This window comes from Burkholderia sp. APQ4-4ca (assembly GCF_057837105.1).
This window is the reverse complement of record NZ_JBYQCG010000080.1, coordinates 17,613-67,303: the sequence shown is the minus strand read 5'-3', so window position 1 is coordinate 67,303 and position 49,691 is coordinate 17,613. Positions and strand designations below refer to the sequence as shown.

The 49,691-nt window shown below is 66.4% G+C and carries 48 protein-coding genes, 1 tRNA gene and 1 pseudogene; 25 read left to right on the top strand and 25 right to left on the bottom strand.

Annotated features, from left to right (window positions below; all coding sequences use genetic code 11):
- The 6 genes from AC3IFE_RS10185 to mpl form a co-directional block, all read right to left on the bottom strand.
- The coding region (locus AC3IFE_RS10185; protein WP_489190423.1) for a S10 family serine carboxypeptidase-like protein at window positions 1–1,188 on the bottom strand (1,188 nt) is incomplete at its 3' end.
- A gap of 424 nt (window positions 1,189–1,612) precedes the next feature.
- Complete coding sequence (gene mtgA, locus AC3IFE_RS10180) at window positions 1,613–2,350, bottom strand: monofunctional biosynthetic peptidoglycan transglycosylase (RefSeq protein ID WP_089466639.1); 738 nt, start codon at window positions 2,348–2,350, stop codon at window positions 1,613–1,615.
- Window positions 2,351–2,364: 14 nt separating this feature from the next.
- Window positions 2,365–3,231, bottom strand: coding sequence for a shikimate dehydrogenase (aroE, locus tag AC3IFE_RS10175; RefSeq protein WP_489190422.1), 867 nt, complete (start codon window positions 3,229–3,231; stop codon window positions 2,365–2,367).
- Window positions 3,228–5,312 carry an RNB domain-containing ribonuclease gene (locus AC3IFE_RS10170; RefSeq protein ID WP_489190421.1) on the bottom strand — a complete coding sequence of 695 codons (2,085 nt, stop codon included), beginning with the start codon at window positions 5,310–5,312 and terminating at the stop codon, window positions 3,228–3,230. The genes aroE and AC3IFE_RS10170 overlap by 4 nt, the downstream gene beginning before the upstream one ends.
- Before the next feature lie 80 nt (window positions 5,313–5,392).
- On the bottom strand, window positions 5,393–5,962 hold the full coding sequence (locus AC3IFE_RS10165) for a YqiA/YcfP family alpha/beta fold hydrolase (protein ID WP_006489407.1): 570 nt from the start codon (window positions 5,960–5,962) through the stop codon (window positions 5,393–5,395).
- Window positions 5,959–7,344, bottom strand: a complete 1,386-nt coding sequence (gene mpl, locus AC3IFE_RS10160; protein WP_489190420.1) for a UDP-N-acetylmuramate:L-alanyl-gamma-D-glutamyl-meso-diaminopimelate ligase — start codon at window positions 7,342–7,344, stop codon at window positions 5,959–5,961. The genes AC3IFE_RS10165 and mpl overlap by 4 nt, the downstream gene beginning before the upstream one ends.
- A gap of 246 nt (window positions 7,345–7,590) precedes the next feature.
- On the opposite strand from mpl, the gene AC3IFE_RS10155 reads away from it, so the two are divergent.
- From AC3IFE_RS10155 to AC3IFE_RS10105, 11 genes and pseudogenes are all read left to right on the top strand, one after another.
- Entirely contained in the window at window positions 7,591–8,235 is a 645-nt protein-coding gene (locus tag AC3IFE_RS10155) for a UDP-N-acetylmuramate--alanine ligase (protein WP_089466635.1), read from the top strand.
- A gap of 7 nt (window positions 8,236–8,242) precedes the next feature.
- Window positions 8,243–8,794, top strand: coding sequence for a TlpA family protein disulfide reductase (locus tag AC3IFE_RS10150; protein ID WP_489190419.1), 552 nt, complete (start codon window positions 8,243–8,245; stop codon window positions 8,792–8,794).
- A gap of 194 nt (window positions 8,795–8,988) precedes the next feature.
- A complete protein-coding gene (gene aroQ / locus AC3IFE_RS10145; protein WP_089466634.1) occupies window positions 8,989–9,441 on the top strand; it encodes a type II 3-dehydroquinate dehydratase in 453 nt (150 codons plus the stop codon).
- Between the two features lie 66 nt (window positions 9,442–9,507).
- Window positions 9,508–9,972 carry an acetyl-CoA carboxylase biotin carboxyl carrier protein gene (gene accB, locus AC3IFE_RS10140; protein WP_089466633.1) on the top strand — a complete coding sequence of 155 codons (465 nt, stop codon included), beginning with the start codon at window positions 9,508–9,510 and terminating at the stop codon, window positions 9,970–9,972.
- An 87-nt stretch (window positions 9,973–10,059) separates the two neighbouring features.
- A pseudogene (locus AC3IFE_RS10135) lies at window positions 10,060–10,963 on the top strand (ATP-binding protein); the annotation flags it as partial.
- Between the two features lie 18 nt (window positions 10,964–10,981).
- Window positions 10,982–11,425 (top strand): hypothetical protein, encoded by a 444-nt coding sequence (locus AC3IFE_RS10130; RefSeq protein WP_489190425.1) that lies wholly within the window; start codon window positions 10,982–10,984, stop codon window positions 11,423–11,425.
- Window positions 11,426–11,427: 2 nt separating this feature from the next.
- Window positions 11,428–12,330 carry a 50S ribosomal protein L11 methyltransferase gene (prmA, locus tag AC3IFE_RS10125; protein WP_089466632.1) on the top strand — a complete coding sequence of 301 codons (903 nt, stop codon included), beginning with the start codon at window positions 11,428–11,430 and terminating at the stop codon, window positions 12,328–12,330.
- A 45-nt stretch (window positions 12,331–12,375) separates the two neighbouring features.
- Complete coding sequence (locus AC3IFE_RS10120) at window positions 12,376–13,776, top strand: zinc-ribbon and DUF3426 domain-containing protein (protein ID WP_489190418.1); 1,401 nt, start codon at window positions 12,376–12,378, stop codon at window positions 13,774–13,776.
- A 71-nt stretch (window positions 13,777–13,847) separates the two neighbouring features.
- Window positions 13,848–14,351: a thiol peroxidase gene (gene tpx / locus AC3IFE_RS10115; RefSeq protein WP_006476975.1), complete on the top strand. Its 504-nt coding sequence runs from the start codon at window positions 13,848–13,850 to the stop codon at window positions 14,349–14,351.
- 85 nt (window positions 14,352–14,436) lie between these two features.
- Window positions 14,437–15,375 carry a carbohydrate kinase family protein gene (locus AC3IFE_RS10110; RefSeq protein ID WP_489190417.1) on the top strand — a complete coding sequence of 313 codons (939 nt, stop codon included), beginning with the start codon at window positions 14,437–14,439 and terminating at the stop codon, window positions 15,373–15,375.
- 19 nt (window positions 15,376–15,394) lie between these two features.
- Window positions 15,395–15,868, top strand: a complete 474-nt coding sequence (locus AC3IFE_RS10105; protein ID WP_089466629.1) for an outer membrane lipoprotein — start codon at window positions 15,395–15,397, stop codon at window positions 15,866–15,868.
- Between the two features lie 255 nt (window positions 15,869–16,123).
- Here the strand turns inward: AC3IFE_RS10105 and AC3IFE_RS10100 are convergent, their stop codons facing one another.
- The 7 genes from AC3IFE_RS10100 to AC3IFE_RS10070 form a co-directional block, all read right to left on the bottom strand.
- Window positions 16,124–16,771 (bottom strand): histone H1-like DNA-binding protein, encoded by a 648-nt coding sequence (locus AC3IFE_RS10100; protein ID WP_081059044.1) that lies wholly within the window; start codon window positions 16,769–16,771, stop codon window positions 16,124–16,126.
- Window positions 16,772–16,799: 28 nt separating this feature from the next.
- A complete protein-coding gene (locus AC3IFE_RS10095; RefSeq protein ID WP_084044093.1) occupies window positions 16,800–17,126 on the bottom strand; it encodes a hypothetical protein in 327 nt (108 codons plus the stop codon).
- A gap of 82 nt (window positions 17,127–17,208) precedes the next feature.
- Complete coding sequence (locus tag AC3IFE_RS10090) at window positions 17,209–18,420, bottom strand: ribonucleotide-diphosphate reductase subunit beta (protein WP_006476978.1); 1,212 nt, start codon at window positions 18,418–18,420, stop codon at window positions 17,209–17,211.
- Between the two features lie 365 nt (window positions 18,421–18,785).
- Window positions 18,786–21,779 carry a ribonucleoside-diphosphate reductase subunit alpha gene (locus tag AC3IFE_RS10085; protein WP_489190416.1) on the bottom strand — a complete coding sequence of 998 codons (2,994 nt, stop codon included), beginning with the start codon at window positions 21,777–21,779 and terminating at the stop codon, window positions 18,786–18,788.
- 452 nt (window positions 21,780–22,231) lie between these two features.
- Window positions 22,232–22,822 carry a 1,6-anhydro-N-acetylmuramyl-L-alanine amidase AmpD gene (gene ampD / locus AC3IFE_RS10080; protein ID WP_489190415.1) on the bottom strand — a complete coding sequence of 197 codons (591 nt, stop codon included), beginning with the start codon at window positions 22,820–22,822 and terminating at the stop codon, window positions 22,232–22,234.
- Window positions 22,819–23,133 (bottom strand): PP0621 family protein, encoded by a 315-nt coding sequence (locus AC3IFE_RS10075; RefSeq protein ID WP_489190414.1) that lies wholly within the window; start codon window positions 23,131–23,133, stop codon window positions 22,819–22,821. Before AC3IFE_RS10075 ends, ampD begins: the two co-directional genes overlap by 4 nt.
- 13 nt (window positions 23,134–23,146) lie before the next feature.
- Window positions 23,147–24,040 (bottom strand): cytochrome C assembly family protein, encoded by an 894-nt coding sequence (locus tag AC3IFE_RS10070; protein ID WP_489190413.1) that lies wholly within the window; start codon window positions 24,038–24,040, stop codon window positions 23,147–23,149.
- An 89-nt stretch (window positions 24,041–24,129) separates the two neighbouring features.
- On the opposite strand from AC3IFE_RS10070, the gene ffh reads away from it, so the two are divergent.
- Entirely contained in the window at window positions 24,130–25,497 is a 1,368-nt protein-coding gene (ffh, locus tag AC3IFE_RS10065; RefSeq protein ID WP_089434517.1) for a signal recognition particle protein, read from the top strand.
- A gap of 94 nt (window positions 25,498–25,591) precedes the next feature.
- Window positions 25,592–26,143, top strand: coding sequence for a hypoxanthine-guanine phosphoribosyltransferase (locus AC3IFE_RS10060; RefSeq protein ID WP_023477519.1), 552 nt, complete (start codon window positions 25,592–25,594; stop codon window positions 26,141–26,143).
- 94 nt (window positions 26,144–26,237) lie between these two features.
- Here the strand turns inward: AC3IFE_RS10060 and AC3IFE_RS10055 are convergent, their stop codons facing one another.
- Window positions 26,238–26,840: a MarC family protein gene (locus AC3IFE_RS10055; protein ID WP_301737977.1), complete on the bottom strand. Its 603-nt coding sequence runs from the start codon at window positions 26,838–26,840 to the stop codon at window positions 26,238–26,240.
- A 21-nt stretch (window positions 26,841–26,861) separates the two neighbouring features.
- A complete protein-coding gene (locus tag AC3IFE_RS10050) occupies window positions 26,862–28,598 on the bottom strand; it encodes a proline--tRNA ligase (protein WP_489190412.1) in 1,737 nt (578 codons plus the stop codon).
- Window positions 28,599–28,817: 219 nt separating this feature from the next.
- Here AC3IFE_RS10050 and AC3IFE_RS10045 point away from each other — a divergent pair, with 219 nt between their 5' ends.
- The gene (locus AC3IFE_RS10045) at window positions 28,818–29,462 is read left to right on the top strand and encodes an RNA pyrophosphohydrolase (protein WP_069616810.1); all 645 of its coding nucleotides are present in this window, start codon (window positions 28,818–28,820) and stop codon (window positions 29,460–29,462) included.
- A gap of 13 nt (window positions 29,463–29,475) precedes the next feature.
- The gene (locus tag AC3IFE_RS10040) at window positions 29,476–30,075 is read left to right on the top strand and encodes a CNP1-like family protein (protein WP_489190411.1); all 600 of its coding nucleotides are present in this window, start codon (window positions 29,476–29,478) and stop codon (window positions 30,073–30,075) included.
- Window positions 30,076–30,170: 95 nt separating this feature from the next.
- Here AC3IFE_RS10040 and proB read toward each other — a convergent pair whose 3' ends face one another.
- The 4 genes from proB to rplU all read right to left on the bottom strand — a co-directional run bounded on the left by proB (window position 30,171) and on the right by rplU (window position 33,277).
- Complete coding sequence (proB, locus tag AC3IFE_RS10035) at window positions 30,171–31,289, bottom strand: glutamate 5-kinase (protein WP_489190410.1); 1,119 nt, start codon at window positions 31,287–31,289, stop codon at window positions 30,171–30,173.
- Window positions 31,290–31,378: 89 nt separating this feature from the next.
- Entirely contained in the window at window positions 31,379–32,491 is a 1,113-nt protein-coding gene (obgE, locus tag AC3IFE_RS10030) for an Obg family GTPase CgtA (protein WP_089466619.1), read from the bottom strand.
- 186 nt (window positions 32,492–32,677) lie between these two features.
- The gene (gene rpmA / locus AC3IFE_RS10025) at window positions 32,678–32,941 is read right to left on the bottom strand and encodes a 50S ribosomal protein L27 (RefSeq protein WP_006476999.1); all 264 of its coding nucleotides are present in this window, start codon (window positions 32,939–32,941) and stop codon (window positions 32,678–32,680) included.
- A 24-nt stretch (window positions 32,942–32,965) separates the two neighbouring features.
- Window positions 32,966–33,277 (bottom strand): 50S ribosomal protein L21, encoded by a 312-nt coding sequence (gene rplU / locus AC3IFE_RS10020; RefSeq protein WP_027783472.1) that lies wholly within the window; start codon window positions 33,275–33,277, stop codon window positions 32,966–32,968.
- A gap of 210 nt (window positions 33,278–33,487) precedes the next feature.
- Here rplU and AC3IFE_RS10015 point away from each other — a divergent pair, with 210 nt between their 5' ends.
- The 9 genes from AC3IFE_RS10015 to AC3IFE_RS09975 all read left to right on the top strand — a co-directional run bounded on the left by AC3IFE_RS10015 (window position 33,488) and on the right by AC3IFE_RS09975 (window position 41,399).
- Entirely contained in the window at window positions 33,488–34,483 is a 996-nt protein-coding gene (locus AC3IFE_RS10015) for a polyprenyl synthetase family protein (protein ID WP_011544516.1), read from the top strand.
- A 149-nt stretch (window positions 34,484–34,632) separates the two neighbouring features.
- A tRNA-Pro gene (locus tag AC3IFE_RS10010) sits at window positions 34,633–34,709 on the top strand.
- Window positions 34,710–34,849: 140 nt separating this feature from the next.
- Entirely contained in the window at window positions 34,850–36,142 is a 1,293-nt protein-coding gene (locus tag AC3IFE_RS10005) for an HlyC/CorC family transporter (RefSeq protein WP_489190409.1), read from the top strand.
- 112 nt (window positions 36,143–36,254) lie between these two features.
- On the top strand, window positions 36,255–37,532 hold the full coding sequence (locus AC3IFE_RS10000) for a GspE/PulE family protein (RefSeq protein WP_489190424.1): 1,278 nt from the start codon (window positions 36,255–36,257) through the stop codon (window positions 37,530–37,532).
- A complete protein-coding gene (locus tag AC3IFE_RS09995; RefSeq protein ID WP_489190408.1) occupies window positions 37,529–38,740 on the top strand; it encodes a type II secretion system F family protein in 1,212 nt (403 codons plus the stop codon). The genes AC3IFE_RS10000 and AC3IFE_RS09995 overlap by 4 nt, the downstream gene beginning before the upstream one ends.
- 46 nt (window positions 38,741–38,786) lie before the next feature.
- A complete protein-coding gene (locus tag AC3IFE_RS09990; RefSeq protein ID WP_489190407.1) occupies window positions 38,787–39,698 on the top strand; it encodes a prepilin peptidase in 912 nt (303 codons plus the stop codon).
- Window position 39,699: 1 nt separating this feature from the next.
- Window positions 39,700–40,308, top strand: coding sequence for a dephospho-CoA kinase (gene coaE / locus AC3IFE_RS09985; protein WP_489190406.1), 609 nt, complete (start codon window positions 39,700–39,702; stop codon window positions 40,306–40,308).
- Window positions 40,309–40,414: 106 nt separating this feature from the next.
- Window positions 40,415–41,170: a cell division protein ZapD gene (zapD, locus tag AC3IFE_RS09980; RefSeq protein ID WP_089466613.1), complete on the top strand. Its 756-nt coding sequence runs from the start codon at window positions 40,415–40,417 to the stop codon at window positions 41,168–41,170.
- Between the two features lie 28 nt (window positions 41,171–41,198).
- The gene (locus AC3IFE_RS09975; RefSeq protein WP_089466612.1) at window positions 41,199–41,399 is read left to right on the top strand and encodes a DNA gyrase inhibitor YacG; all 201 of its coding nucleotides are present in this window, start codon (window positions 41,199–41,201) and stop codon (window positions 41,397–41,399) included.
- Between the two features lie 58 nt (window positions 41,400–41,457).
- On the opposite strand, the gene AC3IFE_RS09970 is transcribed toward AC3IFE_RS09975, so the two are convergent.
- The 4 genes from AC3IFE_RS09970 to secA form a co-directional block, all read right to left on the bottom strand.
- The gene (locus AC3IFE_RS09970) at window positions 41,458–41,901 is read right to left on the bottom strand and encodes an NUDIX domain-containing protein (RefSeq protein ID WP_089466611.1); all 444 of its coding nucleotides are present in this window, start codon (window positions 41,899–41,901) and stop codon (window positions 41,458–41,460) included.
- Window positions 41,898–42,767: an ATP-binding protein gene (locus AC3IFE_RS09965; RefSeq protein WP_089466610.1), complete on the bottom strand. Its 870-nt coding sequence runs from the start codon at window positions 42,765–42,767 to the stop codon at window positions 41,898–41,900. Before AC3IFE_RS09965 ends, AC3IFE_RS09970 begins: the two co-directional genes overlap by 4 nt.
- Before the next feature lie 19 nt (window positions 42,768–42,786).
- On the bottom strand, window positions 42,787–44,028 hold the full coding sequence (argJ, locus tag AC3IFE_RS09960) for a bifunctional glutamate N-acetyltransferase/amino-acid acetyltransferase ArgJ (protein ID WP_489190405.1): 1,242 nt from the start codon (window positions 44,026–44,028) through the stop codon (window positions 42,787–42,789).
- Window positions 44,029–44,170: 142 nt separating this feature from the next.
- Entirely contained in the window at window positions 44,171–46,969 is a 2,799-nt protein-coding gene (gene secA / locus AC3IFE_RS09955) for a preprotein translocase subunit SecA (RefSeq protein WP_089466608.1), read from the bottom strand.
- Between the two features lie 256 nt (window positions 46,970–47,225).
- Here secA and AC3IFE_RS09950 point away from each other — a divergent pair, with 256 nt between their 5' ends.
- Window positions 47,226–47,702 (top strand): DciA family protein, encoded by a 477-nt coding sequence (locus tag AC3IFE_RS09950; RefSeq protein WP_301737972.1) that lies wholly within the window; start codon window positions 47,226–47,228, stop codon window positions 47,700–47,702.
- Window positions 47,703–47,784: 82 nt separating this feature from the next.
- Here the strand turns inward: AC3IFE_RS09950 and lpxC are convergent, their stop codons facing one another.
- Together lpxC and AC3IFE_RS09940 are read right to left on the bottom strand one after the other, a co-directional pair.
- Window positions 47,785–48,702: a UDP-3-O-acyl-N-acetylglucosamine deacetylase gene (lpxC, locus tag AC3IFE_RS09945; protein ID WP_489190404.1), complete on the bottom strand. Its 918-nt coding sequence runs from the start codon at window positions 48,700–48,702 to the stop codon at window positions 47,785–47,787.
- Between the two features lie 240 nt (window positions 48,703–48,942).
- A complete protein-coding gene (locus AC3IFE_RS09940) occupies window positions 48,943–49,449 on the bottom strand; it encodes a peroxiredoxin (protein ID WP_489190403.1) in 507 nt (168 codons plus the stop codon).
- Window positions 49,450–49,691 lie beyond the last annotated feature (242 nt).

Here is a 49,691-nt window from a genome sequence, read left to right as displayed (position 1 = left end):
CACGGGCACGTTCACGCGCGCGTCGTAGCGGCCGATCAGCGTGCCCGGCAGCAGCGACAACTGGAAGCTGTTGTCGAAGAAGGTCGGCACGACGTTGAAGTCCGCATTCCACAACGTCTGCTTCACGCCGGTCGAATTCGCCATCGTCGTGACGAGATTCGGCGGCGGCGGCGTATGGCTCGCGAGGTATGCGTTCACGGCGGGCGCGTAGCTGCCGGCCGTCAGCAGGCGCATCTGGTCCGCATACTGCGGCAGGTTCGACGGGTTCGGGTTGTCGAGCTGGTAGTACGCGCCGACCGTGCCGTACGACGGCACGAAGCCCGCGCAGCTCACCGGGCTCGCGCCGTTGTTCGAGTTGCCGACATAGTCGCTCGCCATGTCGCAGTTCGTGTTGTAGTTCAGGATCGATGACTGCAGCACGATGCCGTCGAGCTTCACGCCGGCCGTCTCGAGCAGGTTCGCGAGCACGTCGGTGCGCGGCGTGCCGTACGATTCGCCGAACAGGTATTTCGGCGAATCGCCGCGCTGGTTCACGCTCAGGTACCGCGTCACGAAATCGCGGAACGCGCCGGCGTCCTGGTCGACGCCCCAGAACGTCTGGTTCGTGTTCGGCGCGACCGCTTCCGAGAAGCCGGTGCCGATCGCATCGACGAACACGAGGTCGGTCGTGTCGAGCAGGGTTTCCTGGTTGTCGACGAACGGGAACGTCGACGTGTTCGCGTTCGGGTCGCCGGTCTGGATCCGGCGCGGGCCGAACGAGCCGAGGTGCAGCCACACCGACGCCGAGCCGGGGCCGCCGTTGTACAGGAACGTGACGGGCCGCTTCGCCGCAGGCTGGTTGTCGGCCGTGTACGCGACGTAGAAGAACGAGGCTTCGGGCGCGCCCGTCTGCGGATTGCGGGCGACGAGGTGGCCGGCCGTGGCCGTGTACCGGATCGTCTTGCCGTTCAGCGTGATCTGATGATGCGTGACGGCGGCCTTCTCGACCGCGGCGGATGCATCGAGCGACGCGTTGGCGCTCGACGAATAACTGTTTGGATCGTTGTACGCGCGGTCGACCTGACCGGCGGAATCGGCTGAATTGGCGGCGCTCGCTGCGGACGACGACGTCACGTCGTCATTGCAGGCCGACAGAATCAGCGAAGAACACACCACTCCCAACAACAGCTTCGCTTTGCTCGCTGGCATCGTTGCGTTCCTTCTCGGATGTTTTTTATGTCGAGCAGCCGGATAAGCCGCCCCCCGCCTCGATTGCGGCCGATGAGCCGAGGCGCCGGCCAATATACGCGAGCCCGCCGGCTTTGAAAAATTTGGAAATATTCGGCACGCAACCGGTGCAGCGCACACCTTTCAGGAATGCTTCGATTCGCGAAACGTTGCATTTCACGTCGCTTTCATCGACTTTCGCGTTTACCCGCGATGCCTAAAAAAGCAGCGATTTCGTACGATGGCGATCAATAAAATCGCGCAGTCGGCGGCATTGCTCAGTCAAGTGAAATAGACGAATTCGTCTAACGGATACGGCACGAAATGCGCGCGTCATGACTGCGCTGCAGCGCAGCAATCCTGCGCGAACGGCAGCATGGACAATACAGCGGCGCCGGCGCGCCGCTTACTCGGATGGCGGCAGCTCGGCCGCACCCATCCGGCGTGCGATGATCGCGGCCCGCTGCGCCTGGTAGGCCGAGCCGCGATGCGCATCGAACCAGCGCGGCTTCGGCAGCATCACCGCGAGGCGCGCCGACTGCCACGCACCGAGCCGGCTCGCGGGAATCTTGTAGTAATAGCGCGCGGCCGCTTCCGCGCCGTACACGCCGCGTCCCCATTCGACCGAATTCAGGTAGATCTCGAAGATGCGCTCCTTGTCGAGCACCGTTTCGAGCATCCACGTGATGATCAGCTCCTGCCCCTTGCGGATGTAGCTTTTCTCGCGCGACAGGAACAGGTTGCGTGCGAGCTGCTGCGTGATCGTCGAGCCGCCCGCGACGATCCTGCCGCGCGCCTTGTTCTTCTCCCACGCCTGCAGGATCGCGTCGACGTCATAGCCGTTGTTGGTCGCGAAGGTCGAATCCTCGGACGCGATCAGCGCGCGCTTCAGGTTGCGCGAGATCTGGTCGTACGGCACCCACTGGTGCCGGATCTGCGCGGGCGGCGTGTCGCGCGACAGCCACCACGCGTCGGTGCGCATGAACGCGGTCGAGCCCGGGTTCACGAACGACCATAGCGCGATCTGCGCGAGATAGAACAGCTGCGTCGCGAGCCACGCGAGCGCGAACACCGATCCCGCATAGACGATCCAGCGCGCGACGCTCACCGTCCGCGTGCGCTGCGTGCCGCTCACCGCCGCCACGTGCCGCGCTCCGTTCAGCTCGCCGCGAGCGCCTGGCGCAGCGCGGCCAGCACCGGCGCGCCGTCCGGCCGCACGCCGCGCCAAAGGAAGAACGATTCGGCCGCCTGCTCCACCAGCATCCCGAGCCCGTCGGACGTGCGCGCGCCGAGCGACGCCGCGTGCTGCATGAACACCGTCGGCTGCGCGCCGTACATCATGTCGTACGCGAGCGTGCCCGCGCCGAACGCGGCCGCGTCGCATTCCGGCAGCGCGGCATCGAGGCTGCCGGCCGTCGCATTGATCACCACGTCGTACGGCTCCGCTCGCACGACGCCGGGGCCGCCGCCCGCGAACGTGCAGCCCGCATCGTGCGCGGCCTGCATGAACTGGCCGACGAGCGCTTCGGCCTTGCTCGCGGTGCGGTTCACGATCGTGAGCGACAGCGGCGCGCGGTCGAGCAGCGGCAGCACGACGCCGCGCGCGGCGCCGCCCGCGCCGAGCAGCAGGATGCGCGCACCCGCGAGCGACACGCCGAGATTCGCTTCGATGTCGCGCACGAGGCCGACGCCGTCGGTGTTGTCGCCGTGGAGGCGGCCGTCCGCGTCGATGCACAGCGTATTCACCGCGCCTGCCGCCGCCGCGCGCGGCGACAGCGTGTCGGCGAGCGCATGCGCGTCGAGCTTGAACGGCACCGTCACGTTCGCGCCGCAACCGCCTTCGGCGACGAACACGCGCACGGCGGCCTCGAATCCGTCGACCGGCGCGAGCCGGTGCGTATACTCGATCGGCTCGCCGGTCTGCGCGGCGAACTGCGCGTGGATGAACGGCGACTTGCTGTGCGCCACCGGGTTGCCGAACACGACATAGCGATCCGTGCCGCGCGTCGACACAGCTGAGTTCATGATGCGCGCCCCTCTTCGCCGTCGTTGCCGCTCGCGGCTTCGCCGCCCTCTGCCGCCGCGTCGCCCGATTCGGCCAGCGCCTCGGCTTCGGTTTGCGCCGACGCGTCTTGCGCGTCGACCAGCGTGTCGTCGCCGCCTTCGGCGTCATCCTCTTCGTCGGCCGCGTCGCCGCTCGTCACGGTCGGCGCGTCGAGCACGTTCAGCAGGCGCACCGACGCCTCGATCGTCAGCTCGTCGAGCGACATCACGTCGAGCAGCACGCGCGTGCCGCGCGCATGCACGCCGAGCCCCGGCACGTGCAACAGCAGCGGGATGTCCTCGAGGCGCACGAGATCGCCCTTCACGACGCTCGCGACCACCTGCTTCTTCTGCTCCTGCGCGAGCCAGCGCAGGCACCAGAAGTACTCCATCCGGCGCTGGTAGTCGGCGTAGGCCGTGTACGTATCGTCGAAGCCCTGCACGACCGCGTAGAGATCGGCGTCCTTCGGCTTGAACGGCGCGGCGAGCTTCGCGGTCACGCCGTGCTGCACGCACGCGAGCAGCTGCCACTGGTTCACGAGGTCGACGTAGCGGCGCAGCGGCGACGTGCTCCACGCGTACTGCGCGACGCCGAGGCCTTCGTGCGGCGCGGCCGTCGTCTGCATCCGCGTGCGCTTCGGGCCCGGCGCGCCGAAACCTCGCTGCGACCGGTAGATGCCCGGCACCGTGTGGTCGTGCAGGAACGCGCCCCAGGTCGAGTTCGCGAGGATCGCGAGCTCCGACACGATCAGGTCGAGCGGCGAGCCGCGGCGGCGCGGCGTGATCGTCACGTGCTCGCCTTCGACGTAGAAGTTGTAGTCGGTGTTGCGCTGCACCTCGCGCTTCAGGCCGTAGCCCGCACGCGCGACCTGGCGCTTCTCGAACAGCGCCTGCGCGAGCGGCCACAGCACGGCGATGTCGTCCTTGTGCGGGTAGTCGCCGGTGCCGGCCGCGAGCGTCTCTTCGTTCACGAGCTCGTCGAGCGTGTTGTGGCGCAGGTTGTTCTTCACGAACACGAGCTCGGCGCGCGTTTCGTTCGCGACGATGTCCTGCGTCTCGCGGTTGACGATGATGTACAGCGACAGCGCCGGCCGGTAATCGCCCTCTTTCAACGTGAACACGTCGACGACGTCGTCCGGCAGCATCGTGATCTTGTCGCCCGGCATGTAGACGGTCGACAGGCGCGCGCGCGCGATCGCGTCGACCGGATCGCCGCGCACGATGCCGAGCGCCGGCGCCGCGATGTGCACGCCGATCCGCACCCGGCCGTCCGACAGGTGCTCGACCGAGAACGCGTCGTCGATTTCGGTCGTCGTGATGTCGTCGATCGAGAACGCCTCGACGTTCGCGCGCGGCAGGTCGTCCGGCAGCGGGCCGACCGTGACGGGCGGAAAGCCGGTGCCGTGCGGGAAGAATTCCGCGAGGAAACGGGCTTCGTGCAGCGCACGCGGCGACTCGATGCCGCCGCAGTCGAGCATCAGCCGCGCCGGAGACACGCCGCGCGCGCCGGCCGCCGCTTCCATCGCCTTGTATTCGATCGAATTCTTGTCCGGCCGCGTCAGCAGCCCGAGCACCTTGCCCGCGAACGCTTCCGGCAGCTTGCCGGCCTTCAGTTCTTCTTCATACTGCGCCTGCACGAGCGCCTGCTGGCGCTTGCGCTCGAGCGACGCGAGCGCCATCTTGAGCTGCTCTTCCGGCGCGCGCTGGTACTGGCCGCGCCCCTTGCGGCGGAAATAGACGGGCGAGCCGTGCAGCCGCAGCACCAGCGCCGCGCGCTCGACCGGGCCGTACGTCGCGCCGAAGTATTCGGCGGCGAGCGCCGTGTACGCGAACTCGTCGGGCGGCGCGCATTCCCACAGGAAGTCCAGGTCGATCTGCTGCGCGGCCGTGTCGGCCTCCTGCATCAGTTCGCCCGCGGCCGGCTTGTCGAATTCGATCAGCACGTCTTTCGCGCGCACCTTTGCCCGCCGCCCGCCGGGCAACTCGACCTGAAACGCGTCGCCCTGGCGCGACAGCACGCTGCCCGCCTTGAAACTGCCCGATTCCTCGAAGAAAACGTTCACTCAGTACTCTCGTTCAGACTGCCGGGCGCCGCATCGGCGGCGCCGCATGATGATGGGAATTCGATCGGCACGTGGCCGGTTTATGACGTCTTTCCGTCGCAAAACGCGAGAACGTCGTCGACATAGTCGGCAAATTCGCTGATACCGTGATCGCTGCCGTCGATCACGCGGGTTTTCGCGCCCGGGTAATGGGCGAGCATCTCGCGGTAATCGAGCACTTCGTCGCCGGTCGCCGCGAACAGATAGTAGCGGTCGGCGCGCGTGATCGCCGGCACGCGCAGCGCGTCGAGTTCGTGCAGATGACGGCGCTCGACGACGATCGTGCCGCCGCCGTGCCACAGCGGCTGCTCGCCCAGATGCTGCTCGAGATCGCGCTGCGGCACGATCGCCGGATTCAGCAACACGGCTTTCCAGCCATGCTTTTCGGCGAGCCACGTCGCGTAATACCCGCCGAGCGAGCTGCCGATCACGGTCACGTCGCGCGCGCCCGCGACCTCCGCTTCCGCCACCGCGATCGCCTCGAGCGGCGACACCGACAGCGACGGGCACCGCCACTCGCCGGTACGGCCGAGTTCGGCCATGCGCGCGGCGAGCAGGCGCGACTTCTGCGATTCCGGCGACGACCGGAAGCCGTGCAGATACAGGATCACGGCCGGCTCCCGAGCGCGTCGAGCAGCTTCTGGTGCACGCCGCCGAAGCCGCCGTTGCTCATCACGAGCACGTGGTCGCCCGGACGCGCGGCCTCGACCACCGCCTTCACCAGCAGATGCAGATCGTCGAATGCGCGCGCGCGCTCGCCGAGTGGCGCGAGCGCTTCGGCGAGATTCCAGCCGAGCGCGTCGCGCCCGGTCGGCGCGCCGTAGCCGAATACGAGATCGGCATCGGCGAGGCTCGCCGGCAATTGCGACTTCATCACGCCGAGCTTCATCGTGTTCGAGCGCGGCTCTAGCACGGCGAGGATGCGGGCATTCTGGCGGCCGATCCGTGCACGAAGGCCGGCGATCGTGGTGTCGATCGCGGTCGGATGGTGCGCGAAATCGTCATAGACGGTCACGCCGTCCACGCTGCCGCGCACTTCCATGCGGCGCTTCACGTTGCGGAACGACGCCAGCGAAACGGCAGCCTGCGCGGGCGGCACGCCGACATGCCGCGCGGCGGCGATCGCCGCGAGCGCATTCATCCGGTTGTGGTCGCCCTGCACCTGCCACGCGACTTCGCCGACGCGCTCCGCGTGCGAATACACCGCGAAGCGCTCGTCGACCGGCACGCCGTCCTCGGCCGGCAGCGCTTGCCAGCCGCCGTCGACGCCGAAACGCTCGACCTCGCTCCAGCAGCCGCGCGCCAGCACGCGCTCGAGCGCATCCGAGCGGCCGTTCGTGACGATCCGCCCGACGCCGGGCACGGTGCGCACGAGATGATGGAATTGCGTTTCGATCGCGGCGAGATCGGGGAAGATGTCGGCGTGATCGAATTCGAGGTTGTTCAGTACCGCGGTGCGCGGCCGGTAGTGCACGAACTTCGAGCGCTTGTCGAAGAATGCCGTGTCGTACTCGTCCGCTTCGATCACGAAGAAGCTCGAGTCGGTGAGCCGCGCCGACACGCCGAAGTTCAGCGGCACGCCGCCGATCAGGAAGCCCGGGTTCAGCCCGGCGTCTTCCAGCAGCCAGGCGAGCATCGACGACGTGGTCGTCTTGCCGTGCGTGCCCGCGACCGCGAGCACCCACTTGCCGGCGAGCACGTGCTCGCCGAGCCACTGCGGGCCCGACACGTAAGGCAGGCCGCGATCGAGGATCGCCTCCATCAGCGGATTGCCGCGCGTGACGACGTTGCCGATCACGAACAGGTCCGGTTTCAGGTCGATCTGCTCGGCGCCGTAGCCCTCGATCAGCGTGATGCCCTGCGCCTCGAGCTGCGTGCTCATCGGCGGATAGACGCCCGCGTCGCAACCCGTCACCGTGTGGCCCGCCTCGCGCGCGAGTACGGCGAGACCGCCCATGAAGGTGCCGCAGATGCCAAGAATGTGGATGTGCATAGATGAATGCTTTCGCGCCGCCGGGCGCCGTCGATTCGGAAAGGATGCGTGTGCGGCGCGCCGGCGAGGCCGTGCGGCCGGCGCCCGGCCAACGACCTGGCCGCGACACAAAGAACACTATTGTAACTGACGGCCTGCGATGCCCGGCGGCCCGAACGATACGCGCGAACGGCGCCGGCGCCCTCGGAGGGTGGGCCGCGGCGCCCGTGCTCGGGCGGCGTGGCGATCGAGTATGATTGCCGGATCATGTCTCGCAAACCTCTTGTCGACCCGCGGCGCGTCCGCGAGGAAATCGCCCAGTCCGCCGCCCGCCTGATCGCGGAGGACGGCCAGGACTATGCCGGCGCGAAGCGCAAAGCCGCGCGCCAGTTACTGGGCGATGTGCGCGTTGCCGGCGAATGGCTGCCGGATAATGACCAGATCGAGGAAGAACTGCGCGAATACCTCGCGCTGTTCCAGAGCGACACGCAGCCGGACGAACTGCGCCGCCTGCGCGAGATCGCGCTCGACTGGATGCGCCGGCTCGCCGATTTCCATCCTTATGTGACGGGCGCCGTGCTGAACGGCACCGCGAACGCGCATTCGGATATCCATTTGCAGGCATTCACCGACAACCCGAAGGACGTCGCGATCTACCTGCTGAATCAGAACGTCCAGTACGACGTGTCCGAGACGCGGCATTTCGCGGGCCGCGGCGACGTCGAGACGCTCAGTTTCCTGTGGCGCCCGCGACGCGACGTGGATGCGATCGGCATCCATCTCGCGCTGTATGCGAGCGACGACCTGCGCGGCGCGGTGAAGGCCGATGCGCGCGGCCGCGTTGCCCGCGCGGACGCCGCGGCGCTGCGCGCGCTCGTCGAAGCAGGCCACGCTCCTTCCGAACCGGAATGATTCAACGATGATGATGAAACGCAAGTTGGCGCTCGCGGTAGTCGCGGCCGCCGCCGTTGCCGGCGGGATCGCCGCCGGCCACTGGTTCCGCGGCACGGCCGACGACGGCGTCGCGGTCGCGGCGCCGGCCGCCCACCTTAACCCGGTCGACCAGCTGTGGGCGTCGTCGCTCGCCGGCGTCGACGGCAAGCCGGCCACGCTGGCGGCCTTCAAGGGCCAGAAAGTCGTGGTCAATTTCTGGGCGTCGTGGTGCGGCCCGTGCGTCGAGGAGATGCCGGAGCTCGTCGCGCTGTCGCACCAGTACAAGCAGAAGGGCATCCGTTTCGTCGGAATCGGCGTCGATTCCGAACAGAACGTGAAGAACTTCCTGCAGAAGGTGAAGGTCGACTATCCGGTTTTCGTCAGCGGGTATGCGGGCGCCGATCTGGCCCGCAATTTTGGAAATACCGCCGGCGCGCTGCCGTTTACCGTCGTCATCGACGAAACCGGCAAGATCCGCGAGACAAAATTGGGACAAATCCAACCGGCCGAGCTGAAAAAGACGCTCGACGCGCTGTAATCTGCCCGAACGGCAGCCCGCGCGTTGGCGGCGATTTGCAGGTCGATCGCCGCAATTTCGCGTGAATTCGCCGATACTTTGCGCCCGCACCGGTAATTCTTGCGGGTCCGGCGCGCCTGGCCGTTCGGCAAAACTAGACAAATTTCTCTAAATAGCGCTAAAGTTCGCGCAATTCCGCAGAAATAGAAGCGACCATGACACGATTGCTGGTGCTGCACGGCCCCAACCTGAACCTTCTCGGCACCCGGGAACCGGAGGTGTACGGCCGCGTCACGCTCGCGCAGATCGATCAGGCGCTTGCCGCGCGCGCCCGGGAAGCCGGCGCCGAACTGTCGTCGTTCCAGAGCAACCATGAAGGCGCGCTGGTCGACCGCATCCAGGCCGCGCGGGAGGAACAGACCGATTTCATCCTGATCAATCCGGCCGCGTACACGCACACGAGCGTTGCGATCCGGGACGCGATCGCCGGCGTCGGCATCCCGTTCGTCGAGATTCACCTGTCGAACGTGCATCGCCGCGAAGCGTTCCGGCACCACTCCTACTTTTCCGACCAGGCCGAAGGCGTGATCTGCGGGCTCGGCTGGAAAGGTTATCTGTACGCGCTCGAGTACGCGCTGGACAAGCTGCAAGGCGCGTCGCGCGGCTGATTTCGCGATCTAGATTCAGCGCCGGCCCCTCACCGGCGCTTTCACGTATTGAAAGGGGAATTCCCGATGGATCTTCGTAAGCTGAAAACTCTGATCGACCTCGTTTCCGAATCCGGCATCTCCGAGCTGGAAGTGACGGAAGGCGAAGGCAAGGTGCGCATCGTCAAGAACGCGCCGCCGGTCTACGTGCAGCCGACGGCTGGGTATGCCCCGCAAGTCAGCGCGCCGGCTCCGTCGGCCGCGCCGCCGACCGACGGCGCGGCTGCGCCGGCAGCCGCCGCACCGGCCGTCCCGCAGGGCCACGTCGTGACGTCGCCGATGGTCGGCACGTTCTATCGCGCGCCGTCGCCGGGCGCCGACCCGTTCGTGCAGGCCGGCGACACGGTCAAGGAAGGCCAGACGATCTGCATCATCGAAGCGATGAAGCTGCTCAACGAGATCGAGTCGGACAAGGCCGGCGTGATCAAGGAAATCCTCGTCGAGAACGGCCAGGCCGTCGAATACGGCCAGCCGCTTTTCGTGATCGGCTAAGCCCGCCGCGCGGCCCTGCCGGCCGCGCGCCGCCGAGATGCTCGCCAGGCGCCGTTCGCGCGCCCCTCGAAGAGACGAATACTCGCTATGTTTGAAAAAATCCTCATTGCCAACCGCGGTGAAATCGCGCTGCGCATCCAGCGCGCGTGCCGCGAACTCGGCGTCAAGACGGTGGTCGTGTACTCGGAAGCCGACAAGGAAGCCAAGTACGTGCGCCTCGCGGACGAAGCCGTCTGTATCGGCCCGGCCCCGTCGAACCTGAGCTACCTGAACATGCCGGCGCTGATCAGCGCCGCGGAAGTCACCGACGCCGAGGCGATCCACCCCGGTTACGGCTTCCTGTCGGAGAACGCCGATTTCGCGGAGCGCGTCGAGCAGTCGGGCTTCACGTTCATCGGCCCGCGCCCGGAAACGATCCGCATGATGGGCGACAAGGTCACCGCGAAGCAGACGATGATCAAGACCGGCGTGCCGTGCGTGCCGGGCTCGGAAGGCGCGTTGCCGGACGATCCGAAGGAGATCGTCAAGATTGCGCGCGCGATCGGCTATCCGGTCATCATCAAGGCGGCGGGCGGCGGCGGCGCGCGGGATGCGCGTCGTGCACACCGAGGCCGCGCTCGTCAACGCGGTGAACATGACCCGCGAGGAAGCCGGCCGTGCGTTCGGCAACCCGCAGGTGTACATGGAGAAGTTCCTCGAGAACCCGCGCCACATCGAGATCCAGGTGCTGTCGGACGCGCACAAGAACGCGATCTGGCTCGGCGAGCGCGACTGCTCGATGCAGCGCCGCCACCAGAAGGTGATCGAGGAAGCGCCGGCGCCCGGCATTCCGCGCCGCCTGATCGACCGCATCGGCGACCGCTGCGCGGACGCATGCAAGAAGATGGGCTACCTCGGCGCGGGCACGTTCGAATTCCTGTACGAAAACGGCGAGTTCTACTTCATCGAGATGAACACGCGCGTGCAGGTCGAGCACCCGGTATCGGAACTGATCACCGGCGTCGACATCGTGCAGGAACAGATCCGCATCGCGGCCGGCGAGAAGCTCACGCTGCGCCAGCGCGACATCCAGTTCCGCGGACATGCGATCGAATGCCGGATCAACGCCGAAGATCCGTTCAAGTTCACGCCGTCGCCGGGCCGGATCACGTCGTGGCATACGCCGGGCGGCCCCGGCGTGCGCGTCGATTCGCACGCCTACAATGGCTATTTCGTGCCGCCGAACTATGATTCGATGATCGGCAAGCTGATCACCTACGGCGCGACGCGCGAGCAGGCGATCCGCCGGATGCGCATCGCGCTGTCGGAAATGGTCGTCGAAGGCATCCAGACCAACATCCCGCTGCACCGCGAGCTGATGATCGACGCGAAGTTCGTCGAAGGCGGCACCAGCATCCATTACCTCGAAAACCGGCTCGCGCAGAAGCAGCAGGTCGCACCGGAAGAAGCGTAAGCATGAGTTATCGCGAACTCGTCGTCGAACTGGCCCGCGAGCATGCGGAGGCCCTGTCCGACGCGCTGCTCGATCTCGGCGCGCTGTCGGTGTCCGTCGAGGACGCCGACGCCGACACGCCCGACGAACAGCCGCTCTTCGGCGAGCCGGGCCTCGTGCCCGATCGCACCGCGTGGCAGCACTCGCGCGTGGTCGCGCTGTTGTCCGCCGATCACGAGCCGGCCGTGCTGCTCGCGGCGGCCGCGAACGAGATCGGCCTCGCCGAAACGCCGAAGTTCGTCGTGCGCGAAGTCGAGGAGCAGGACTGGGTGCGGCTCACGCAGTCGCAGTTCGAGCCGATCCCGATCGGCGAGCGGATCTGGGTCGTGCCGTCGTGGCACGATGCGCCCGATCCCGATGCGCTCGTCCTCGAACTCGACCCCGGCCTCGCATTCGGCACCGGCAGCCATCCCACGACCCGTCTGTGCATGGAGTGGCTCGAGCAGTCGGTGGAGCCAGGCCAGTCGGTGCTCGACTACGGTTGCGGCTCGGGCATTCTCGCGATCCTCGCAAAGAAATGCGGGGCGAACCCCGTGATCGGCATCGACATCGACCCCCAAGCGGTCGAATCGGCGCGCCAGAACAGCGAGCGCAATCGGGCGGAAGTCACGTACGGGCTGCCCGATGCATGCCCGGACGGCGAATTCGACATCGTCGTCGCGAACATCCTGTCGAACCCGCTGAAGCTGATGGCATCGATGCTCGCATCGAAGGTCAAGCCAGGCGGGCGCATCGCGCTGTCGGGCGTGCTCGCGCGCCAGGCGGACGAAGTCGCGGCCGTTTATGCGCGCTACGTCGACATCTCGGTCTGGCGCGAACACGAAGGTTGGGTATGCCTTGCCGGAACCCGGCGCGAAAGCCATTAGAATAGCGCTGTCCTTCACTCTGGCCAGCAGGCCGCCCGGCTCGACATGCTTCTTGCGACGCGCTGCCCTCATTGCGAAACCGTCTTCCGGCTGCAGCAGGAACAGCTCTCGCTGCATCAGGGGCTCGTGCGCTGCGGCCATTGCCACGAAGTCTTCAACGCCGCCGAATCGCTCGTTCCCGAACACGCGCAGCAGCCCGAGCCGGCATTGACCGAACCAGCCGCCGCGCCGCACGGCGGCAACGCACACCAGCAGGCCGCCCCGGCTCGGCTGTTCACCGCCGACGCGCCGCCCGAATTGCCGACCGGCGCCGATTACAAGCCGGAAGGCTGGGACATGTGGGCGCCGTGGCTCGACGCCGGCGTCGATCCGTCGCTGCAGCACAGCGTCGAAACCTTGCGCACCGAGCCGTTGATACCGCTCGCGCTTCCTTCCACGGAAGCCGGCGTCGTCCACCTGTCGGGTACGCCCGAGCCGTTCGCGTCGTCTCCGGCCGAGCTCGATGCCTCGGCAGCCGTCGAGCAACCGGCCGAACCGCATTCGCCGCGAACGCAGCACGAACCGCACGACACCGAAGAAGCCGCGCCGTTGCCCGCGCCGGTCGAGCGCGACCCGCGCGAGCCCCGCTTCGTCGCTCACCTGCCGCCCGAAACGGAAACTGCCGCCGAACCGGACGAACCCGTCGTGCCCACGCACTTCGCGGCGCCGGACGACGAACGCGCGCCGCGCGAACCGCGTTTCGCGTTCACGCCCGCACCGGCCATCACCGAAGCTGAAACCGCATCGGAACCCGACACCCTCTCCCGGCACGACAACGCCGCGAGAGCAACGGCAGCGGATGAACCAGTCGCCCCGACCGTCACCCCACCGGCCGCCCAACCCGCCGTCCCCTTCCCCGCCGCACTGACCGACGACGACCGCCCGCACTTCGCCGTCACGCGCGAGACGCGCGCGCCGCAGCGACGCGGGATGCTCGGCGGCTTTTTCGGCGGCCTCGTCGCAGCCGCGCTGGTCGGGCTGCTCGTCGCGCAACTGGCGTGGTGGCAACGCGAAACGCTGATGATCTACTGGCCTGTCACGCAGGGCTGGTTCCGGCAGGCGTGCGCGCCGCTCGGCTGCACGGTCACGCCGCCGCGCGCGATCGACGGGCTGCGGCTCGACGCGACCGACCTGCGCCAGCTCGACGGCCCGCGCGAGCTCGAACTGAAGGTGCCGCTGACGAACCGCTACCGCGTCGCACTCGCGTACCCGTCGCTCGAACTCACGCTGCTCGACGACACCAATCACGTCACCGTGCGCCGCGTGCTCGCGCCGCGCGACTACGTGCGCCCGGGCACGCCGATCGACGCCGGGCTGCCGCCCGGCACGACGCAGACGATGGTCGTCCGCATCGACACGAACGGCACGCCCGCCTCGAATTTCCGCGTCCAGATTTTCTATCCGTGACGCGCCGCGGCGCGCTTGCGCGCCCGTCTCAACCCGCGCGCCCGAGCGGCGCGCTATTTCGGAGCACGAACATGAGCAAAGTTACGCTGGGTGGCAACCCGATCGATCTCGCCGGCACGTTCCCGGCCGTCGGCGCGCAAGCCGCCGATTTCAAGCTGGTCGGCAAGGATCTCGCCGATCTGTCGCTCGCCAGCTTCGCCGGCAAGCGCAAGGTGCTGAACATCGTGCCGAGCCTCGACACGCCGACCTGCGCGACGTCGACCCGCAAGTTCAACGAAGCCGCGTCGTCGCTCGACAACACGGTCGTGATCGTCGTGTCCGCCGACCTGCCGTTCGCCGCCACGCGCTTCTGCACGACCGAAGGCCTCGCGAACGTCGTGACGGCATCGACGTTCCGCACCGGCCGCGCGTTTGCGAACGCATACGGCGTCGACGTGACGAGCGGCCCGCTGAACGGCCTGACCGCACGCGCGGTGGTCGTGCTCGACGCGCAGGACAAGGTGATCCACGCGGAACTCGTCGGCGAAATCAAGGACGAGCCGAACTACGATGCAGCGCTCGCCGCACTGAAGTAAGCTTTCTTCCGCTTTCCCCTGCCGCGCCGCGCCCTTCGCGCGGCGTTGTCGCGCAGGGCCCCTCATTTCTACAGGAACGCACACCTTGGCTACGCTGATTTGCGGCTCGATCGCCTACGACTCCATCATGACCTTCGAAGGGCGGTTCCGCGAGCACATCCTGCCCGACCAGGTGCACCTCATCAACCTGAGCTTCCTCGTGCCGACGATGCGCCGCGAATTCGGCGGCTGCGCGGGCAACATCGGGTATGCGCTGCACCTGCTCGGCGGCGATGCGCGGATCATGGGGACGATGGGCGCGCTGGATGCGCAGCCGTATCTCGACCGGCTCGACCAGCTCGGCCTGCGCCGCGACCACGTTCTCGTGCTGCCCGAAACGTACACCGCGCAGGCGATGATCACGACCGATCTCGACAACAACCAGATCGCGGCGTTCCACCCGGGCGCGATGATGCAATCGCACCTGAACCACGCGGGCGACGCGCCGGACATCAAGCTCGCGATCGTCGGCCCGGACGGCTTCGACGGGATGGTGCAGCACGTGGAAGAGCTCGCCGAGGCCGGTGTGCCGTTCGTGTTCGATCCGGGCCAGGGCCTGCCGCTGTTCGACGGTGCGACGCTGCGCCGCAGCATTGAACTTGCGACCTACGTTGCGGTCAACGACTACGAGGCCAAGCTGGTGAGCGACAAGACGGGATGGTCCGAAGATGAAATCGCCAGCCGGGTCGATGCGCTCGTCATCACGCGTGGCGAGCACGGCGCGACGATCCGCCACAAGCAGGGTGCGGAGCAGATTCCGGTCGTGCCGGCCGAGCGCATCGCCGATCCGACCGGCTGCGGCGACGCCTTCCGGGGCGGCCTGCTCTACGGCATCGAGCACGGCCTCGACTGGGCAACCACCGGCCGCCTCGCGAGCCTGATGGGCTCGCTGAAGATCGCCCATCAGGGGCCCCAAAGTTACGTACTGACGCGCGCCGAAATCGACGCGCGTTTCGAGACTGCATTCGGTTACAGTCTCAAATGAATATTGTGGGAGAGCAAAGATGTTGACGAAAAAAACCCTCACGCTCGCGGCCATGCTGACGGCCACGCTGTCCCTCGCCGGCTGCTTCACGGCACCCGGTTCGGCGGATGTCTATAGCGTCGGCCAGGCGCAGCGCGAACAGACGGTCCGCATGGGCACGGTCGAAAGCGTCCGTGCGGTGCGCATCCAGTCCGACGGCGGCGGCAGCGCGATCGGCACGCTCGGCGGCGGCGCACTCGGCGCGGTCGCGGGCAGCGCGATCGGCGGCGGCAAGGGCTCGATCCTGACGGCGATCGCCGGCGGCCTCGTCGGCGCGGTGGCGGGTAACGCGGTCGGCGAAAACCTCAGCACGGCGAACGGTGTCGAAATCACCGTGCGCCTCGACAACGGCGATCTGCGCTCGATCACGCAGGCGGCAAGCGGCGAAGCGTTCCGCGCCGGCGAGCGTGTCCGTCTGCTGTCGAGCGGCGGCGTCACGCGCGTCACGCACTAACCAGTATCCTCAGCACGCGGCGCAAGCCGCGGTCGAACGCATGTGCGAAGCCGCACATGCGTTTTTTTTCGTCCGCCCGTTTTCTTCGTCGGCGCTCGCGTCGGCCAGCCGAGCGGCACCCTATCGGCGGCTCAGCGACGACTCATACGGACGAAAAAAATCCCGCCACCTGAACCAGATGGCGGGACTGATTGAGTAGCGCTACTCAACCCACGGACACCACGTGAGTGCCCGGGTGATGCTGCTCAGCCGCGATTACGGACGGCTGCCGGTCGGGAACGGCCATGCCGCCGCCGGGTTGAGCGCGGTCTTCACGCCCGATGCCGGCGCAACCGATGCGGTCGACGCGGTCGTTGCCGGTGCAGCCTTCTTCACGACGGCCTTCTTCGGGGCAGCAGCCTTCTTCGCCGGGGCGGCAGCCGTCTTCGCAGGGGCAGCCTTCTTGGCGGGCGCAGCCTTCTTCGCGGCAGCCTTCTTCGCAGGCGCGGCCTTCTTGGCAGCAGCCTTCTTCGCCGGCGCAGCCTTCTTCGCAGCAGCCTTCTTCGCCGGTGCGGCCTTCTTCGCAGCCACCTTCTTCACTGCGACTTTCTTGGCTGCAACCTTCTTCGCGGCGGCCTTCTTAGCCGGTGCCGCCTTCTTTGCAGCAACCTTCTTCACCGCGACTTTCTTCGCTGCGACCTTCTTGGCTGCAACCTTCTTCGTTGCGACCTTCTTGGCTGCGACCTTCTTTGCAGCGGCCTTCTTCGCCGGTGCTGCCTTCTTCGCGGCAACCTTCTTCACCGCGACCTTCTTCGCAGCAACCTTCTTCACCGCGGCCTTCTTCGCCGGAGCAGCAGCCTTCTTCGCAACGGTCTTCTTGGCAGCAACCTTCTTAGCAGCCGGTTTCTTCTTGGCAGTAGCCATGTTGTTCTCCTTCAGGTTCAGATGAGAGTCAGTTCAAACTACACCCTTCGTCAAAACCCGCTTCCCGCGGACGCTGTTCAGGACGTGCGCTTCGAAGCGGGCTATTCATCGGCGTACGCAGATACCGCGCGCTTACGCTAATGAATACGGTATGGCGCGCGTGACCGCCCGGCCTCGCGCGCCAAATCAAGTCGGTAGCCGGCGCACCTCGCGCCGCTACCCCTAATCGCTTGATCAAGCGGACCGCCACACGGCCGTCCGCTTTTTCCGGAGGGAAGTTTGCCCATCCCACTGAAGGGTTCGCAAAGTGCCTGTCGTATCGTTGGGCCGTTAAGGCACCGGGCATGCTTTGCATCAGGCGTTCTTGCTCCTAAACCTTGGGCCAGGGCCGAGAGGCCACCGGCTGCTCCATCATGTAACGGGTTCGCTGCCGCGGGTTATTCCCAGGACAGCGCGCCCCCCGTCTGATACTCGATCACACGCGTCTCGAAGAAGTTGCGCTCCTTCTTCAGGTCGATCATCTCGCTCATCCACGGGAACGGGTTTTCCTCGTTCGGGAACAGCGGGTCGAGGCCGATCTGCTGGCAACGGCGGTTGCTGATGAAGCGCAGATAGCTCTTGAACATCGACGCGTTCAAACCCAGCACGCCGCGCGGCATCGTGTCCTCGGCGTAGCGGTATTCGAGTTCGACAGCCTGCTTGAACAGCTCGCGGATCTCGGCGCGGAATTCCGCGGTCCAGAGATGCGGGTTCTCGAGCTTGATCTGGTTGATCAGGTCGATGCCGAAGTTGCAGTGCATCGACTCGTCGCGCAGGATGTACTGATATTGCTCCGCAGCACCCGTCATCTTGTTCTGGCGGCCGAGTGCGAGGATCTGCGTAAACCCGACATAGAAGAACAGGCCTTCCATGATGCAGGCGAACACGATCAGCGACTTCAGCAGCTTCTGATCCGCTTCGAGCGTGCCGGTCTTGAAGGCCGGGTCCGTCAGCGTATGAATGAACGGGATCAGGAATTCGTCCTTCGCGCGGATCGACGTGACCTCGTGATACGCGTTGAAGATCTCGCCTTCGTCGAGACCGAGCGATTCGACGATGTATTGGTACGCGTGCGTGTGGATCGCTTCTTCGAACGCCTGGCGCAGCAGGAACTGCCGGCACTCGGGCGCCGTGATGTGGCGGTACGTGCCGAGCACGATGTTGTTCGCCGCGAGCGAATCGGCCGTCACGAAGAAGCCGAGGTTGCGCTTCACGATGCGGCGCTCGTCCTCGGTCAGACCATTCGGGTCCTTCCACAGCGCGATGTCGCGGGACATGTTGATTTCCTGCGGCATCCAGTGGTTCGCGCAACCGGCCAGATACTTTTCCCACGCCCACTTGTACTTGAACGGCACCAGCTGATTGACGTCAGTCTGGCCGTTGATGATGCGCTTGTCGGCGACATTGACCCGCGCTTCCGTACCGCCGGCGGGAACAGCCGATGCTTGCGGCGGCACCGCGAGATCGCCTTCGAAAATGTCACGGACCTGATGGGCGGCAGGCGTTGCAGCCTGCATTCCGACAGCCATCCCGGCGGAGGTGCGCATCGCGTTTTGCTGCGCTCCGCTCGCGGGGGTTACGGCAGTCTTCTCGTCATCCCAGTTGAGCATAAATTCTCACCATCAATTTAGAACGGTTTGTACCATCTTTTCCTGAGCGATAAAAGGGTTCGCTCACGAAAAATCCTTTTTTCGATTCGCGTTGCGACCTCGATACAACACTTTGAGCAACGCATCGTCGTTCATGCAGCGCGCGACGTGAGTCGCGCTTGTATCGCGAGGTGCGCTCGACGCATCGAACGCCGATCGAAACGCGACGCCGTCGGAGATGTTTCGATCGCTTGTCATTGCCTGCAACGCAGGTGTCGCGCTACAGATTCCTTATCATTTTTTTAGTTGAGCGCGGCGCACACTTCAACCTCGATCGATTGTCGTGTGCGCCGCTCGGGCCTGCTTCTCAGGTCAGGCGCACTGCGTTACTGGCACGCTTCGCACTCGTCGAAGCCGGGGTCGCCCGGACGCATCGTGCACACCGGGCCGTCTGCTTCGACCGGCGCGAGTGCCGGCGCCGCGTTGACCGCGCCCGACGACGCACCGCCGCCGGCCGCACCGAAGCCGCCCGCTGCGCCTTGCGCGCCGCCGCTGCCGCCCGCACCGCCCGTCGGCACTGCGTTCAGCGCGCCGTGTGCGACCGTCGACTTCTCGACGTGCGTCGCCGCCATCGTGCGGAGGTAGTAGGTCGTCTTCAGGCCGCGCAGCCATGCGAGCTTGTACGTCTCGTCGAGCTTCTTGCCCGACGCGCCGCCCATGTAGATGTTCAGCGACTGCGCCTGATCGATCCACTTCTGGCGACGCGATGCCGCTTCGACGAGCCACGTCGGATCGACCTCGAACGCGGTCGCGTAGATCGCGCGCAGGTCGGCCGGGATGCGGTCGATGCGCGACAGCATGCCGTCGAAGTACTTCAGGTCGGCGACCATCACTTCGTCCCACAGGCCGCGTTCCTTCAGGTCGCGAACGAGATACTCGTTCACCACCGTGAATTCACCCGACAGGTTCGACTTCACGTACAGGTTCTGGAAGGTCGGCTCGATACAGGCCGACACGCCGATGATGTTCGAGATCGTCGCCGTCGGCGCGATCGCGACGCAGTTCGAGTTGCGCATGCCGTGCGCGGCGATCCGCGAACGCAGCGTCGTCCAGTCGAGCGATTCCGACGTGTCGACCTCGACGTAGCCGCCGCGCGCTTCCGTCAGCAGCTTCAGCGTGTCCTGCGGGAGGATGCCGCGATCCCACAGCGAGCCGCGGTAGCTCGAGTAGCGGCCGCGCTCTTCGGCCAGCTCGGTCGACGCGTAGTACGCGTAGTAGCAGACGGCTTCCATCGAACGGTCGGCGAACTCGACCGCCTCTTGCGACGCGTACGGCGTGCGCAGCAGGTGCAGGCAGTCCTGGAAGCCCATGATGCCCATGCCGACCGGGCGGTGCTTCAGGTTCGAGTTACGCGCCTTCGGCACCGCGTAGTAGTTGATGTCGATCACGTTGTCGAGCATGCGCATCGCGACGCTGATCGTGCGCTTGAGCTTGTCGTGGTCGAGCGCGTAGCTGCCGTCGGCCTGCTTCACCAGGTGGGCGACGAGGTTCACCGAGCCGAGGTTGCACACCGCGATTTCGGTGTCGCTCGTGTTCAGCGTGATTTCCGTGCACAGGTTCGACGAATGGACGACGCCGACGTGCTGCTGCGGCGAGCGCACGTTGCACGGATCCTTGAACGTGATCCACGGGTGGCCCGTCTCGAACAGCATGCCGAGCATCTTGCGCCACAGCTGCTGCGCCGGGATCTTCTTGAACAGCTTGATCTCGCCGCGCGCGACCTTCTCTTCGTAAGCCGTGTAAGCCTTCTCGAATTCGGCGCCGAACTTGTCGTGCAGGTCCGGGCAGGTCGACGGCGAGAACAGCGTCCAGTCGGCGCCTTCCATCACGCGCTTCATGAACAGGTCGGGAATCCAGTTCGCCGTGTTCATGTCGTGCGTGCGGCGACGGTCGTCACCGGTGTTCTTGCGCAGCTCCAGGAACTCCTCGATGTCGAGGTGCCACGATTCGAGGTACGCGCACACCGCGCCCTTGCGCTTGCCGCCCTGGTTCACCGCGACGGCCGTGTCGTTCACGACCTTCAGGAACGGCACCACGCCTTGCGACTTGCCGTTCGTGCCCTTGATATGCGAGCCGAGTGCGCGCACGCGCGTCCAGTCGTTGCCGAGGCCGCCGGCGAACTTCGACAGCAGCGCGTTTTCCTTCAGCGCTTCATAGATGCCGTCGAGATCGTCCGCGACCGTCGTCAGGTAGCACGACGACAGCTGCGAGCGGTGCGTGCCCGAGTTGAACAGCGTCGGCGTCGAGCTCATGAAGTCGAAGCTCGACAGCACGTTGTAGAACTCGATCGCGCGCGTTTCGCGGTCGATCTCGTTCAGCGACAGGCCCATCGCGACGCGCATGAAGAATGCCTGCGGCATTTCGATGCGGGTGCCTTCGACGTGCAGGAAGTAGCGGTCGTACAGCGTCTGCAGGCCGAGGTAGCCGAACTGCAGGTCGCGGTTCGCGTCGAGCGCTTCGCCGAGGCGCTTCAGGTCGAACTGCAGCAGCTTGTCGTCGAGCAGGCCGGCGTCGACGCCGCGCTTCAGGAACTGCGGGAAGTATTCGGCGTAGCGGGTCGACATCTCGGCCTGCACGACTTCCTCGCCGAGAATCTCGCGACGGATCGTGTGCAGCAGGATGCGGGCCGTGACCTGGCTGTATGCCGGATCCTTTTCGATCATCGTGCGCGCCGCGAGGATCGCCGAGTCGTAGACCTGGCTCATCGGCACGCCGTCGTACAGGTTCTTCACCGTCTCCGCGACGATCGGGTCAGGGTTAACCGCAGCGCCGAGACCGTCGCACGCCGACACGATCAGCGCGCGCAGCGCGTTCAGGTCGAGCGGGCGCGTGACGCCGTTGTCGACGACGTTGATGCCGGTGGTCGACTCGCCGCCCGCTGCCGCCGCTTCCTCGCCCGCATGCTGGCGCTCGAGGTGACGCTTCTCGCGATACAGCACGTACGCACGCGCGACGTTGTGCTCGCCGCCGCGCATCAGCGCGAGTTCGACCTGGTCCTGGATGTCTTCGATATGGAACGTACCGCCGTTCGGGCGGCTGCGCACGAGCGCGCGAACGACGTTGTGCGTCAATTGTTCGACCTGCTCGCGGACGCGCGCCGATGCCGCACCCTGCCCGCCATTGACGGCCAGGAAAGCCTTGGTCACCGCGATCGCGATCTTCGAAGGTTCGAACGACACCACGCTGCCGTTGCGGCGGATCACCTTGTAGTCGGCGAACGTGGCCTGCGGCGCGAGCGCCTTCGCGCCCTGTTCGGTCCCGCCGAGCGGACGGCTCGAGGCGCTCTCGTACTGGGACGTCGCGTTGTCGGTGGTTTGCATGTGCAAAGCTCCTGGTGTTGGATGGTGCGGAGAGAACCGCGGATTAAAACGAACGCTGCGCAATGCGGTGCGCGAGCGGTAAGAGGCGAGCGATGCGCCGGGGAAGCCGGTTCGGTCGATGCGCGACAACCCAGCCGGTCGTGTGCTTCGTCATGTGTACCCTGCCCCGTCGATGTTCGCTGCGCTGATCGCGACGCCCGGACCGCCCGGCCTGACGCGCCGCCGTGAGAACCCTGTTCGCCGGCGTTGCCCGCCGGCCGGTGCCGCTCGGGTTTTCCCCTGCGACACACACTATATCTAGTACAGAACTGCTCAACTGGCACCAAGTATAGTGGACATTCGGAGGACGTCCAAACGGATAATTTGCGATAGAGGACTTGACATCGCTCACGCGCAGACACGGCAAGGCATTGATCGGAGAAAAAACTTTCTCCGATCAAAAAACCCCGCGATCAGTGCTGACGGAAAGGAAAGTATTCGGCGGAAAACCCGGCATCGCTCGCGAAGCGTTGCCAATCGAAATGCGGGCCCGGGTCGGTCTTGCGGCCCGGCGCGACGTCCGAGTGCCCGGCGAACGCGTCGACCGGGTAGCGCGCGGCGAGCGCGCGGGAGAGCGCGGCGAGCACCGCGTATTGCGCATCGTCGAACGGCACGTCGTCCGCGCCTTCGAGCTCGATGCCGATCGAGAAGTCGTTGCAGCGCGTGCGGCCGAAGAACTCGGACGAGCCTGCGTGCCACGCGCGCTCGTCGCACGACACGAACTGCACCAGCTCGCCGTCGCGGCGGATCAGGAAATGGGCGGACACGCGCACGCCGCGCAGGTGGCGCTGGTAATAGGGGTGCGCATCGCAGTCGAGGCGGTTCAGGAACAGCGCCTCGATCGCGTCGCCGCCGAATTCGCCGGGCGGCAGGCTGATGTTGTGGACGACCACGAGCGTCGGCGCCGCCCCCGCGGGCCGCGCCTCGAAGTTCGGCGACGGCGCATGGCGCGCTTCGCGCACCCAGCCGTTCGCGTCGACCGACAACACCGGCGCGTCGCTCATCGCGCGTCGCGGCCGTTCACGCGCGTGGCGTGGCGCTGCGCATGCTCGGCGCTGCAGAAGTATTCGCCGCTCGCGGCGACGGCGTCGCCCTTCGGCGCGTGCACGCCGCATTCGGCACAGCGCACCATCGGCTCGGGCAGCGACCGCACGTCGCCGTTCGGGCGCGCGGCGCCACCCCCGGCACCGGGCGCGCCGTCGTAACCGGCGCCGCGGCCGGCGCGCGCCTGCGCCTGTTCCTGCGCGTGACGCAGCTTGCGCGCGAGCCACGAACCCGCGAAGAAGAGAAGGATCAGGAGAAGAATCTGTCGCATCGGAAACCTGCGGTCAAACCACGGAGCGGTGCAGCAGCACCTCGAAAACGAACCGGCTGCCGACATACGCGAGCAGCAGCGCGGCGAACGACACGAGCACCCAGCGCGCGGCGCCGCGGCCGCGCCAACCCGACGTCTTGCGGGCCACCAGCAGGCCGCCGAACATCAGCCACGACAGGATCGCGAACACGGTCTTGTGGTCGAGCCGCAACGCGCGTGCGTCGATCTGCTCGCTGAACAGGATGCCCGACGCGAGCGTCAGCGTCAGCAGCACGAAGCCAGCGCCAATCAGGCGGAACAACAGCTTCTCAAGCGTGAGCAGCGGCGGCAGCGTTTCGAGCCAGCTCGCGATCCAGCCGGTCGAGCCGTCGCGCCCGCCGTTGCGCAGCGACTGCAGGCGCCGCTCGACCATCAGCATCAGGATCGCGTGCAGCGCGGCGATCGCGAACAGCCCATAGGCGATGTTCGCGATCAGGAAATGCAGCTTGAACAGCGGCGCGGCGGCATAAGGCAGCACCCGCACGCCGCCGAATATCAGCGGCAGCAGCGACGCGCCGCACGCGAGCGGCAGCACCAGCAGGCGCAGGCTGTCGAGCGGGAAGAAGAAGCTCTCGATCCAGTAGATGCCGGCGCCGAGCCAGAACATCGCGGACAGCGCGAACGCGAAGCCGAACACCATCGCGTCGTTCGGAAAGATCGTCATGTGGAGCAGCACGCCGTGCGCGAGCAGCGCGGCGAACAGCAGCGCGCGGCCGGCCCCGCTCATCCCGGACGCGGCCGACGCGGGGACCGGCACGGCCGGCACGCTCGCGACGAGCGGCGTCGCGCCCTGGCGGTGCGTGCGCCAGCCTGCGACGGCGAGGCCGCCGTACAGGAATGCGGTGAGGGCATACAGTACAATATCCATGTTCGAAGTTTACACTAGGCCCCCTCCTCGCGACGGCTCCCTTTGTTCGGTTCCGCCGCGCCTTCGGGCCCCACTGTCCATCGCTCCCCATGCTCGACAATCTCACTCAACGGATGGCGCGCGTCGTCAAGACGCTGCGCGGCGAGGCCCGGCTCACCGAGGCGAACACGCAGGAGATGCTCCGCGAGGTGCGTCTCGCGCTGCTGGAAGCCGACGTGTCGCTGCCGGTCGTTCGCGAATTCATCGCCAAGGTCAAGGAAAAGGCGCTCGGCGAAGAAGTGATCAGCAGCCTGTCGCCGGGCCAGGCGCTCGTCGGCGTGGTCCAGAAGGAACTGACCGCCGTGATCGGCGGCGACTACGAAGGCAAGGCCGCCGAGCTGAATCTCGCGGTCACGCCGCCCGCCGTGATCCTGATGGCCGGCCTGCAGGGCGCGGGCAAGACCACGACCGTGGGCAAGCTCGCGAAGCTGCTGCGCGAGAAGTACAAGAAGAAGGTGCTCACGGTGTCGTGCGACGTGTATCGCCCGGCCGCGATCATGCAGCTGAAAACGGTGACCGAGCAGGTCGGCGCCGACTTCTTCCCGTCCACGCCGGACCAGAAGCCCGTCGACATCGCGCTCGCGGCCGTCGACTGGGCGAAGCGCCACTACCATGACGTGCTGCTCGTCGACACGGCCGGCCGCCTCGGCATCGACGAGGCGATGATGCAGGAAATCGCCGCGCTGCACGGCGTGCTGAAGCCGGCCGAAACGCTGTTCGTCGTCGACGCGATGCTCGGCCAGGATGCCGTCAACACCGCGAAGGCGTTCAACGACACGCTGCCGCTCACCGGCGTCGTGCTGACCAAGCTCGACGGCGATTCGCGCGGCGGCGCCGCGCTGTCGGTGCGTCACGTCACGGGCAAGCCGATCAAGTTCGTCGGCGTCGCCGAGAAGCTCGACGGCCTCGAGGTGTTCCACCCCGACCGGATGGCGAACCGGATCCTCGGCATGGGCGACATCCTCGCGCTCGTCGAGGAAGCGCAGCGCGGCGTCGACGTGCAGGCCGCGCAGAAGCTCGCCGACAAGGTCAAGAAGGGCGGCGATTTCGACCTGAACGATTTCCGCGCGCAGATCTCCCAGATGAAGAACATGGGCGGTTTGTCCTCGCTGATGGATAAACTCCCCGCGCAGTTCCAGCAGGCGGCGGCCGGCGCCGACATGGGCCAGGCGGAGAAGTCGATACGCCGGATGGAAGGGATCATCAGCTCGATGACGCCCGCCGAGCGCGCGAAACCCGAAATCATCAAGGCGACGCGCAAGCGCCGCATTGCGGCCGGCGCCGGCGTGCCGGTGCAGGAAGTCAACCGGATGCTGAACCAGTACGACCAGATGCGTACGATGATGAAGAAGCTGAAGGGCGGCAACATGCAGAAGATGATGCGCGGCCTGAAAGGCATGATGCCCGGCATGCGCTGATTCCGTCCGTCGGCCGGCGCGCGGGTTTTTGCCGTAGCGCGCGCTGGCCGTTCTGCTTCATCCTTATTTGTATACCGACTGCCCGCCAGAACACATGAACCGCGAAGAAGCCCTCCACATTTTCGACCACTCCGAAGAGATCGTCTCGGCCGACGCCGTCAACGCGTCGATCTCGAAGATGGCCGACGCGATCCGCGCCGAGATCGGCGACGCGTTCCCGCTCGTTCTCTCGGTGATGGGCGGCGCCGCGGTGTTTACCGGGATGCTGCTGCCGCATCTCGATTTCCCGCTCGAATTCGACTACATCCACCTGACCCGCTATCGCAACACGACACAAGGCAGCCCGGAGATGCACTGGCGCGTCGCGCCGCGCGAATCGGTGAAGGATCGCATCGTGCTCGTGCTCGACGACATCCTCGACGAAGGCGAGACGATGGCCGCGATCCGCGACCGGATCCTCGACATGGGCGCAAAGCGCTTCATGTCGGCCGTGCTGTGCGAGAAGACGCTCGCGAAGGCGAAACCGCTGCACCCCGATTTCTGCGGCTTCTCGGTGCCGGACCGCTATGTGTTCGGCTGCGGGATGGACGCGAAGGGCTACTGGCGCAACTTGCCGACGATCCGCGCGCTGACCGCGAACGTCTGATCGCCGCGCTGTCCGCGCCATACCGCTATATCAATAGAAAGCGGCGCTCCGGTTTCCCGGAGCGCCGCTTTTTTGCGCGCGCCGCCTGCGTTGGTTACAACTGGTGCACGAACGCGCGGATGCCGGCCAGCAGCATCTCGACCGAGATCGCGACCAGCACGAGCCCCATCAGCCGCTCGAACGCCGCGACCGTCCTTTCGCCGAGCCACTGCTGGATCCGTTCGGCCAGCACCAGCGTGATCGCGCAGACGAGCATCGTGACCGTCAGCGCGCCGACCCACTCGAGCATCTTGCCGGGCGCCTGCGACGTCAGCAGCATCACCGTCGCGAGCGCGGACGGCCCGGCCAGCGCCGGAATCGCGAGCGGCACGATGAACGGCTCGCCGCCTGCGCGCGGATCGCTGCCGAGCGCGCCGTCCGGGTGCGGGAAGATCATCCGCAGCGCGATCAGGAACAGCACGATCCCGCCGCCGAGCCGCAGCGACAGGTCGGTGAGGCTCATCATCCGCAGGAAGCGGTCGCCGACCAGCATGAAGAACAGCAGGATCACGAACGCGATCCCCACTTCGCGCAGAATCAGCTTCACGCGCCGCTCGCGCGGCACATCCCGCATCGCCGTAATGAACAGCGGAATGTTGCCGAGCGGATCCGTGATCAGCACGAGGAGCACGGTGGCCGACAGGAACGTGTATTCCATCGTGTCGCCCGGTCGCCGCGCTTAGTGCGCGAGCGCGGCGCGGATCTTCTCGGCGACCGTCGCCGCGGCCGTGTCGGCCGGCAGCAGCGTCGCTTCGGCGTCGCGGCGGCCCTGGTACTCGATCTTGCCTTCCTTCAGGCCGCGCTCGCCGATCACGAGACGATGCGGCACGCCGATCAGCTCCCAGTCGGCGAACATCACGCCCGGGCGCTCGCCGCGATCGTCGAGGATCACGTCGATGCCGGCCGCGACGAGTTCCGCGTACAGCTTGTCGGCCGTCTCGCGCACCATGTCGCTGCGGTCATAGCCCATCGGGCACAGCACGACCTCGAACGGCGCGATCGACTCGGGCCAGATGATGCCCTTCTCGTCGAAGTTCTGTTCGATCGCCGCGCCGAGAATGCGCGTGATGCCGACGCCGTAGCAGCCCATCAGCATCGGCTGCGGCTTGCCCGACTCGTCGAGGAACGTCGCGCCCATCGCTTCCGAATACTTGGTGCCCAACTGGAACACGTGGCCAACTTCGATGCCGCGGCAGATGTCGATCGCGCCCTGGCCGTCCGGCGACGGATCGCCCTTCTTCACGTTGCGCACGTCGGCGACCTCCGGCTCCGGCAGGTCGCGGCCCCAGTTCACGCCCGCGATGTGATAGTCGACCTCGTTCGCGCCGACGACGAAGTCGCTCATGTTCGCGACCGTGCGATCGGCGATCACCTTCACCGGCTTCTTCGTGCCGACCGGGCCGAGATAGCCCGGCGGCGTGCCGAACCACTCGACGATTTCCTGCTCGGTCGCGAAGCGGTGGTTCTTCAGGCCCGGCAGTTTCGACACCTTGATCTCGTTCAGGTCGTGGTCGCCGCGCAGCATCACGAGCCAGATGGTCGGCTCGGCGCCTTCGTTGTCGGTCGCGAGCACGATCGACTTGATCGTGCGTTCGAGCGGGATCGACAGCAGTTCGGCGACGGCCTCGCACTTCGCCTTGCCGGGCGTCGCGACCTTTTCCATCGCTTCGGCCGGCGCCGCGCGCTCGGCAATCAGCGGCAGCGCTTCGGCCGCCTCGACGTTCGCCGCGAATTCGGACGTCGGGCAGTACGCGATCGCGTCCTCGCCGGTGTCGGCGATCACGTGGAACTCGTGCGAGAAGTTGCCGCCGATCGAGCCGCTGTCGGCCGCGACCGCGCGGAACTCGAGGCCCAGGCGCGTGAAGATGCGCACGTACGCGTCATACATCTTGCGGTACGACTCGTTCAGGCCGGCTGCGTCCTTGTCGAACGAATACGCGTCCTTCATGATGAATTCGCGGCCGCGCATCACGCCGAAGCGCGGACGGATCTCGTCGCGGAACTTCGTCTGGATCTGGTAGAAGTTCACCGGCATCTGCCGGTAGCTCTTGATCTGGTTGCGCGCGATGTCGGTGACGACTTCCTCGTGCGTCGGCCCGATCACGAAGTCGTTGTCCTTGCGGTCCTTGAAGCGCAGCAGCTCGGGGCCGTACTGCTCCCAGCGGCCCGACTCCTGCCACAGCTCGGCCGGCTGCACGGCCGGCATCAGCAGCTCGATGGCGCCCGCCCGGTTCATTTCCTCGCGCACGATCGCCTCGACCTTGCGAATCGAACGCAGGCCGACCGGCAGGTAGTTGTAGATGCCGCCGGCGACGCGACGGATCATGCCGGCGCGGACCATCAGCTTGTGGCTGACGATCTCTGCGTCGGCGGGTGCCTCTTTCAGGGTGCCGATAAAGAAACGGGAAGCTTTCATGCGCACGGTTCCAAAAACGGCGCCCCCAGGCGGGGCGCCCGAAAAAGTTTCAAGGTGAAAAAAGCGACGCGCCGCGAACGACGATGGCGCAGATGACGTAGCAGACTAATCAGGGACAATTCAGCCGGTGTACCCCGCGCGGATTCGCTCCGTCACGGTGCGCAGCGCCCGTTATCTGTTTATAATCAAAGCAATTTTAAAGGATTCGAAGGTGGTTGTATGCTGGATCGTGAAGGCTTTCGCCCGAACGTCGGCATCATCCTCTTGAACGCGCGCAACGAGGTGTTTTGGGGCAAGCGGCTCCGCGAGCATTCCTGGCAGTTTCCTCAAGGTGGGATCAAGTACGGCGAGACCCCCATGCAGGCAATGTACCGGGAACTGCACGAGGAAACGGGCCTGCATCCGGAACACGTCAAGATAATCGGCCGCACCCGCGACTGGTTGCGTTACGAGGTGCCTGACAAGTTCATCAAACGCGAAGTACGCGGTCATTACCGCGGCCAGAAGCAGATCTGGTTCCTGCTGCGGATGGTTGGACGCGATTGCGACATTTGCTTGCGCGCGACCGACCACCCGGAGTTCGATGCGTGGCGCTGGAACGAGTATTGGGTGCCGCTCGATGCGGTGATCGAGTTCAAGCGGGATGTCTATCAGTTGGCGCTGACGGAACTGTCGCGCTTCCTGCGCCGCCCGGCGCAGCGAGCCGAGAAGCCGCGCGGGCCGCGTGTGTCGCGCTATCCGCGCGTCATTGGCGCGCAGGCCCAGACGCTGACGATTGTCGACACATCGGTAGTCTGTTCGGAGATCGAAGTGGAAGCGGGCACGCTCGACGAGATGCCGCCCCACGTGATCGTCGGCAAATGACGAGTCGGACTGCATGACCGGGCGCGACCTTGGTGTCGCGCCCTTTTTTTACGAGGAATGCATATTGAAAGCGATTGCTCTCGCGCTCGCATCGATCGCCGCCCTGGCCGGCTGCGCGAACTCGAAAGCGCCGTCCAACAAGGATGACAGCGAGTTCGTGTACCTGCTCGACCGTCAGGGAACCTGGAAGGAAAACGCCGTCGACACGCTGCCGCCGCTGCCGCAAACGGGCGATCTTCTGCCGTTCAACGTGTCGCAGAATACGCCGCTGAAGTTCTTCGTCGATGCGAAGTCGCTCGAGGTCGGCAGCGACGGCGTCGTGCGCTACGCAGTCGTCGTCACGAGCCCGGCCGGTGCGCGCAACGTGAACTACGAAGGCATCCGCTGCGACACCTACGAGTGGCGCCAGTACGCCGGCCTGAACTCCGACCACAACGGCTGGGATCGCACCGTCGAGAACGACTGGCGGCGCATCGAGAACGGCGAACTGAACGCCTACCACTCCGCGCTCTACCAGGACTACTTCTGCGCGAACAAGATGCCGCAGGGCTCGACCCGGCAGATCCTCGAAAACATCCGGTTCCACCGCACCGCGATGACGCAGTTGCGCTGACGGCACGCGATGCGGGTTGCCCGCATCGTCCTGTCGCACGAAAAAGCCCGCATCGCGCGGGCTTTTTCATTTGAACGACGGCACGTGGCCGGCGATCACACCAGCACGAGGTTGTCGCGGTGAATCAGTTCGGGCTCCAGCATGTAGCCGAGCACGGTCTCGATCTCGCCGCTCGGCTTGCGGTGAATCAGCTTCGTTTCCGCGCTGCTGTAGTTCGTGAGCCCGCGCGCCACCTCGCGCCCATCCGGGCCCACGCACGCGATCACCTCGCCGCGCGCGAACGCGCCCTGCACGTCGATCACGCCGATCGGCAGCAGGCTCTTGCCGCCGGCCGTCAGCTTCTCGACCGCGCCCGCATCGATCACGACGTGGCCACGCACCTGCAGATGGTCGGCCATCCATTGCTTGCGCGCCGCCATCCGCGCGGTACGGGCGATCAGTTGCGTGCCGATCGCCTCGCCGGCCGCCAGACGCACGAGCACGTCGCCCTCCCGGCCGCTCGCGATCACGGTATTCGCGCCGCTGTGGGCCGCACGCTTCGCCGCGAGGATCTTGGTCAGCATCCCGCCGCGGCCGAGACTCGAGCCGGCCCCGCCCGCCATCGCCTCGAGCTCCGGCGCGCCCGCATTGGCCTCGCCGACGAGCGTCGCGTTCGGGTCCTTGCGCGGATCGGCGGTGAACAGCCCCGACTGGTCGGTGAGGATGATCAGCGCATCGCCTTCGATCAGGTTCGCGACGAGCGCACCGAGCGTATCGTTGTCGCCGAACTTGATTTCATCGGTGACGACCGTGTCGTTTTCGTTGATGATCGGCACGACGCCGAGCCGCAGCAACGTGAGCAGCGTCGATCGCGCATTCAGGTAGCGTTCACGATCCGCCAGATCGGCGTGCGTGAGCAGGATCTGCGCGGTGCGGATGCCGTGTTCGGTGAAGCGGCTCTCGTAGACTTGCGCGAGCCCCATCTGGCCGACCGCGGCGGCGGCCTGCAGCTCGTCGATTTCCCGCGGCCGCTTGCTCCAGCCGAGCCGCTGCATGCCTTCGGCAATCGCGCCCGAACTGACGAGCACGACTTCCTTGCCCTGCGCACGCAACGCGGCGATCTGGGCTGCCCAGCGGCCGATTGCAGCATGATCGAGCCCCTTGCCGTCGTTGGTCACGAGGCTGGAGCCCACCTTCACCACCAATCGCTTCGAATCCGCGATGATCGAACGCATCCTGCACTGTCTCCTGTATCTGATGCCGGCCCGCCGGGCGCGATTGAACGCCGACGCCGGGCGGCACGCCCGGCGCGTGACCTAACCGTTCAGGCGTCGTCGCCCGAGGCCGCGCCGCCCTTCGCCGGCGGCGCATCGCGGAATCGCACGTCCGCCGCGAGATCTTCCGCCTCCGCCGCGCGATGCGCGTCCGAATGTTCGGACAGGTAGTCGTAGATCGCGTAGCACAGCGCTTCGCAGCCCTGGCCCGTCAGCGCCGAGATCTCGAACACGGGGCCGTCCCAGCCAAAGCGGTCGAGGAAATCCGCGACGCGCGCCTCGCGCTCGTCTTCCGGCACCATGTCGAGCTTGTTGAGCACGAGCCAGCGCGGCTTCTCGTAGAGCGCTTCGTCGTATTTGCGCAGTTCGCCGACGATCGCCGTCGCCTCCGCGACCGGATCGACGCTTTCGTCGAACGGCGCGAGATCGACCAGATGCAGCAGCACGCCGGTACGCTGCAGGTGACGCAGGAATTGATGCCCGAGGCCCGCGCCTTCGGCCGCACCCTCGATCAGCCCCGGGATATCGGCGATCACGAAGCTCTTACTCGGGCCGACCCGCACCACGCCGAGATTCGGCGCGAGCGTCGTGAACGGGTAGTCGGCGATCTTCGGCTTCGCGTTCGACACCGACGAGATGAAGGTCGACTTGCCCGCGTTCGGCATGCCGAGCAGCCCGACGTCGGCGAGCACCTTCAGCTCGAGCTTCAGCATGCGCCGCTCGCCCGGCTTGCCGTCCGTCTTCTGGCGCGGCGCGCGGTTCGTGCTCGACTTGAAATGCAGGTTGCCGAGGCCGCCGGCGCCGCCCTGCGCGAGCATCACCTGCTGGTCGTGCTCGGTGAGGTCGGCGATCAGCTCGCCGGTATCCATGTCGCTGATGATCGTGCCGACCGGCATGCGCAGCGTGACGTCGTCGCCGCCCTTGCCATAACAATCGGAGCCGCGGCCGTTTTCGCCGTTGCGCGCGAGGTGCTTCTTCGCGTAACGGTAGTCGATCAGCGTGTTGATGTTGCGGTCGGCGATCGCGTAAACGCTGCCGCCCCGGCCGCCGTCGCCGCCGTCCGGCCCGCCGAACGGGACGAATTTCTCGCGGCGCATCGACGCGCTGCCATCGCCTCCGTCGCCGGCGATGACTTCGATTCGTGCTTCGTCAATGAACTTCATTCGTCACTCCGCCCAGTATTTCCGCTATTGTGCCGCGCGCCGGCACGCTTGAACAATCTGCCGTTCGGCCGATCGTACGCCGGTTGCGCGAGGGTCGCCGGCCCGCACCGGCGGGCGGCGACCCAATAAAAAAGGCCCCGCGAAGACTGCGGGGCCTTTCGGCTACGAAGCCCGTGGGTGCCTGACTTAGGCAGCCGCCGGGACGACGATGACCAGATGCTTCTTGTCCGCGCCCTTCGTCGCGAACTTGACGTGACCGTCGACCAGCGCGAACAGGGTGTGATCCTTGCCCATGCCGACGTTCTCGCCAGCGTGCATGCGCGTACCGCGCTGACGCACGATGATGCCGCCGGCATTGATTGCCTGGCCGCCGTACACTTTCACGCCGAGACGTTTCGACTCGGAGTCGCGGCCGTTCCGGGAAGAGCCGCCTGCCTTTTTGTGTGCCATCTGATTGCTCCTTAACCGAGGCGCTTACGCGTTGATCGCGTCGATGCGCAGCTCAGTGTAGTTCTGGCGGTGGCCGCCATGCTTTTGGTAGTGCTTCCGGCGACGCATCTTGAAGATGGTGACCTTGGCATGACGACCGTGCGACACAACGGTGGCCTTGACGGAAGCCCCACTGACCAGCGGCGCACCGAACTTAATCGATTCGCCTTCGCCCACTGCGAGAACCTGGTCGAGCGTGATTTCAGCGTCAATGTCAGCCGGTATCTGTTCTACTTTGAGTTTTTCGCCAACGGCAACCTTGTACTGCTTGCCGCCGGTTTTTATGACCGCGTACATTGAGAACCTCACTCTGGATCCAATTTTTCCGCACACCACGCGCGGAAAACACGTGATTATACATGGGGTTAGCACCCAAGTCAAAGCCGATCGACGATTGCCGCGCGCGGGCCTCGGCCGGACGGTCAAAATCGCGCCGCTGCTACGTCTGACAGACCGGCATATCGCGGATTCGACTTATAATCCGCCGCATCACCCAATTCCATCATCATGTCGTCGTCCACCGCCTCCCCCACCCTCAGCGCCGCCCACCTGCTCGCCCCGATCACCAGCGACATGGAGCAGGTGAATCGCGTTATCCGGCAAAGCCTCGCGTCCGACGTGCTGCTGATCAACCAGATCGCCGAGTACATCATCGGCGCGGGCGGCAAGCGGCTGCGTCCGGCGTTGCTGCTGCTCGTCGCCGGCGCGCTCGGCGAAACGTCGCACCAGCGGCACGTGCTGGCCGCCGTCGTCGAGTTCATCCACACGGCCACGCTGCTGCATGACGACGTCGTCGACGAATCCGAGCTGCGCCGCGGCCGCCAGACCGCCAATGCGCTGTTCGGCAACGCGGCGAGCGTGCTGGTAGGCGACTACCTCTACTCGCGTTCGTTCGAGATGATGGTCGGCGTCGGCAAGATGCGCGTGATGGAGATCCTGTCCGAAGCGACGACGATCATTTCGGAAGGCGAGGTGCTGCAGCTCCTCAACATGCACGACGCGGACGTCGACGAAACGCGCTACATGCAGGTGATCCGCTACAAGACGGCCAAGCTGTTCGAGGCGTCGGCGCGCCTGGGCGCGGTGCTCGCGGGCGCCGATGCGCCGACCGAGGCGGCAGCCGCCGAATACGGCCGCCGGATCGGCACCGCGTTCCAGATCATGGACGACTGGCTCGACTATGCAGGCACGGCCGAGGCGATGGGCAAGAATGCCGGCGACGACCTGCGCGAAGGCAAGCCGACGCTGCCGCTCATCTATCTGATCGAACGCGGCACGCCCGAACAGTCGGCGCTCGCACGCGAGGCGATCGAACAGGGCGGCACCGATCGCTTCGACACGATTTTCGAAGCGATCACGCGTTCGGGCGCGCTCGATCACACGCTCGAATGTGCACGCCAGGAAGCGCAGGCGGCAGCCGCGGCGATTGCCGCGTTCCCCGATTCGATTTACAAGGAAAGCCTGCTCGGGTTGTGCTCATACTCGACGTCGCGGCAATCGTAAACACGCCGCGGACGCGAAGCGATGCCTTGTCTCGAAAATTTTCTTCATCGAAGTATTCCCTTTTAGAAAAAACATCGTTATAGTTACGTTCTTGCTTGTGACGACGCAGCGATTCTTAACGAAGACGGCGAAGTCCGAAGAGCAAAAATCGGGGTGTAGCTTAGCCTGGTAGAGCGCTACGTTCGGGACGTAGAGGCCGGAGGTTCGAATCCTCTCACCCCGACCAGATTTAAAAAACCGTGCACCGCGTGCACGGTTTTTTTTCGTCCGGCCGCCGCGAGCCCCGCGTGTCGCGCGCGACACATCGCGGTCGCCGGCCTCTGCTATATTTCCCCCATCCCTGTCCTTCACTGCCCTTTCCAACGCGTGGACCAAATTCCCTTATGGGCGCAAATCGGCGCCGTCTTCCTGCTTCTCCTCTGTTCCAGCTTCTTTTCCATTTCCGAGACCGCGATGATGGCGCTCAACCGCCATCGGCTGAAGCATCTCGCAGGTCAAGGCGTACTCGGCGCGAAAACCACGCAGGGGCTGCTCACGCGCACTGACTTACTGCTCAGCGTGATCCTGATCGGCAACAACCTGTTCAACACGATCATCCCGGTCCTCACGACGTCGCTCGCGCTCCATACGTTCGGGCGCAACAACCTCGCGCTGTCGATCGCGACCGGTGTCGTCGCGTTCCTGATCATCGTGTTCGCGGAAATCGCGCCGAAGATCGTCGGCGCGACGTTCCCCGAACGCATCGCGCTGCCCGCGAGCCTCGTGATCGCACCGCTGATGCGCGTGTTCAAGCCGGTCGTGTGGTTCGTCAACGCGCTCGCGAACGGCGTGCTGTGGGTGTTGCGCATCAACACGAAAAAGGGCCGCGACCAGCGGATGTCGGCCGACGAGTTGCGCGCCATCGTGCTCGAATCGAGCAGTTTCATGCCGACCAAGCACCGCAGCATCCTGCTCAACCTGTTCGACCTCGAGAACATCACGGTCGACGACGTGATGGTGCCGCGCCGCCAGATCGAGTCGCTCAACTTCCACGCGCCGCTCGACGACATCCTGCATCAGCTCGAAACCTGCTATCACAACCGGCTCGTCGTCTACGAAGGCGACATCGACAAGGTGCTCGGCGTGCTGCACGTGCGCAAGACGCTCACCGCGCTGCACAACCAGGATTTCGACCGTGAGACGCTACGTGCGCTGCTCGCCGAACCATACTATGTGCCGTCCGGCACGCCGGTGGTCCAGCAGTTGCAGTTCTTCCAGGAAACCCGCCAGCGCACCGCGCTCGTCGTCAACGAGTACGGCGAACTCGAAGGGCTCGTCACGCCCGAGGACATCATCGAGGAACTGATCGGCGAATTCACGACGTCGATGCCGCGCAGCGAGCGCGCGGGCGGATGGGACGAGAACGGCGAATGCATCGTCTCGGCCAGCATGCCGCTGCGCGAACTGAACCGCTGGCTGCACCTGAAGCTGCCGACCGACGGCCCGAAGACGCTGAACGGACTCGTGCTCGAGATCCTCGAGGAAATTCCGGAAGACGACGTGTGCCTGAAAATCGGCGACGTGATGCTCGAGGTGATGCGCAGCGACGATCAGGCAGTACGCACCGTCAAGCTCTTCAAGCCGCGCGGCGCGCGCGCCGGTCGCGCCGCGTCGCGCTAGGGCCCGCTCGCGCCAATCACAGGCCCTGGCCGAACGGCCGACTGCCGGCGCCGCCCGCGACGCGCGATCATCTGCGCATCACGGTCAACAGGCGGCCAACATGCCGGCTCACATGCACTTCCCTTCCTCAGCGGCGTCGCTGCACGCGCAATCGGCGCCCGCGCCCGCCGACGCGCCGCCCACCGCCGCGCCCCATGCACTCGATGCGGCCCAACTCGACGATGCCCCCGCCGTACGGCTGCTGACGGACACGCTGCACGCGGCGCGCGTGCGCGACGCGTCGGACATCCACGTCGAGCCGTTCGAAGCCGGCTGGCGCATCCGTCTGCGCATCGACGGCGTGCTGCATGAACACGCGCGGCCACCGCTGCACCTGCGCGATGCGCTCGTCACCCGGATCAAGGTGCTCTCGCGCATGGACATCGCCGAACGGCGGCTCCCGCAGGACGGCCGGCTGCGCATCGCGATCGACGGCGGCATGCGGGGCGACTATCGCGTCAGTTCGCTGCCCACGCTGTTCGGCGAAAAGCTCGTGCTGCGGCGGCTCGAAACGCTGCCGCCCGATCTCACGCTCGCAAACCTCGGCTTCGACGCGCGGCAGGCGGCCGCGATGGAGGCCGCGATCCGCGCGCCGCACGGCCTCGTGCTGGTCACGGGCCCGACCGGCAGCGGCAAGACGCTGTCGCTCTACTGCGCGCTGCAAATGCTCGATCGCGACGCGCGCAACGTCTGCACGGTCGAGGATCCCGCCGAGATCCAGCTCGACGGGATCAATCAGGTCGGGGTCGCCGACAAGGCAGGGCTCACGTTCGCGACGGCGCTGCGCGCGCTGTTGCGACAGGACCCGGACGTCATCATGGTCGGCGAGATTCGCGATGCGGAGACGGCCGATGTCGCGATCAAGGCCGCGCAGACTGGCCATCTCGTGTTGTCGACGCTGCACACGAACGACGCGCCGGCCGCCGTCGCGCGGCTGCTCGACATCGGCGTCGCGCCATACAACCTGGCCGCCGCGCTGCACCTCGTCACCGCGCAACGCCTCGTCCGGCGCCTGTGCGTCGCCTGCCGCGCGCATTCGGACGCATCGGCGCGCGCGCTGCGGGAAGCCGGCTGCGACCCGGCGGCACTGGCGGCCGGCTGGCGGCCGTTCGTCGCCCGCGGCTGTTCCGCCTGTCACGGGATCGGCTATCGCGGACGCATCGGCCTGCATCAGACGATGCCGGTATCGGCCGGGCTGGCCGAGCGCATCGTCGCGCGGGCGAGCGTCGGCGAACTCGCGCAGTGCGTGGCGGCCGAGGGCGTGCGCACGCTGCGCGACGCGGCATTCGCCCGCGTCATGGACGGCACGACGAGCATCGCGGAAGCCGTCGCCGCCACCCCCGTGGCGTGAACGTGCGCACACCACCGCGCGAAACCCGCTTTGCATGGCGCGGCCGCCATCGCGACGGCTCGCCGCGTCGCGGGACCGTCATCGCGTTCGACGCCGCGGCCGCGCGCGCCACGCTCGCGCGCGACGGCATCGCGGTGCTGTCGCTCGACGTCCGCGGGCCGGCCCGTGCGCCTGCGGCGGCCGCGCGTGACATCACGCGCTTCACGCGCCAGCTCGCGAGCCTGCTGCAGGCCGGCCTGCCGCTCGCGCCGTCGCTCGAGATGCTCGCGCGCACCCGCACGCGCGACGGCGTGCCGCGCATTGCCGCGGGGCTCGCCCGCGAAATCGTCGGCGGCCGGCGCTTCGCCGATGCGCTCGCACGCTATCCATCGCAATTCGGCACGCTGTATCGTCAGTTGATCGAGGTCGGCGAGGCGTCCGGTTCGCTCGGCGTCGTGCTGACGCGGATCGCGGAACATCGCGAGCGCGCCGATGCGCAATGGCGCAAGCTGCGGGCCGCGCTCGCGTATCCGGCCGCCGTCATCCTGTTCGCGCTCGCGATCTCGGCCGCCTTGATGGTGTGGGTCGTACCGACCTTCCGGCAGATCTTCGACGGTTTCGGCGCCGCCCTGCCCGCGCCGACCCGCGCGCTGCTCGCGCTGTCCGCCGCGCTGTCGGCGTGGGGCGGTGTGCTCCTGGCCGGCGCGGCCGCCACCGGGCTTGCCGTGCAGCACGCGCTGCGGCGCTCGGCCGCGCTGCGTCACGCGCTCGCGCGGCGCCTGCTGCGCGCCCCGCTCGTCGGCAGCGCGCTGGAGCGATTCGCGGCCGCACGCTGGTGCCGCTCGCTGGCGACCCTGCTCGGCGCCGGCGTGCCGCTCGCCGATGCGTTCGCGACGCTCGAGCGCACGGCCGGCCATCCGGTGTTCGCGCACGCCACCGCGCACGTCGCCGCACGTGTGCTGCGCGGCGTACGTCTGGCCGATGCGATGCATTCGGCCGGCTGCTTTCCGGACGACGTCGTGCAACCGATCGCCGTCGCCGAGGAAACCGGTGCGCTCGACACGATGCTCGCGGACATCGCCGCGTTGTGCGAACGCCAGTTGGACGCGCGCCTCGATGCGCTCGCGGCGCTCGGCGAACCGTTGATCGTGATCGTCCTGGGCGCACTCGTCGGCGGCCTCGTGATCGCGATGTACCTGCCGATCCTTCAACTCGGCAACGTGGTGTAGCATCGCAACCGATTCTGTCGCCTTTTAAGTCCGAACCTTGAGCCTCATGACGCCAGCGCCCCTGCCCGCCGTTTCCGATTCGCCCGAGAGCACGCTGCTCGCGCTGGCGATGCTGCCGCCCGCGCTGCAGTATGCGTTCGCGATCGTCGTCGGCCTTTGCATCGGCAGCTTCCTGAACGTCGTCGTGCACCGGTTGCCCGTGATGATGCAGCGTGCGTGGCAGGCCGAGATCGCCGAGGCGACCGGCACCGCGGGCGCCCCGCCCGACGACGGTTATCCGCCGCGCTACGATCTGTGGCGCCCGCGCAGCGCCTGCCCGCATTGCGGCCACGTACTGCGCGCGTGGGAAAACATCCCGGTCGTCAGCTACCTGATGCTGCGCGGGCGCTGCCGGCGCTGCGGCCATGCGATCGGCGTCCGCTACGTGCTCGTCGAGATCGCGTGCGCAGGGCTCGCCGCCGGCTCGCTCGCGGCGTTCGGCCCGACCGTCGCCGCGCTTGCCGCGTTCGCGCTGTGCGCGGCATTGCTCGCGATGAGCGCGATCGACATCCGGACCGGCTACCTGCCCGACTCGATGACGCTGCCGCTGCTGTGGGCCGGGCTCGTGCTGAACCTTGGCGGCACCTTCACGTCGCTGCGCTCGGCCGTGATCGGCGCGATGGCCGGCTACCTGTTCCTGTGGTCGATCTACTGGCTGTTCAAATGGCTGCGCGGCATCGAGGGCATCGGTTTCGGCGACCTGAAGCTGCTTGCCGCGCTCGGCGCGTGGATGGGCTGGGCCGCCCTGCCGCAGGTCGTGCTGTTCGCGGCGGTGACCGGCGCGATCGTCGGGCTCGTCGCGACCTGGCGCGGCCGCATGCGCTTCGAGGAGCCGATTCCGTTCGGCCCGTTCCTCGCGGCCGGCGGCGCCGCCACGCTGTTTTTCGGCACCCCTTTCTATGTGGCGCTCGGAGGCTGACATGTTTTCCGTAGGACTCACGGGCGGCATCGGCAGCGGCAAGACGACCGTTGCCGATCTGTTCAGCGCCCGTGGCGCATCGCTCGTCGATACCGACCTGATTGCCCACCGCATCACCGCGCCGGGCGGCCTCGCGATGCCGGCGATCGAACAGGCCTTCGGTCGCGACTTCGTGGCCGCCGACGGCTCGCTCGATCGCGCGAAGATGCGCACGCTGATCTTCAGCGACGACGATGCGCGCCGCCGCCTCGAAGCGATCACGCATCCGCTGATCCGCGCGGAGACCGATCGCGAGGCGCGCGAAGCACGGGGCCCGTACGTGATGTTCGTCGTGCCGCTGCTCGTCGAGTCGGGCACCTGGAAGGCGCGCAGCGATCGCGTGCTCGTCGTCGACTGCCCGGTCGAAACGCAGATCGCGCGCGTGATGCGGCGCAACGGTTTCACGCGCGAACAGGTTGAAGCGATCATCGCCAGACAGGCCACGCGCGAAGCCCGCCTCGCGGCGGCCGACGACGTGATCGTCAACGACGCGGTCACGCCCGCCGCGCTCGCCGCGCAGGTCGATGCACTGCACCAACGCTATGTCGGATTCGCGGCCGCCGCGCGCTGAGCATCGCGCATCGTGATGGTGTACGAAATTGGCGCGTTGCTAGGGTAGAGAGGGGGCATTAGAATGTCCTTCATTGTTTCAATCCCTACCCAAGAGGCGAGCGCGCTTGATTCTTTACGAGTATCCGTTCAACGAGCGAATTCGCACGCTGTTGCGTCTCGAAGATCTATTCGAGCGCTTCGCGTTCTTTTTGGCTCAGGAGGACCCGCGTGAACACCACGTCGCGCTGACGACGCTGTTCGAAATCGCCGAGGTAACGGGCCGCGCGGACCTGAAATCGGATCTGATGAAGGAGCTCGAACGTCAACGGCAGACGCTCGCCCCCTTTCGCGGCAATCCGGGCATCGAGCAGAACGCGCTCGAGGCCGTGCTCGGCGAAATCGAGCAGACGCTCGCGAATCTCGCGCAGATGCAGGGCAAGACCGGCCAGCACCTCGTCGACAACGAGTGGCTCGCCAGCATCCGCAGCCGCGCGGTGATTCCGGGCGGCACGTGCAAATTCGACCTGCCGTCGTACTACGCGTGGCAACAATGGCCCGCCGAGCAGCGGCGCCAGGACATCACGAAGTGGATCCTGCCGCTGCTGCCGTTGCGCGACGCGGCGGCGATCGTGCTGCGGCTCGCGCGCGAATCGGGTCAGGCGTCGAAGGTCATGGCGATGCAGGGCAGTTACCAGCAGATGCTGTCCGGCCGCAGCTACCAGTTGATGCAGGTGCGCGTGTCGCCGGAACTGCGCGTGATTCCCGAGGCGAGCGCCAACAAATACATGCTGTGGGTGCGGTTCACCATGCAGGACGGCGATGTACGGCCGCGTGCGGTGGACATCGACGTACCGTTCCATCTGACACTGTGTAATCTGTAACGGCCGCGTGCCGGATCGATGCTTTCGTATGACTACCGTTGTGAAATGCCCTTCGTGCGGCGCGGAAGTGCGCTGGACGCCTGAAAACAAGTTCCGTCCCTTCTGTTCGGCCCGCTGCAAGCAGCTCGACCTCGGCGCATGGGCCGCGGAGAAGTATCGGATCGGCGGTTCCGCCGACGAGGGCCCGTCGTCGGAAGAGGACGGCACGGACAACCGCCGCGACAGCTGAGCGGCGCGACGCCACCGTCCGCCGATATGGCCCGCGTTTCAGGCGGGCCGCCACGGCGTCACTGCGACGCCGCTTCCTGCTCGAGCAGTTCAAGCACCGGCAGCGCCGCCGGCAACAGCGGCGCGACCTCGACCGGCAGTTGCTGCCACACGAACGCCTGCCCTTCCTTGCTGTGCGGCTCGCCCGTCCAGCCCGTCACCTTGCAGAAATAGAGCCGCACGTACGCGTGCGGATAATCGTGCTCGAGCGTGTGCCAGCGGTGGCTGGCCGTGACCTCGATGCCGAGCTCCTCGTGCAGTTCGCGCGCCAGCGCATCCTCGACGCTTTCGCCGGCCTCCAGCTTGCCGCCGGGAAACTCCCAGTAACCTTCGTACGGCTTGCCCTGCAGGCGTTGCGCGAGCAGATACCTGCCATCCGGCTGCACCATCACGCCAACCGCGACTTCCGTCACCTTGCGACCGTCCGGCGCCCGCGCGGCGCCCTGTGCCTGATCCGCGCTCATACCTGCTCCTTGCGGCCCGACCAGTCCCGCGCGAACTGCCACGCGACGCGGCCCGAGCGCGAACCGCGCTCGAGCGCCCATACGAGCGCGTCGCCGCGCGCGGTCTCGATCTCCGCATCCGGGCAGCCGAAGTGGCGCAGCCAGTGCGCGACGATGTCGAGGTAGTCGTCCTGCTTGAACGGATAGAAGCTGACCCACAGGCCGAAGCGCTCCGACAGCGAGATCTTCTCCTCGACGACTTCTCCGGGGTGAATCTCGCCGTCCGGCAGATGCTTGTACGACTCGTTGTCGCTCATGTACTCGGGCAGCAGATGGCGGCGGTTCGACGTCGCGTAGATCAGCACGTTGTCCGACTGCGCGGCGATCGACCCGTCGAGCGCGACCTTCAGCGCCTTGTAGCCCGATTCGCCGTCCTCGAACGACAGATCGTCGCAAAACACGATGAAGCGCTCCGGACGCTGCGAGATCAGATCGACGATATCGCCGAGATCGTGCAGGTCGTCCTTGTCGACTTCGATCAGGCGCAGCCCGTCGTTCGCGTACGCATTCAGGCACGCCTTGATCAGCGACGACTTGCCGGTACCGCGTGCGCCGGTCAGCAGCACGTTGTTGGCCGGCTTGCGCTGCACGAACTGCCGCGTGTTCTGGTCGATCAGCGCTTTCTGGCGATCGATGTTGTGCAGGTCGCCGAGCGTGATCGACGACACGGCCGGCACCGGCTGCAGATAACCGCGCCCCTGGCGCTTGCGCCAGCGGAACGCGTGGGCCGCGTTCCAGTCGATGGCCGCCGGTGCGGGCGGCAGCATCCCTTCGAGACGGCCGAGCAGCGCTTCCGCGCGCGTCAGAAACTGTTCAAGCTTGTCCATGTCGTTCGAGTGCTTCCGCTCAGGAGCGGTAATCCGCGTTGATGCTCACGTAATCGTGCGACAGGTCGCACGTCCAGACGGTGGCGTGCGCGTCGCCGCGGCCGAGCAGCACGCGGATCGTGATCTCGCTCTGCTTCATCACGCGCTGGCCATCCTCTTCCTGGTAGGCCGGGTTGCGGCCGCCCGCCTTCGCGACGAGCACGTCGTCGAGATAGAGGTCGATCTTGCCGACGTCGAGATCCGCGATGCCGGCATAGCCGATCGCCGCGAGAATCCGGCCGAGGTTGGGGTCGGATGCGTAGAAGGCCGTCTTCACGAGCGGCGAATGGCCGATCGCGTACGCGATCTGGCGGCATTCGGCGACGCTCTTGCCGCCTTCGACCTGCACCGTCATGAATTTCGTCGCGCCTTCGCCATCGCGCACGATCAGTTGGGACAGCACCTGCGCGACTTCCGTCACCGCGTCGCGCAGCGCCGCATAGGCCGGCGAATCGGTCGACGTGATGGCCGGCAGCGTGCTCTTGCCCGATGCGATCAGGATGAACGAGTCGTTGGTCGACGTGTCGCCGTCGATCGTGATGCAGTTGAACGAGCGGTCGGCGACTTCCTTCACGAGCTTGTCGAGCACCGGCTGCGCGACGTTCGCATCGAACGCGAGGAAGCCGAGCATCGTCGCCATGTTCGGCTTGATCATGCCCGCCCCCTTGCTGATGCCCGTCAGCGTGACCGTGTGACCGTCGATCGTCACCTGCCGCGACGTCGCCTTCGGCAGCGTGTCGGTCGTCATGATCGCCTGTGCGGCGTCGAACCAGTTCGCGGCCTTGCGGTTCGCGAGCGCGGCCGGCAGGCCGGCCTTCAGGCGCTCGATCGGCAACGGCTCGAGGATCACGCCGGTCGAGAACGGCAGCACCTGCGCCGGCTCGATGCCCGCGAGGCGCGCGAGCTCCGTGCAGGTCTCGCGAGCGTTCACGAGGCCCGGCTCGCCGGTGCCCGCGTTCGCATTGCCCGTATTCACGACCAGCGCGCGGATGCCCGCGCCGCCCGCACGCACCTTCGCCAGATGCTCGCGGCACACGGTGACCGGCGCTGCGCAGAAACGGTTTTCGGTGAATACGCCCGCGACCGTCGCGCCTTCGTCGACGGAGATGACCAGCACGTCCTTGCGATTCGGCTTGCGGATGTTCGCTTCCGCCCAGCCCAGCGTGACGCCGGCGACGGGATGCAGTTGGGCGGGATCGATCGACGGAAAATTGACAGCCATGGGGCACACCTGCCGGATGGAAAATGCCGGCACGCGCCGGCATCGATTGGAAGAACCGGCGGCCCCACGCGGGCCGCCACAACTCACATCACTGACTCGAAACTGCGAACGACGCGGCACGCGTGACGCGCGCCGCCGCCGATCATGACAGCTTCCCGTGACATTGCTTGTACTTCTTGCCGCTGCCGCACGGGCACGGATCGTTGCGGCCGACCTTCGGCATTTCGCCGCCGGGCCCGCTGTGCGTCATCGCGCTGCCGACCATGTCGGCCGTCGCCGTGGCCGCCGCGGCGGCCGTGACGTTCGCCACCGGCGCACCGGCGTCCGCGTAGTCGGCGTGCTGGTATTCGACGTTCTCGAGATGACCGCCGCGCTCCTCGATCTGCTCGGCCGCTTCTTCCAGCTGCTCCGGCGACTGGATCTGCACGTTCATCACGATGCGCGTGACTTCCTGCTTGATCGCGTCGAGCATCGCGGCGAACAGCTCGAACGCCTCGCGCTTGTACTCCTGCTTCGGATTCTTCTGCGCATAGCCGCGCAGGTGGATGCCCTGACGCAGATGGTCGAGCGCCGCGAGGTGCTCGCGCCACAGGCGGTCGACCGTCTGCAGCATCACCGAACGCTCGAACGCGCTGAACGATTCGCGGCCGACCATCGCGACCTTCGCCTCGTACTGCTCGTCGGCGGCCGTCGTCACCGCGTCGAGGATCTCGTCGGCCGTGATCGACGACGACTCGTTCACCATTTCCTGGATCGCGAGGTCGAGCTGCCAGTCGTTGCGCAATGCTTCCTCGAGCTCGGGCACGTCCCACTGCTCTTCGATGCTGCCTTCCGGCACGAACTGGCGGACGACTTCGGTGATCACGCCGTGACGCATCGCGGTGATCGTCTCGGTGATGTCGTGCGCCTCGAGCAGTTCGTTGCGCTGCTGGTAGATCACCTTGCGCTGGTCGTTCGACACGTCGTCGTATTCGAGCAGCTGCTTGCGGATGTCGAAGTTGCGCGCTTCGACCTTGCGCTGCGCCGATTCGATCGACCGCGTGACGATGCCCGCCTCGATCGCCTCGCCTTCCGGCATCTTCAGGCGGTCCATGATCGAGCGCACGCGGTCGCCCGCGAAGATGCGCAGCAGCGGATCGTCGAGCGACAGGTAGAAGCGCGACGAACCCGGATCGCCCTGGCGGCCCGCGCGGCCGCGCAGCTGATTGTCGATCCGGCGCGATTCGTGGCGCTCGGTGCCGATGATGTGCAGGCCGCCCGCGGCCTTCACCTGCTCGTGCAACGTTTCCCACTCGTCGTGCAGTTGCTTGATGCGGCGTGCCTTTTCGTCGGCCGGGATCGCTTCGTCGGCGTCGATGAACGCGGCCTGCTTCTCGGCGTTGCCGCCGAGCACGATATCGGTACCGCGACCGGCCATGTTGGTCGCGATCGTGATGCGCTTCGGACGGCCGGCTTCCGCGACGATCGCCGCTTCACGCTCGTGCTGCTTCGCGTTCAGCACTTCGTGCGGCAGCCCGGCCTGCTTCAGCAGGTGCGACAGCAGTTCCGAGTTCTCGATCGACGTCGTGCCGACCAGCACCGGCTGACCGCGCTCGTAGCACTCGCGGATGTCGCGGATCACCGCGTCGTAGCGCTCCTTGGCCGTCTTGTAGATCTGGTCCTGCTTGTCGATCCGCTTCGGCGGACGATTGGTCGGGATCACGACCGTCTCGAGACCGTAGATCTCGTTGAATTCGTACGCTTCCGTGTCCGCGGTACCGGTCATGCCGGCCAGCTTCGCGTACATCCGGAAGTAGTTCTGGAACGTGATCGACGCGAGCGTCTGGTTCTCGCTCTGGATCTTCACGTGTTCCTTCGCCTCGACCGCCTGGTGCAGGCCGTCGGACCAGCGGCGGCCGGCCATCAGGCGGCCCGTGAATTCGTCGACGATGACCACTTCGCCGTTCTGCACGACGTAGTGCTGATCCTTGTGGAACAGCGTGTGGGCACGCAGCGCCGCGTACACGTGGTGCATCAGCGTGATGTTCTGCGGCGCGTACAGGCTTTCGCCCTCGCCGATCAGGCCCCATTCAGCGAGCAGGCGCTCGGCCTTCTCGTGGCCCGATTCCGTCAGGAACACCTGGCGCGCCTTCTCGTCGAGCGTGTAGTCGCCCGGCTTCTCGACGCCCGTACCGTCGGCCTTCTCTTCGCCGATCTGGCGCTCGAGCAGCGGCGGCAGTGCGTTCATCCGCACGTACAGCTCGGTGTGATCCTCGGCCTGGCCCGAAATGATCAGCGGCGTACGCGCTTCGTCGATCAGGATCGAGTCCACTTCGTCGACGACCGCGAAGTTCAGCGCCCGCTGCACGCGCGCGTCGGTCTCGTAGACCATGTTGTCGCGCAGGTAGTCGAAGCCGAATTCGTTGTTCGTGCCGTACGTGATGTCCGCCGCGTACGCCTGCTGCTTCTGGTCGTGCTCCATGCCGGACAGGTTGATGCCGACCGACAGACCGAGGAAGTTGTAGAGGCGCGCCATCCATTCGGCGTCGCGCTGCGCGAGGTAATCGTTGACGGTCACGACGTGCACGCCGCGGCCGGCCAGCGCATTCAGGTACACGGGCAGCGTCGCGACGAGCGTCTTGCCCTCGCCGGTGCGCATTTCCGCGATCTTGCCGTAGTGGAGCACCATGCCGCCGATCATCTGCACGTCGAAGTGCCGCATCTTCAGCACGCGGCGACTCGCTTCGCGACAGACCGCGAAGGCCTCGGGCAACAGCTTGTCGAGCGACTCGCCGCCCGCGACCCGCTGGCGGAATTCGTCCGTCTTGCCGCGCAACTGGTCGTCCGTCAGCTTCTCGATCTGCGTTTCGAGCGCATTGATCGTCGCGACGGTCTTTTGGTATTGCTTGACGAGCCGCTGGTTGCGGCTGCCAAAAATTTTCTGGAGAAAACCGGTTGTCATCGGATCGGACCCTGCGTCGCAGCACCGGCGCCCGGCGCGTGTTGCGCGCCCCGGCGCCCGAGCCTCGGCGGCTTAGCGAATTAGTGGACTCAAACGTCGAATTTTAGCACGCGGGAACGCGCGCGCCTGCGTCCCGGCCGGACGGCCATCGCGCGCCGGAGCCGGGCGGACCGAGCCGAAAGCCGCCCGTGCACGGGCCGGCGCGGGTACAATCGGCCGCACCGTCCGCGCGCGTGTGCGCTCGAAGAAAGCCTCGATGAACCGATTTTCCAAGCGTTTCGGCCCGCTCGCCGCCTATCGCCCGCAACCCGTGTCCGAAGTGCTCGGTCGTACCGACGCATTCGCGGCGCTGCGCGCCGGCGTCGAGCAGATCGCGTCACTGCAGCGCGACCTCGGCGAGTGCCTGCCCGACTATCTCGCGAATCACGTCGAACCGGGCTTCGTCAAGGACGGTACCCTGACCCTCTTTGCCGCGCACAATGCGCTGGCCGCGCGGCTGCGACAGGTCGAAGTGCGGCTGCTCGGCGATCTCCAGAAGCGCGGCTGGCCCGTGACGACGCTGCGCGTGCGCGTGCGGCCGAAGGACGCGCCGGAGCCGCCGCACGTGAAGCAGGCGCGGATGACGTCGGTCGGCGCCGCCGCGCTGCGCGATCTCGCCGACCATCTCGAACCGTCGCCGCTGCAGGCCGCGCTCGCACGGATGGCGGCGCGGCACGGCGCGAAGCCGCGCTGACCGCACAGGTCGCCGCCGGCGGCCGGCCAACAAAAAAGCGACCCGAGGGTCGCTTTTTATCACTTGCGGTAACGAGTGCCGATCACGCGAAGGCGGTCTGCGCGTCGAACGCGAACCCCTTCGGCGCAGCCTGCGGATCGTCGAACGTCACGATCTCGTAAGCGTCTTCATGCGCGAGCAGCTCGCGCAGCAATGCGTTGTTCAGGCCGTGACCCGACTTGTACGCAGTGTACGACGCCAGCAGCGGATGGCCGATCACGTACAGGTCGCCGATCGCGTCGAGCATCTTGTGCTTCACGAACTCGTCGTCGTAGCGCAGGCCGTCGTTGTTCAGGATCCGGTACTCGTCGAGCACGATCGCGTTGTCCATGCTGCCGCCGCGGGCGAGACCCAGCTCGCGCATCATTTCGACTTCATGGGCAAAACCGAACGTGCGCGCGCGCGCGATCTCACGCACATACGACGTATTCGCGAAGTCGACCTCCAATTCCTGGCCGGTCTTGTCGACGGCCGGGTGACGGAAGTCGATCGTGAACTTCAGCTTGAAGCCGAAATACGGTTCGAGACGCGCGAACTTGTCGCCCTCGCGGATTTCGACCGGCTTCTTCACCTGGATGAAGCGCTTCGGCACGTTCTGCTCTTCGATGCCGGCGGACTGGATCAGGAACACGAAGGACGCCGCGCTGCCGTCCATGATCGGGATTTCCTCGGCCGTCACGTCGACATAGAGGTTGTCGATGCCGAGGCCGGCGCACGCCGACATCAGGTGCTCGACCGTCGACACGCGCGCGCCATCCTTCTGCAGCACCGACGCGAGCCGCGTGTCCCCGATCGACATCGCGGAGGCCGGAATATCGACGGGCGTGGGCAAGTCGACGCGCGAGAACACGATACCCGTGCCCGGCGCAGCCGGACGGAGCGTCAGTTCGACCTTGCGGCCCGAGTGGAGACCGATACCCACGGTCTTCACGATGGATTTGATGGTGCGCTGCTTCAACATGGTCTTCTTCGTCTTGATTGAAGATATCAATCAGGAGTTATATTCGATAGGCTGGATTATAGCGTAATTCCCAATTCAACGCTGTTTGAAACTGCGTATCAATCTGTTTCGACAGTTTACCCGTGCCGATACGGGACGGGCCGATGCCCGGAACGGAGGCGTTTCCGGTCATCGGCCCGTGTTACAACTGCCCCGAGGCCGGTGAGCAACGTTGCCGGAAGGCAACGGCGCACCGCACGATCAGGGCGTCAACGTCGCGAGAACACTCGCCGCATCGCTCACTTCGAATTTGCCCGGCGCCTCGACGGCCAGCGTCTTGACCACACCGCCGTCGATCACCATCGCGTAGCGCAGGGAACGCATTCCCATGCCACGCGCGGACAAATCCTGCGTCAGCCCCAGCGCATAAGTGAAAGCCGCGCTGCCGTCCGCCATCATGCGCACCTTGCCCGCGGTGTGCAGATCACGTCCCCATGCGCCCATCACGAATGCGTCGTTGACGGACACGCACCAGATCTCGTCGACACCCGCCGCGCGCAATTGCTCGGCGTGTTCGACGTAGCCCGGCACATGCTGCGCCGAGCAGGTCGGCGTGAACGCGCCCGGCAATCCGAAGATCACCACCCGCTTTCCCGCAACCTGATCGCGCACGCTGTAGGCGTTCGGCCCCAGCGTGCACCCTTCGCGCGCGTCGTCGACGAACTCGAACAATTGCGCGTCGGGCAGCGCGTCGCCCACTTGAATCATGGCTGGTCCCTCATAGCGATACGGTTTTTCAGCGTGTCGCGGACAGCACGGCCCATCCCGCTTCGCTCACGCGAAGAGGGCACCTGTCCCGGCCCGGCGTCGCATCCGACGCGGCCTGTCGTGGTCCGTGGCATCCGTCACGCCGGCGTTACCGCGGCAACTTCGCCGCGGCTTCGCCTGTGTTTGCGCGTCAGTCAGCCTGCTTGCGCAGGAAAGCCGGGATGTCGTACGTGTCGACCCCC

What these genes read in the sequence shown, in the direction of transcription:
- aroE (WP_489190422.1), bottom strand. Translation starts at nt 3,231, where the DNA reads ATGAACTCAGCTGTGTCGACGCGCGGCACGGATCGCTATGTCGTGTTC.
- mpl (WP_489190420.1), bottom strand. Translation starts at nt 7,344, where the DNA reads ATGCACATCCACATTCTTGGCATCTGCGGCACCTTCATGGGCGGTCTC.
- AC3IFE_RS10155 (WP_089466635.1), top strand. Translation starts at nt 7,591, where the DNA reads ATGTCTCGCAAACCTCTTGTCGACCCGCGGCGCGTCCGCGAGGAAATC.
- AC3IFE_RS10150 (WP_489190419.1), top strand. Translation starts at nt 8,243, where the DNA reads ATGATGATGAAACGCAAGTTGGCGCTCGCGGTAGTCGCGGCCGCCGCC.
- aroQ (WP_089466634.1), top strand. Translation starts at nt 8,989, where the DNA reads ATGACACGATTGCTGGTGCTGCACGGCCCCAACCTGAACCTTCTCGGC.
- accB (WP_089466633.1), top strand. Translation starts at nt 9,508, where the DNA reads ATGGATCTTCGTAAGCTGAAAACTCTGATCGACCTCGTTTCCGAATCC.
- prmA (WP_089466632.1), top strand. Translation starts at nt 11,428, where the DNA reads ATGAGTTATCGCGAACTCGTCGTCGAACTGGCCCGCGAGCATGCGGAG.
- AC3IFE_RS10120 (WP_489190418.1), top strand. Translation starts at nt 12,376, where the DNA reads ATGCTTCTTGCGACGCGCTGCCCTCATTGCGAAACCGTCTTCCGGCTG.
- tpx (WP_006476975.1), top strand. Translation starts at nt 13,848, where the DNA reads ATGAGCAAAGTTACGCTGGGTGGCAACCCGATCGATCTCGCCGGCACG.
- AC3IFE_RS10105 (WP_089466629.1), top strand. Translation starts at nt 15,395, where the DNA reads ATGTTGACGAAAAAAACCCTCACGCTCGCGGCCATGCTGACGGCCACG.
- AC3IFE_RS10100 (WP_081059044.1), bottom strand. Translation starts at nt 16,771, where the DNA reads ATGGCTACTGCCAAGAAGAAACCGGCTGCTAAGAAGGTTGCTGCCAAG.
- AC3IFE_RS10095 (WP_084044093.1), bottom strand. Translation starts at nt 17,126, where the DNA reads ATGCAAAGCATGCCCGGTGCCTTAACGGCCCAACGATACGACAGGCAC.
- AC3IFE_RS10090 (WP_006476978.1), bottom strand. Translation starts at nt 18,420, where the DNA reads ATGCTCAACTGGGATGACGAGAAGACTGCCGTAACCCCCGCGAGCGGA.
- AC3IFE_RS10085 (WP_489190416.1), bottom strand. Translation starts at nt 21,779, where the DNA reads ATGCAAACCACCGACAACGCGACGTCCCAGTACGAGAGCGCCTCGAGC.
- ampD (WP_489190415.1), bottom strand. Translation starts at nt 22,822, where the DNA reads ATGAGCGACGCGCCGGTGTTGTCGGTCGACGCGAACGGCTGGGTGCGC.
- AC3IFE_RS10075 (WP_489190414.1), bottom strand. Translation starts at nt 23,133, where the DNA reads ATGCGACAGATTCTTCTCCTGATCCTTCTCTTCTTCGCGGGTTCGTGG.
- AC3IFE_RS10070 (WP_489190413.1), bottom strand. Translation starts at nt 24,040, where the DNA reads ATGGATATTGTACTGTATGCCCTCACCGCATTCCTGTACGGCGGCCTC.
- ffh (WP_089434517.1), top strand. Translation starts at nt 24,130, where the DNA reads ATGCTCGACAATCTCACTCAACGGATGGCGCGCGTCGTCAAGACGCTG.
- AC3IFE_RS10060 (WP_023477519.1), top strand. Translation starts at nt 25,592, where the DNA reads ATGAACCGCGAAGAAGCCCTCCACATTTTCGACCACTCCGAAGAGATC.
- AC3IFE_RS10055 (WP_301737977.1), bottom strand. Translation starts at nt 26,840, where the DNA reads ATGGAATACACGTTCCTGTCGGCCACCGTGCTCCTCGTGCTGATCACG.
- AC3IFE_RS10050 (WP_489190412.1), bottom strand. Translation starts at nt 28,598, where the DNA reads ATGAAAGCTTCCCGTTTCTTTATCGGCACCCTGAAAGAGGCACCCGCC.
- AC3IFE_RS10045 (WP_069616810.1), top strand. Translation starts at nt 28,818, where the DNA reads ATGCTGGATCGTGAAGGCTTTCGCCCGAACGTCGGCATCATCCTCTTG.
- AC3IFE_RS10040 (WP_489190411.1), top strand. Translation starts at nt 29,476, where the DNA reads ATGACCGGGCGCGACCTTGGTGTCGCGCCCTTTTTTTACGAGGAATGC.
- proB (WP_489190410.1), bottom strand. Translation starts at nt 31,289, where the DNA reads ATGCGTTCGATCATCGCGGATTCGAAGCGATTGGTGGTGAAGGTGGGC.
- obgE (WP_089466619.1), bottom strand. Translation starts at nt 32,491, where the DNA reads ATGAAGTTCATTGACGAAGCACGAATCGAAGTCATCGCCGGCGACGGA.
- rpmA (WP_006476999.1), bottom strand. Translation starts at nt 32,941, where the DNA reads ATGGCACACAAAAAGGCAGGCGGCTCTTCCCGGAACGGCCGCGACTCC.
- rplU (WP_027783472.1), bottom strand. Translation starts at nt 33,277, where the DNA reads ATGTACGCGGTCATAAAAACCGGCGGCAAGCAGTACAAGGTTGCCGTT.
- AC3IFE_RS10015 (WP_011544516.1), top strand. Translation starts at nt 33,488, where the DNA reads ATGTCGTCGTCCACCGCCTCCCCCACCCTCAGCGCCGCCCACCTGCTC.
- AC3IFE_RS10000 (WP_489190424.1), top strand. Translation starts at nt 36,255, where the DNA reads ATGCACTTCCCTTCCTCAGCGGCGTCGCTGCACGCGCAATCGGCGCCC.
- AC3IFE_RS09990 (WP_489190407.1), top strand. Translation starts at nt 38,787, where the DNA reads ATGACGCCAGCGCCCCTGCCCGCCGTTTCCGATTCGCCCGAGAGCACG.
- coaE (WP_489190406.1), top strand. Translation starts at nt 39,700, where the DNA reads ATGTTTTCCGTAGGACTCACGGGCGGCATCGGCAGCGGCAAGACGACC.
- AC3IFE_RS09975 (WP_089466612.1), top strand. Translation starts at nt 41,199, where the DNA reads ATGACTACCGTTGTGAAATGCCCTTCGTGCGGCGCGGAAGTGCGCTGG.
- AC3IFE_RS09970 (WP_089466611.1), bottom strand. Translation starts at nt 41,901, where the DNA reads ATGAGCGCGGATCAGGCACAGGGCGCCGCGCGGGCGCCGGACGGTCGC.
- AC3IFE_RS09965 (WP_089466610.1), bottom strand. Translation starts at nt 42,767, where the DNA reads ATGGACAAGCTTGAACAGTTTCTGACGCGCGCGGAAGCGCTGCTCGGC.
- argJ (WP_489190405.1), bottom strand. Translation starts at nt 44,028, where the DNA reads ATGGCTGTCAATTTTCCGTCGATCGATCCCGCCCAACTGCATCCCGTC.
- secA (WP_089466608.1), bottom strand. Translation starts at nt 46,969, where the DNA reads ATGACAACCGGTTTTCTCCAGAAAATTTTTGGCAGCCGCAACCAGCGG.
- AC3IFE_RS09950 (WP_301737972.1), top strand. Translation starts at nt 47,226, where the DNA reads ATGAACCGATTTTCCAAGCGTTTCGGCCCGCTCGCCGCCTATCGCCCG.
- lpxC (WP_489190404.1), bottom strand. Translation starts at nt 48,702, where the DNA reads ATGTTGAAGCAGCGCACCATCAAATCCATCGTGAAGACCGTGGGTATC.
- AC3IFE_RS09940 (WP_489190403.1), bottom strand. Translation starts at nt 49,449, where the DNA reads ATGATTCAAGTGGGCGACGCGCTGCCCGACGCGCAATTGTTCGAGTTC.